Source organism: Microbacterium kyungheense (assembly GCF_006783905.1).
GTDB lineage: Bacteria > Actinomycetota > Actinomycetes > Actinomycetales > Microbacteriaceae > Microbacterium > Microbacterium kyungheense.
In genome coordinates this window covers 1-57671 of sequence record NZ_VFPE01000004.1, presented here as the reverse complement: position 1 = coordinate 57671, position 57671 = coordinate 1, and the positions used below count along the sequence as shown (strand labels likewise).

The 57671-nt window shown below is 69.9% G+C and carries 50 protein-coding genes (1 of these 50 running past the window's edge); 27 read left to right on the top strand and 23 right to left on the bottom strand.

The genetic code is table 11. The annotated features are described in order from the left end of the window. The 4 genes from FB391_RS19720 to FB391_RS19715 form a co-directional block, all read right to left on the bottom strand. Window positions 1-749: the 5' portion of an O-antigen ligase family protein gene (locus FB391_RS19720; RefSeq protein WP_185843099.1), read on the bottom strand. Its footprint begins 568 nt before the window's first position; only the first 749 of its 1317 coding nucleotides appear in the window; its start codon is at window positions 747-749; its stop codon lies off the left edge, out of view. A 70-nt stretch (window positions 750-819) separates the two neighbouring features. Next, window positions 820-1824: a glycosyltransferase family 2 protein gene (locus FB391_RS14025; protein ID WP_185843098.1), complete on the bottom strand. Its 1005-nt coding sequence runs from the start codon at window positions 1822-1824 to the stop codon at window positions 820-822. Between the two features lies 1 nt (window position 1825). Next, on the bottom strand, window positions 1826-2986 hold the full coding sequence (locus FB391_RS14020) for a glycosyltransferase family 4 protein (protein WP_185843097.1): 1161 nt from the start codon (window positions 2984-2986) through the stop codon (window positions 1826-1828). Next, entirely contained in the window at window positions 2986-3837 is an 852-nt protein-coding gene (locus tag FB391_RS19715; RefSeq protein ID WP_185843096.1) for a hypothetical protein, read from the bottom strand. The genes FB391_RS14020 and FB391_RS19715 overlap by 1 nt, the downstream gene beginning before the upstream one ends. 90 nt (window positions 3838-3927) lie before the next feature. Between FB391_RS19715 and FB391_RS14015 the strand changes: the two genes are divergently transcribed. The 5 genes from FB391_RS14015 to FB391_RS13995 all read left to right on the top strand — a co-directional run bounded on the left by FB391_RS14015 (window position 3928) and on the right by FB391_RS13995 (window position 9010). Continuing rightward, entirely contained in the window at window positions 3928-4854 is a 927-nt protein-coding gene (locus tag FB391_RS14015) for a glycosyltransferase family 2 protein (RefSeq protein WP_141895333.1), read from the top strand. A 77-nt stretch (window positions 4855-4931) separates the two neighbouring features. Continuing rightward, the gene (locus tag FB391_RS14010; protein ID WP_141895331.1) at window positions 4932-6143 is read left to right on the top strand and encodes an ABC transporter ATP-binding protein; all 1212 of its coding nucleotides are present in this window, start codon (window positions 4932-4934) and stop codon (window positions 6141-6143) included. Beyond that, a complete protein-coding gene (locus FB391_RS14005; RefSeq protein ID WP_141895329.1) occupies window positions 6140-6961 on the top strand; it encodes an ABC transporter permease in 822 nt (273 codons plus the stop codon). The genes FB391_RS14010 and FB391_RS14005 overlap by 4 nt, the downstream gene beginning before the upstream one ends. Window positions 6962-6965: 4 nt before the next feature. Then, window positions 6966-8015, top strand: coding sequence for a glycosyltransferase family 4 protein (locus FB391_RS14000; protein ID WP_185843095.1), 1050 nt, complete (start codon window positions 6966-6968; stop codon window positions 8013-8015). A 95-nt stretch (window positions 8016-8110) separates the two neighbouring features. Continuing rightward, window positions 8111-9010 (top strand): GT-D fold domain-containing glycosyltransferase, encoded by a 900-nt coding sequence (locus tag FB391_RS13995; RefSeq protein ID WP_141895325.1) that lies wholly within the window; start codon window positions 8111-8113, stop codon window positions 9008-9010. A 33-nt stretch (window positions 9011-9043) separates the two neighbouring features. On the opposite strand, the gene FB391_RS13990 is transcribed toward FB391_RS13995, so the two are convergent. The 6 genes from FB391_RS13990 to FB391_RS13965 all read right to left on the bottom strand — a co-directional run bounded on the left by FB391_RS13990 (window position 9044) and on the right by FB391_RS13965 (window position 16188). Beyond that, window positions 9044-9988 (bottom strand): glycosyltransferase family A protein, encoded by a 945-nt coding sequence (locus FB391_RS13990; protein WP_185843094.1) that lies wholly within the window; start codon window positions 9986-9988, stop codon window positions 9044-9046. Beyond that, window positions 9985-11448, bottom strand: coding sequence for an acyl-CoA dehydrogenase family protein (locus FB391_RS13985; RefSeq protein ID WP_141895321.1), 1464 nt, complete (start codon window positions 11446-11448; stop codon window positions 9985-9987). The genes FB391_RS13990 and FB391_RS13985 overlap by 4 nt, the downstream gene beginning before the upstream one ends. A gap of 73 nt (window positions 11449-11521) precedes the next feature. Next, on the bottom strand, window positions 11522-12997 hold the full coding sequence (locus FB391_RS13980; RefSeq protein ID WP_141895319.1) for an acyl-CoA dehydrogenase family protein: 1476 nt from the start codon (window positions 12995-12997) through the stop codon (window positions 11522-11524). Window positions 12998-13091: 94 nt separating this feature from the next. Further along, window positions 13092-14288, bottom strand: coding sequence for a GNAT family N-acetyltransferase (locus FB391_RS13975; RefSeq protein ID WP_185843093.1), 1197 nt, complete (start codon window positions 14286-14288; stop codon window positions 13092-13094). Window positions 14289-14298: 10 nt separating this feature from the next. Then, window positions 14299-15504 (bottom strand): GNAT family N-acetyltransferase, encoded by a 1206-nt coding sequence (locus FB391_RS13970; RefSeq protein WP_185843092.1) that lies wholly within the window; start codon window positions 15502-15504, stop codon window positions 14299-14301. Window positions 15505-15582: 78 nt separating this feature from the next. Beyond that, window positions 15583-16188 carry an acyltransferase gene (locus FB391_RS13965; RefSeq protein ID WP_246093526.1) on the bottom strand — a complete coding sequence of 202 codons (606 nt, stop codon included), beginning with the start codon at window positions 16186-16188 and terminating at the stop codon, window positions 15583-15585. 115 nt (window positions 16189-16303) lie between these two features. Here FB391_RS13965 and FB391_RS13960 point away from each other — a divergent pair, with 115 nt between their 5' ends. The 3 genes from FB391_RS13960 to FB391_RS13950 are packed head-to-tail and all read left to right on the top strand — an operon-like array spanning window position 16304 to window position 19487. Then, entirely contained in the window at window positions 16304-17362 is a 1059-nt protein-coding gene (locus FB391_RS13960; protein ID WP_141895313.1) for a Gfo/Idh/MocA family protein, read from the top strand. Further along, the gene (locus FB391_RS13955) at window positions 17359-18360 is read left to right on the top strand and encodes an SDR family NAD(P)-dependent oxidoreductase (protein ID WP_141895312.1); all 1002 of its coding nucleotides are present in this window, start codon (window positions 17359-17361) and stop codon (window positions 18358-18360) included. Before FB391_RS13960 ends, FB391_RS13955 begins: the two co-directional genes overlap by 4 nt. Beyond that, entirely contained in the window at window positions 18357-19487 is a 1131-nt protein-coding gene (locus FB391_RS13950) for a DegT/DnrJ/EryC1/StrS family aminotransferase (protein ID WP_141895310.1), read from the top strand. Before FB391_RS13955 ends, FB391_RS13950 begins: the two co-directional genes overlap by 4 nt. Before the next feature lie 34 nt (window positions 19488-19521). Here FB391_RS13950 and FB391_RS13945 read toward each other — a convergent pair whose 3' ends face one another. Continuing rightward, window positions 19522-20475 (bottom strand): glycoside hydrolase family 16 protein, encoded by a 954-nt coding sequence (locus FB391_RS13945; RefSeq protein WP_141895308.1) that lies wholly within the window; start codon window positions 20473-20475, stop codon window positions 19522-19524. Between the two features lie 187 nt (window positions 20476-20662). Between FB391_RS13945 and FB391_RS13940 the strand changes: the two genes are divergently transcribed. Further along, window positions 20663-21769: a DegT/DnrJ/EryC1/StrS family aminotransferase gene (locus FB391_RS13940; protein ID WP_141895306.1), complete on the top strand. Its 1107-nt coding sequence runs from the start codon at window positions 20663-20665 to the stop codon at window positions 21767-21769. Between the two features lie 19 nt (window positions 21770-21788). Here the strand turns inward: FB391_RS13940 and FB391_RS13935 are convergent, their stop codons facing one another. Beyond that, window positions 21789-22766 carry a GNAT family N-acetyltransferase gene (locus FB391_RS13935; protein WP_185843091.1) on the bottom strand — a complete coding sequence of 326 codons (978 nt, stop codon included), beginning with the start codon at window positions 22764-22766 and terminating at the stop codon, window positions 21789-21791. A gap of 143 nt (window positions 22767-22909) precedes the next feature. Beyond that, a complete protein-coding gene (locus FB391_RS13930; protein WP_141895303.1) occupies window positions 22910-23983 on the bottom strand; it encodes a glycosyltransferase family 2 protein in 1074 nt (357 codons plus the stop codon). A 36-nt stretch (window positions 23984-24019) separates the two neighbouring features. Between FB391_RS13930 and FB391_RS13925 the strand changes: the two genes are divergently transcribed. Then, window positions 24020-24844, top strand: a complete 825-nt coding sequence (locus FB391_RS13925) for a polysaccharide deacetylase family protein (RefSeq protein ID WP_141895301.1) — start codon at window positions 24020-24022, stop codon at window positions 24842-24844. On the opposite strand, the gene FB391_RS13920 is transcribed toward FB391_RS13925, so the two are convergent. Further along, on the bottom strand, window positions 24841-25887 hold the full coding sequence (locus tag FB391_RS13920; protein WP_185843090.1) for a glycosyltransferase family 2 protein: 1047 nt from the start codon (window positions 25885-25887) through the stop codon (window positions 24841-24843). The two genes, FB391_RS13925 and FB391_RS13920, sit on opposite strands and share 4 nt — an antisense overlap. A gap of 42 nt (window positions 25888-25929) precedes the next feature. Beyond that, a complete protein-coding gene (locus FB391_RS13915) occupies window positions 25930-26883 on the bottom strand; it encodes a glycosyltransferase family 2 protein (protein ID WP_141895297.1) in 954 nt (317 codons plus the stop codon). A gap of 143 nt (window positions 26884-27026) precedes the next feature. Here FB391_RS13915 and FB391_RS13910 point away from each other — a divergent pair, with 143 nt between their 5' ends. Further along, window positions 27027-27929 carry a glycosyltransferase family 2 protein gene (locus tag FB391_RS13910; RefSeq protein ID WP_185843089.1) on the top strand — a complete coding sequence of 301 codons (903 nt, stop codon included), beginning with the start codon at window positions 27027-27029 and terminating at the stop codon, window positions 27927-27929. Beyond that, a complete protein-coding gene (gene lhgO, locus FB391_RS13905) occupies window positions 27926-29116 on the top strand; it encodes an L-2-hydroxyglutarate oxidase (RefSeq protein ID WP_141895293.1) in 1191 nt (396 codons plus the stop codon). Before FB391_RS13910 ends, lhgO begins: the two co-directional genes overlap by 4 nt. Here the strand turns inward: lhgO and FB391_RS13900 are convergent, their stop codons facing one another. Next, window positions 29117-30259: an acyltransferase family protein gene (locus FB391_RS13900; protein WP_185843088.1), complete on the bottom strand. Its 1143-nt coding sequence runs from the start codon at window positions 30257-30259 to the stop codon at window positions 29117-29119. A 156-nt stretch (window positions 30260-30415) separates the two neighbouring features. Between FB391_RS13900 and FB391_RS13895 the strand changes: the two genes are divergently transcribed. Next, window positions 30416-32368: a glycosyltransferase gene (locus FB391_RS13895; protein ID WP_141895289.1), complete on the top strand. Its 1953-nt coding sequence runs from the start codon at window positions 30416-30418 to the stop codon at window positions 32366-32368. Here FB391_RS13895 and FB391_RS13890 read toward each other — a convergent pair. After that, a complete protein-coding gene (locus FB391_RS13890) occupies window positions 32361-33509 on the bottom strand; it encodes a glycosyltransferase family 4 protein (RefSeq protein WP_141895287.1) in 1149 nt (382 codons plus the stop codon). The two genes, FB391_RS13895 and FB391_RS13890, sit on opposite strands and share 8 nt — an antisense overlap. Before the next feature lie 58 nt (window positions 33510-33567). Here FB391_RS13890 and FB391_RS13885 point away from each other — a divergent pair, with 58 nt between their 5' ends. Both FB391_RS13885 and FB391_RS13880 read left to right on the top strand, forming a co-directional pair. Then, on the top strand, window positions 33568-34590 hold the full coding sequence (locus tag FB391_RS13885) for a glycosyltransferase family 4 protein (protein WP_141895285.1): 1023 nt from the start codon (window positions 33568-33570) through the stop codon (window positions 34588-34590). Next, window positions 34587-35714 carry a glycosyltransferase gene (locus FB391_RS13880; RefSeq protein WP_141895283.1) on the top strand — a complete coding sequence of 376 codons (1128 nt, stop codon included), beginning with the start codon at window positions 34587-34589 and terminating at the stop codon, window positions 35712-35714. The genes FB391_RS13885 and FB391_RS13880 overlap by 4 nt, the downstream gene beginning before the upstream one ends. 36 nt (window positions 35715-35750) lie before the next feature. On the opposite strand, the gene FB391_RS13875 is transcribed toward FB391_RS13880, so the two are convergent. Continuing rightward, complete coding sequence (locus FB391_RS13875; protein WP_141895282.1) at window positions 35751-37283, bottom strand: sugar transferase; 1533 nt, start codon at window positions 37281-37283, stop codon at window positions 35751-35753. Window positions 37284-37552: 269 nt separating this feature from the next. Beyond that, window positions 37553-38740 carry a polysaccharide deacetylase family protein gene (locus tag FB391_RS13870; RefSeq protein WP_246093525.1) on the bottom strand — a complete coding sequence of 396 codons (1188 nt, stop codon included), beginning with the start codon at window positions 38738-38740 and terminating at the stop codon, window positions 37553-37555. Between the two features lie 128 nt (window positions 38741-38868). Here FB391_RS13870 and FB391_RS13865 point away from each other — a divergent pair, with 128 nt between their 5' ends. Further along, window positions 38869-39240: a hypothetical protein gene (locus FB391_RS13865; protein WP_141895279.1), complete on the top strand. Its 372-nt coding sequence runs from the start codon at window positions 38869-38871 to the stop codon at window positions 39238-39240. A 21-nt stretch (window positions 39241-39261) separates the two neighbouring features. Next, the gene (locus FB391_RS13860; RefSeq protein WP_141895277.1) at window positions 39262-39807 is read left to right on the top strand and encodes a glycine cleavage system transcriptional repressor; all 546 of its coding nucleotides are present in this window, start codon (window positions 39262-39264) and stop codon (window positions 39805-39807) included. A 6-nt stretch (window positions 39808-39813) separates the two neighbouring features. Here the strand turns inward: FB391_RS13860 and FB391_RS13855 are convergent, their stop codons facing one another. Genes FB391_RS13855 through FB391_RS13845 form a run of 3 tightly spaced genes read right to left on the bottom strand, consistent with a single transcriptional unit; the run spans window position 39814 to window position 44395 of the window. After that, window positions 39814-43665 (bottom strand): SCO7613 C-terminal domain-containing membrane protein, encoded by a 3852-nt coding sequence (locus FB391_RS13855; RefSeq protein ID WP_141895275.1) that lies wholly within the window; start codon window positions 43663-43665, stop codon window positions 39814-39816. After that, window positions 43662-43919, bottom strand: coding sequence for a helix-turn-helix domain-containing protein (locus FB391_RS13850; protein WP_141895274.1), 258 nt, complete (start codon window positions 43917-43919; stop codon window positions 43662-43664). The genes FB391_RS13855 and FB391_RS13850 overlap by 4 nt, the downstream gene beginning before the upstream one ends. Beyond that, window positions 43919-44395, bottom strand: coding sequence for a DUF2975 domain-containing protein (locus FB391_RS13845; RefSeq protein WP_141895272.1), 477 nt, complete (start codon window positions 44393-44395; stop codon window positions 43919-43921). The genes FB391_RS13850 and FB391_RS13845 overlap by 1 nt, the downstream gene beginning before the upstream one ends. A gap of 142 nt (window positions 44396-44537) precedes the next feature. Here FB391_RS13845 and FB391_RS13840 point away from each other — a divergent pair, with 142 nt between their 5' ends. From FB391_RS13840 to FB391_RS13830, 3 genes are all read left to right on the top strand, one after another. Next, a complete protein-coding gene (locus FB391_RS13840) occupies window positions 44538-45092 on the top strand; it encodes a dihydrofolate reductase family protein (protein WP_141895270.1) in 555 nt (184 codons plus the stop codon). Between the two features lie 20 nt (window positions 45093-45112). Continuing rightward, entirely contained in the window at window positions 45113-45814 is a 702-nt protein-coding gene (locus tag FB391_RS13835) for a helix-turn-helix transcriptional regulator (protein WP_141895268.1), read from the top strand. An 85-nt stretch (window positions 45815-45899) separates the two neighbouring features. Next, a complete protein-coding gene (locus FB391_RS13830) occupies window positions 45900-46298 on the top strand; it encodes a VOC family protein (RefSeq protein WP_141895267.1) in 399 nt (132 codons plus the stop codon). Here FB391_RS13830 and FB391_RS13825 read toward each other — a convergent pair. Continuing rightward, on the bottom strand, window positions 46276-47319 hold the full coding sequence (locus tag FB391_RS13825) for a CorA family divalent cation transporter (protein ID WP_141895265.1): 1044 nt from the start codon (window positions 47317-47319) through the stop codon (window positions 46276-46278). The two genes, FB391_RS13830 and FB391_RS13825, sit on opposite strands and share 23 nt — an antisense overlap. Before the next feature lie 126 nt (window positions 47320-47445). On the opposite strand from FB391_RS13825, the gene FB391_RS13820 reads away from it, so the two are divergent. The 7 genes from FB391_RS13820 to FB391_RS13790 all read left to right on the top strand — a co-directional run bounded on the left by FB391_RS13820 (window position 47446) and on the right by FB391_RS13790 (window position 57552). After that, on the top strand, window positions 47446-48135 hold the full coding sequence (locus FB391_RS13820; protein WP_141895263.1) for an alpha/beta hydrolase: 690 nt from the start codon (window positions 47446-47448) through the stop codon (window positions 48133-48135). A gap of 45 nt (window positions 48136-48180) precedes the next feature. Further along, entirely contained in the window at window positions 48181-49587 is a 1407-nt protein-coding gene (locus tag FB391_RS13815; RefSeq protein ID WP_141895261.1) for an ABC transporter substrate-binding protein, read from the top strand. Window positions 49588-49669: 82 nt separating this feature from the next. Next, on the top strand, window positions 49670-50659 hold the full coding sequence (locus FB391_RS13810; protein WP_425462959.1) for a carbohydrate ABC transporter permease: 990 nt from the start codon (window positions 49670-49672) through the stop codon (window positions 50657-50659). After that, a complete protein-coding gene (locus tag FB391_RS13805) occupies window positions 50656-51594 on the top strand; it encodes a carbohydrate ABC transporter permease (RefSeq protein WP_246093524.1) in 939 nt (312 codons plus the stop codon). The genes FB391_RS13810 and FB391_RS13805 overlap by 4 nt, the downstream gene beginning before the upstream one ends. A gap of 29 nt (window positions 51595-51623) precedes the next feature. Then, on the top strand, window positions 51624-55091 hold the full coding sequence (locus tag FB391_RS13800; RefSeq protein ID WP_141895257.1) for a glycosyl hydrolase: 3468 nt from the start codon (window positions 51624-51626) through the stop codon (window positions 55089-55091). Between the two features lie 18 nt (window positions 55092-55109). Further along, window positions 55110-56489 (top strand): Gfo/Idh/MocA family protein, encoded by a 1380-nt coding sequence (locus FB391_RS13795; RefSeq protein ID WP_141895256.1) that lies wholly within the window; start codon window positions 55110-55112, stop codon window positions 56487-56489. A 67-nt stretch (window positions 56490-56556) separates the two neighbouring features. Continuing rightward, window positions 56557-57552: a LacI family DNA-binding transcriptional regulator gene (locus FB391_RS13790; protein WP_246093522.1), complete on the top strand. Its 996-nt coding sequence runs from the start codon at window positions 56557-56559 to the stop codon at window positions 57550-57552. Window positions 57553-57671 lie beyond the last annotated feature (119 nt).

Sequence of the window (57671 nt, the reverse complement as noted above, 5' to 3'; positions counted from 1 at the left end):
AGCACGCCCACCAGGCCCCCGACGATCGCCTGGCGGGACTGCGCGGCCGCCATTCCGAGTCCGCAGATGATGAAGGCCGTCCAGGCCGTCCAGGGCGACCAGCCCAACCACGGCGGGTTCGCGAACGCGACGACCAGCCCCACCATGAGGAACGCGCCGATCGCATTCTTGTGGAAGATCCCGAGATACACGGGCTGGAACCCGTTGGTGAGGGCAGTGAAGCAGGCGAGGGCGCCGATCACGACGCAGACCGAGACGTACAGGCCGAGCGCCAATCGGGCGTGCCCCTCTCGGCCGATCACGAATCCGACGAGCATGGCTCCGAGCACCAGGACGAGCTCGTGCGCCCACTCGATGTAGTTCTCTGCGTAGCGGTTGAGGATGAGTTGCGGCATCGTCACCGCAAGGTAGAAGATCCCGGACCACAGGAGTGGTTGCATCGTGATCACGCCTCGCCCCCGCAGGAGCAGCAGCGCCGTCAGGACCGCGATGCCTAGGAGGAGGTCGGACCCGCTCATGGGCCCGACCCTCATCACGACGAAGACGCCGGGTACGGCGAGCACCGGCACGAGCGACATGTCGATCGCGGCGACGGCGACGAACAGCACGCCCAGTGCGAGCAGGACAGCCTCGTCCGGTAGCCGGACGCTTGCGATGCCCATGCTGACGCCGAGCGCGACGATCGCGGCACCCCCCAGGACGGTGCCACCGAGTCGCCGGAAGGTTCGTCCCGAGGGCGCAAGGCTCACGCCCCTATCGTACGGTCGTTGATCTCTCGGCGGTGACTCCGCCGCTGCGCCTGGGCCTCGCGCGTCGTCGTCAGGGCGTGCCCACGCCGGCCCGCCTGTCACGGCGCCGGCCGTCCAGCGCCGCCCAGATGCCGGCGATGAGCCCCGCGACCTCGACGACCGACCGGGTGAGGATGATCGGCGACGTCAGCCGGCGTGAGAGGCTCGCCCGGTTGCCGTCCTCGCCGATGCCCTTCCCGATGAGTCCGGTCACGAGCCTGAAGTAGTGCCCCTGTGCCTGGAGCGCCGTCACGTAGTAGCGGCGCAGATACGGCGTGCGCCACCCGAACACGCGTGCCAGCAGCATGACGTGGTTGCGTCGCGAGTAGTACAGGTAGCGTCGATCGAACCGCTGCCCGCCGATCTGGTAGGGCGCCGCGACGTGTCGCACGAGAACGCGAGGGTCGTAGATGAGCTGGTGTCCGGTCGCGGTGAGTCGCAGACAGGTGTCCGACTCTTCGCGGAGACACGTGCCGGGGTAGTTGCCGCGTATACCGCCGATCGCCTCCAGCGCAGTGCGGCGATAGGACTGGTTCGCACCGAGAAAGTGATCGACCTTGACGCGACGCTGCGGGTCCGCCGCGAAGTACCCCGTGAGATCGCCGTTGGGAAGCAGGCGCCCGATGCTCCCGATTCCTTCGGTGCTCTCCTCCGGTCTCCCGTTGTCGGCGCGCCCGCCCACACCCGAGACCGTCGGATCCGCATAGGCGCGCGTGAGCTGCACGAGCCAGTCGCGCGCGACGTAGGCGTCGTCGTCGATGAAGGCAACGACCTCGCCCGTCGCCGCCGCCAGACCGAGCTGGCGTGACTCCGGCATGGTCCCCCGTCCGAGACTGTGCCGGATGTAGTCGACGCCCGCGTGCTGTGTCTCGATCAGTTCGCGTGTGCGGTCGTCGGGTGATCCGTCGACCACGATGACCTGATGCGGACGCTCGGTCATCTCATCCAGATGACTCAGGCAGTCCGCCACATACTGAGGGCGGGCGAAGGTGATGATCACGACCGACACGGTCGTGACGGGGGGAGTCGTCGTCATATCAGCTCCTCGGCTCAGCATCCACTGCCGGCTTGCCCGCGACCACACTGCAGAGGACGTCCTCATAGGCATCCGTCACGTGGTCCCACGTGTATCGGGCGACCGTCCGGCGCCCACCGGCGCCCAGGGCGGCCCGCAGCTCGGAATCGGTCGCGACCTTCGCCAGGAGCGCGCCGAGCTCCGCCGCATCGCGCGGGTCGAACAGCAGACCGTCGACGCCGTGGGTCATGAGGTCCGCAGGGCCGCCGTGCCGCGTCGCGAGCACCGGGATACCGGATCGCCAGCCCTCGAGGATCACGATGCCGAACGCCTCGACCCGGCTGGGCACGACCTGTGCGAGCGCACCGTCGAGGAGAGTTCGTACCTGCGCCCGACGGAGTGACCCGGTGAACGTCACGCGCGGCGCGATGCCGCGTTCGAGCGCTCGTGCCTCGAGACGCGAGCGCTCTGGTCCGTCGCCGGCGATGACGAGTCCGGTATCGCCGAGTTCGGCAGCCGCCAGCGCGAAGGCGTCGATCAGGACATCGAATCCCTTGTTCTCGACGAGTCGGCCCACACCGGCGATGTAGCGCCGGGGCAACGGGTCGGGAATCTGCTCGGCATCCGTATCCGGATCGATCCCGTTGCCGACGATCGTCACCGGTGCATGCGCGCCGAATCGATCGAGGTCGTCGGCGGCATACGGCGAGCACGACGTCACGGCCTGAGCCTGCCGCAGGGCGGTGCTCAAGGAGCGGCGCAGCAGCCGCGACGAGGCGAAGGCGTCATGTGCGTCCATGAACGTCTCGCCGTGATTCGCATAGACGAGAGGCACGCCGGCACGCTTGGCGAGAGCGGTCGCCCACGGACCGTTGGAGCCGAAGCACTGCACGACGATGACGTCCGGGGCGTCGCGTCGGAGCGCGCTGCGCCATTTCGATCGTGCGCCAGGGAGCGCTCGTGCCCAGCGAAGCACGCCGCCGACCGATCGGCTCGGCAACGGCGTCGGCAGATATCGCAGCGGGTGGCCGTCGTCTTCTGCGGGAACGTCGTCCTGCTGGTCGACGGCCCACACGACGACCTCGTGCCCGCGGGTGCGCAGCCGGCGCGCAAGATGGAAGACGTGCTCCTCGACGCCGCCGAGGCGCGGCAGATAGGAGCTCGCGACGAGGGCGACACGCATCAGACGCCTTCGTCCGGGAAATCGAGCACGCGACTCAGCCGGTACTGCCGCCACTTCCGCGCGAAGGGCGTCTTCAGCACCGTCGACTTCGGTCGGCGCGTCGCGTGCAGCCACAGGCCGTACTTGCCGCTCTTGCGCCACTCGTCGGAGTGGCCCGACCAGCCCACCTTGCGCGCGATGTCCTCGGCGGAACGCACCCAGCTGTAGTGGAGCACGGCGGCGTCGGCAGGAACGACCTCGTGCACGATCGTCTCGGGCGGACCCGCAGGGTCGGTGTTCCACGGCCGGACATCGGCTCGGTAGAGCGGGGAGCCGGTCTGACGGGCGAGTTCCAGGACCGTGCCGGCACGTACCGCCAGGGGGCCGGGGAACGAGCATGCCAGGCGCCAGAGTCGCGTGCTCGCCTCGAGGAAACGGCCGGGCTGCACGCGCGTGTAGAGCCAGCGTGCGGGGTAGTCCATCGCCCATGCCCCCGATGCGTCCGCCCGATCGAGCACTCCGAGGAAAACGTCGGTGCGAGGCATGACTTCGTCGGTATCAAGCTGAAGCACCCAGTCCGCACCCTCGGATGCCTGGGCGAGTGCGGTCTGTCGCTGGTGGGTGTCGTTCTGGAGCGAGTTGAACTCCGGGCGTGCGAAGTGACCCGGGCGGTAGTCGCACTTGCCCTCGGTGTCGAGCTTGCGGATGATCTCGAGGCAGTGCTCGAGGGGGAGCGGCGTGCCCGTCCACGACTTCGCGTTCTCGTCGTAGGACACGACGATCCGATCGACGATCGAGTAATAGGAGCGCACGCTCGGACCGAGGAATGCCGGATCGGCGAGCATGATGTAGGCGTTGAGTCGCATCTCCACGGTCTCGTCGGCGGGTGTCGGACGGGCGGTCCCGATCCTACCGGGGCGTGGGGATCCAGTACTGTCGGTGCCAGGCGCGAGGGAGACGACATGAAGGCGGGTTGGCCCCTCGTGAGCGTCGTGATCGCGACGAATCGCGACTCGCCCTACTTCGCGCAGGCAATCGACTCCGTCGTCGCACAGACGTATCCGGACTGGGAGATCGTCGTCGTCGACAACGGCGTTCCCGACGGGGACGCCCTTGCCGCGACCGTCGGGAAGGCGCCGCGGAGCCGCGTCGTGCGGGTGCCGTCGTCGGGGACCGTCTCACTCGCGCGGAACGCGGGCGTCGCCGTGGCGGCAGGGGAGCTGCTGGTCTTCCTCGATGACGACGACAGCTGGCACGAAGACCGGCTGCGACTGCAGGTCGACGCGCTCGCCGCCGACCCCGCTGCACCGGCGTCGTATTGCGGCGGATGGCACATGGATGCCGCATCCCGTCCTTTTGCACCGTCGTGGCCGGCGCACCCGGCGACGGCGGTGGAGATGCTCGCGGGGCGTTCCCGGATGCCGCACATCTGCGGGGCGATGATGATCCGTCGCGACGCGTACGCACGCGTTGGCGGCTTCAGTCCCGAGCTCACGATGCTCGAGGATTTTGAGCTCGCTCTGCGACTGCTCGGGCTCGGCGACTTGGTCTGCGTGCCGGACGAGCTCGTCGGGTATCGGCGCCACGACCGCAATGCGACCAACACAGGATTCGAGAACATCCGCTTCCGGCGGGCGGCGATGGACGGCATCCTCTCCCGCCACGCCTGGGCCGCCGCGGTGCGGGGCGATGTCGGCACGGCGCGCCTGCTGCGGGAGCATCGATCGCGCGAGCGACGGCGGGCGGCGAAGGAGGCGGCGTCGATGACGCTCGCCGCGCTGCGCCGCGGCCGGACGACGGACGCACTGCAGGACGCGCGCTGGGGACTCGCCCACGAGCCGGCGGTCTACGTGGCCGCGATCGCGGGACGTGTGGCGGGACGCCGGTGATCGCGGGCCCGATGATAGCCTTTATCGGCATTGCGTCCCGTGCGTGACGCTGGCGTGTCTTTGGGGGATGAAGCCGAATGGTTGACAGCGCGATCACGGTTTCGAACCTGTCGAAGTCGTACCGCATCCAGGTGGCCGGCGAGCGGGTGGACCGCATCACCACCGCCGTGCTCAATAGGATCCGGCATCCCCTGACACGGACCCACCACGAGGACTTCCACGCGCTGACGGACATCTCGTTCGAGATCCCGTGGGGTGAGGCTGTGGGCATCGTCGGGCGAAACGGCGCCGGCAAGAGCACGCTGCTGAAGATCCTCACCCGGATCACGGCGCCCACGGCAGGCGTCATCGACCTCGGTGGGCGGGTTGGGTCGCTGCTCGAGGTGGGGACCGGCTTCTCGGGCGAGTTGACCGGCCGCGAGAACATCTTCCAGAACGGCGCGCTCCTCGGCATGAGCCGCAAGGAGATCAAACGACGGTTCGACGAGATCGTCGACTTCTCGGGCGTCGAGAAGTTCCTCGACGTCCCTGTCAAGCGATACTCGTCGGGCATGTACGTGCGCCTGGCCTTCTCCGTGGCCGCTCACCTCGACACCGAGATCCTGGCGATCGACGAGGTCCTCGCCGTCGGAGACGCCGAGTTCCAGCGCAAGTCCCTCGCAAAGATGCGCGATGTCGCACGCGACGGCCGCACGGTGCTGTACGTCAGCCACCAGATGAACACCGTCACGGCGCTGTGCACGTCGGCCATCTTCCTCGACAAGGGGCATCTCGGGTACCACGGTGGCGTCGAGGGCGCGATCTCGCACTACCGCGACACCTTCGAGAAGTTTCAGACGCAGCAGCAGGATGCCGCGGCGCGTCCGGGCACCGGCTGGCTGCGGCTGACACGCGTGGCCGTGACCGAGCAGACCCAGGAGCCCGCGGACGAGAAGGTCATCGAGTTCAACGTGGGAAAGAACCCGACGCTCGTCGGCAAGTACTTCGTCTCTGCGCACATCACGGATGTCAACGGCGCCGTCGTGGTGCAGTGCGATTCGCGCCTCACCGGACACTGGTTCGACCCTGAGGAAGACCAGTCCGGTGTGCTTCGAATCAAGAACCTGTGGCTCAAGCCCGGCCGCTACACGGTCGACATGTTCGTCTGCCAGGCAGGCATCCACGATGCGTGGGAGGGCGCCGAGGTGATCGAGGTCGTCGAGCACAGCCCATATCCCGAGCTCGCGAGCGAAGAGGCTCTCTCGCACGGGATGGTCCTCGCCGATTTCGATTACGAGGCCGCTCGATGAGTCGCACGATCATCACGCCCCCCGGGCGCTTCAACATGCCGGACTGGCGCGAGGTCTGGGCTGCGCGAGAGATCTTCGTGCGGTTCGGGCAGAAGGAGATCCTGCTCCGCTACCGCCAGACCGCGGTCGGCGTCGCCTGGGTGTTCGTGCAGCCCCTCGTCGCGGCGGGGGTCTTCACGATCGTGTTCGGCGGGATCGCGCAGCTCCCGAGCGGTGGCGTCCCCTACTTCATCTTCGCGTTCGCCGGCCAGATGGCATGGTCGCTCTTCAGCAACATCATCAGTCGCGCCTCCAACTCGCTCGTCGCAAACCTTGCGCTCGTGCAGAAGGTCTTCTTCCCGCGCATCATCGTGCCGCTGTCGGTCGTGACCTCGATCCTGCTCGACTTCGCGGTGAGCTTCGGGCTCTTCGTCGTGCTTCTGCTCGTCTTCGGCATCAACCCCGGGTGGCCGATCCTTCTGCTCCCTGTCTGGGTTCTCCTGACCGTGCTGCTGGCGATGGGCATCGGCCTTGCGGCATCGTCATGGATGGTCAAATACCGGGACGTTCAGTATTTCCTGCCGTGGCTGGTTCAGATCCTCATGTATGCCTCCCCGGTGGCCTATTCGATGGAGGCGGTCGAAGAACGCGGCCTCGCCTGGCTCTTCAACCTCAATCCGATCACCTGGCTCATGGAGGCCTATCGCTGGTCGCTGCTCGGCCAGAGCGCACCTGCGCCGTGGCAGGTGCTCGCGCTCGCCGTGGCAGCGCTCCTGTCTATCACCCTCGGCGTCCTGTCGTTCCAGCGTAATGAACGACTCTTCGCCGACGTCATCTAGTCGCATGTCTGCCATCGACTCCCGTCCGCTGCGGATCGCGATGATCTCGTACTACCTGCCGGGCGGGAGCAAGATCGGTGTGGGGTACCAGGCGCACGAGCTCGCGAACGCGCTCGTCCGTCGGGGTCATCATGTGGACGTGTTCTCGGCGTGTGCGCCGGGCGAGGGGGCGGAGTACGGTCATCGCGAGCTGCAGCTGACGGGGTCGCTGCAGACATTCCGGTTCGCGTTGGCCCTGCGTCGCGTCGACTATTCCGGCTACGACGTCATCCATGCGCACGGCGACGACTACTGGCTGTGGCGTCGCCGCGCACCCATCCATGTGCGCACGATGCACGGGACCGGCTTCGAGGAGGCGCTGCGCATCCCGGGGGCGAAGGAGAAGCTGCGGATGCTGCTGCTCGGCCTCACCGAGGTGCTCGCGTCGCTCGTGGCCGACGTCACTGTCGCGGTGTCGCCGCAGACGCGACGGTGGATGCCGTGGGTGCGCCGCGTCATCCCCAACGGTGTCGACACGAGTCGCTTCCGGCCGGCTCCAGGCGCGCAGGGAGACGTGCCGACCGTCCTGTTCGTCGGGACATGGGGCAACCGCAAACGCGGAGGGGCACTGGCACGTGTGTTCCAGAGAGACGTTCTTCCGGTCCTTGCCGATGCCCGGCTCGAGATGGTCTGCCGGGACGCCCCCGCCGATCCCGGTCCCGGGGTGTCGGTGCTCGGGGCGCTCAGCGATGCCGAACTCGTGCACGCTTACCAGCGCGCCTGGGTGTTCTGTCTGCCGTCGGAGTACGAGGGCTTCGGCATCCCGTACGCCGAGGCGATGGCGTGCGGGGTGCCGGTCGTTGCGACTCCGAACATCGGCGCACGCTACGTGACCGACGAGGGGCGCGCCGGCGTGCTGAGCGATCTCGACTCGATCGGTGCGGCGCTCACGAGCGTGCTCACCGACGACGTGGCGCGGGGGAAGCTTGCCAGAGCGAGCCGCGAGCGCTCTGAGGCGTTCGCACTCTCGTCGGTCGTGGACCGGTATGAGGCCCTTTACCGCCGCGACGGCTGAGCCTCGTCTGCGGGTTCGGCGGGCTCGCTGTGCGGGCGGATCCGCGGCTCAAGAAGCCCTGCTGGCTGGCTATTGTGATTGCGAGGGGAGCGCCCGTGACGTACTACATCCTTCTGGCTCTGGCGAAGCTCATTCCCGGCAGAGCGCGTCGGCAGCGGTTCATCGATGCGATACGTCCGCGGTTCAGCGTGAAGGCGATCGTCGAAGCGGCGCTGGCGGAGCAGCGGGCATCCCTCGAGGCGGTCATCTACCGGACGCAGATGGTCGAGGCGCCCGCGACCATGACAGTCGACCAGACTGTGGATGCGCTGATCGATGGAAAGTCGATCGCCCGCTTCGGTGGAGGAGACCTGTCGACGATGGACGGGTGGTTCGACACGTTCCAGACCCCGGGACCCGAACTGAGCCGACGCCTGACGGAGGTGCTCGTGTCCGACGAGCCGGATCTGCTCGTCGGCATCCCGGGTTTCGCCTATGACCTGAGCCCCGATCTCGCCGACGGGATGAGGGACTACTACCTGCGCTGGGCGCTCCACATGCGCCGGATCCTGAAGCCGCACCTGCGAACCGACCGGATGTACGCCGCCACCGAGGTGTCGATGGCGCACGGTACGTTCGGTCCCGGATTCGATCGACACGCCTACTTCGAGAAATGCCGGCGGATCTGGGACGGCCAGAGAGTCGTCCTGATCCATGGCGACGGCATCTTCGATGGCTTCACCCACGACATCTTCGACAACGCCGCCTCCGTCGACCATGTGCTGGCGCCGAAGCAGGACGCCTTCGAGCAGTACGACGACATCCTGCGCAGGGTGCTCACGGCGCCGAAGGACAGCCTGGTGATCGCGATCCTCGGCCCGACGGCGACGGTGCTCGCCTACGATCTTCACCGGGCGGGGTATCGCGCCCTTGATCTGGGCCACATCGCCAAGTCCTACGAGTGGTGGCTGAACGAGAGGACGACGGCGAGCGAAGCGTTCTTCGCCGCTGATTGAGCCGCGGCCCGGCTCTCGGCCGGCACCGACGATTCAGCGTGGGGCGCCCGTCCTCCGAATCCGTCGGGCGGCTGCGTCCGCGGGCGCAAGCGGCGCGAAGCGCAATGCCCACAGCACGTCGGAGGCGGCCGAGCCCCAGCGTCTCGCTCCGGCTTCGAGGCGCGCGTGCCGCAGCGCCCCCCACCACGCGTAACGGCCGTTGGCTCGCAGGCTTTCGCGGTGCGCGGCGACGAGGGGCTGATCGCCGGCGGACCGGGCGCGGTCGAGGTGCGTGCGCACGATGCGGTCGATCGAACGTGTGAGGTCACGGTGGCGGGCGGTCGTGTTCGCTCCGTGGAGGCGGTAGTCGAAGAGCGCATCGGGTGCGAAGACGAACCCACCCCGCTCCGAGAGGCTCAAGATGAGGTCGAGATCCTCTGCGAAGCCCAGCGCGGGGTCGAACCCGCCGACGGCCTCGAAGTCGGCGCGACGGATCATGAGATTGCCCAGCAGGATCCCCGTACGCCGCCGGGCGACATCGAGTCGATCGCGCACCGGAGTCTGATCAGCCTCGACGAGCACCCGACCGTCGGAATCGATGGTGCGCATCCCGCAGTAGCAGGCGACCGCCTCTGGTTCGGACATCAGCCGATCGGTCTGCGCGGAGAACCGCCCCGGGTGGGAGAGGTCGTCGTCGTCGAAGAAGACGAGCAGCTCTCCGTTCGCCGCCGCTGCCCCCGCGTTCCTTGCAGCCGACACCCCGGCGGGCCGACGGTGCAGCACTCGCGCGGACGGCAGCGACGTTGCAACAGCTGTCTGAACTGCCGAAGGATCGGGGGAACCGTCGTCGACGACGATCGTCTCGACCCGAGGGTACGTCTGGGCTGCAAGAGAGCCGAGCGCCTTCGCGAGAAACGGGCTCACTCGATTCGTGGCGACGACGACGCTCACCAGGGGCACAGCATCGGCCGGCGGATCGAGCGGGCCGCCCGCGCTCACGACGGGGATGAGCTGTCAGCACGGAGCTCGACCGGCCACCCGCCATCCCAGATCGGGGAGAAGCGAGGGCTGTCGAGCACCACGGTCATGTGCCGCAGACGAAGATCGAGGGCGTCGGAGCGGCGGAACCACGCGTGGGCGAGGCCGACCTGGATGTCGCGCAGAACCCTCCCGAATTCGGATCCGGCGGCGACGTACCCCGTGCCGTAGATGTCGGAGGTGATGTCGCGCACCTTCATGATCGTCTCGCGCACCGGCAGCCCGACATTGTGGATCCATGCTGCGTCCTCAGCGGTGAACACACCCCCGCGCTCCGCGCGCACGCGGTCGATGTACTGCGCATAGCCTCGGAGGCCGAGGGTGAGCATGTCGAGCGACGTCATCGCGTCGGCGAGCGCCGTGACATCGTGAGAGCCGGTGGCCACGCCCGCACGCCGCTTCGATCTCACGAACTGGAGCGTGAGATCAACCAGGTGCTGTGCCGCTCCGAGCATCACGCCCATGAACGGGAAGAAGTAGGCGCTCATGTCGCCGGTGATCTCGAAACTCCAGCGACGCGGCACGTCGACGGGCCCGGTGAGCTCGTACGAAGCGCTGCCGGAGGAGCGGAGTCCGAGAGGATTCCAGTCGTCGATCTGCCGCAGCTTGTCCGCCGGCAGCCAGACACCGATCGCCTTGTGCGCACCCGTCGCCTCGTTGATGACGGGCTCGCCGGAGGCGGTGAAGACGTTCGCTCCCGCGAGCCAGCGGTCCGCGTGATACCCACCGCTTCCGAGGCGCCATCTGGCGCCTTCGATGCGGTACGTGTCGCCGTCGACTTCGACCGCGCGCGCAGGGGGAGTCGCCGAGAACACGGTCGGGAGGTCGATCGTCGGATAGAGCTCGGCGAAGGACTCCTCGTCGAGCCGTCCCGTCAGCTCGCTGTGGGCGCTCAGCCAGTGCACGATCCACGCCATTCCGGCGTCGATGCGGCCGACCTGGGCCACTGCTTCAAGACGGTCGACGTAGCTCGCGTCGAGACCGCCCCGGCTCGCGGGGACGGTCCACAGGTAGACCCCGGTCGCGCGGAGCGCGCGACCGGCGAGCGGCGTCGTCCGGCCGATGCGATCGCTCTCGGCGACTTCCTCGCGCAGAAGCGGCTTGATCCTGTCGAGGTTGCGGAAGACCGCCTCCGTCGAGGTCGGCGCCTCCAGACCGAGCGCGAGGATCCGTGGATCGTCGCCCGGAACATCGCCCTTGGGAATCGGCTCATCGGTCGCGCGCGACGGGCCGGCCGGCGCCGCCTGCGCGGCGGGGGCAGGAGCGACCACAGGGGGCGGGGCGGAGGCGGTCCGGGGCCGGTATCGACCGCGAAGCCTCCGCCAGACGACGTATGCGAGTCCCGCGCCCCCGATGATCGCGAGAATCAGCAGCACCGCGACCATCGTCACGAGCAGCAGCAAGAGCTGGTCGGTCGTCACGCGCATCCCCTCCACTCGAGGCGTCGCGTCTCCCCACGGCGCCACACCCCATTCGTCTCGTATTGTCGCACGGTCATTCCCCGGATCCAGCGGCATCATCGTCGGCCGGGAAGCGCACCGGCCACCCGGACTCCCACACGCCCAGCGGAGCGGATCCGGCCAGCACGCCCTGCACCCGCTCCCGTTTTCCCGGGGTGATTGTCAGGCGGAAAAGCACATGGGCGAGGATGACGTCGATGTCGCGAAGGGCCCGCGCGAACTCGGAGCCTGCGGGCACGTACCGTGTTCCGCTGAGATCGGCGGTGATGTCGCGGATCTTCAGCAGGAGGTCGCGCACCGGCACGCCGCCGCTGTGAATCCAGTTCGACTCGTCGACCGTCAGGGCACGGGACGTGCGTCCCTCGCGGGCCTCGTCGATGTACGACGCGTACCCGCGCAGACCGAGCACGAGCATGTCGAGAGAGGCCAGAGCGTCGCCCAGCACGCTTGCCGCGTAGGCATCGGCCGGCTCGGCGCGGGGGCTCCGCAGCGTCTCGACGGTGAGGTCCACCAGGTGCTGGGCGATCCCCATCGCGATCCCGAAGAAGGGGAACCGGAAGGGGCGGAGGTCACGCGTGTCGTTGTAGGTGTGAGTCCGCGGGATGTCGACGGCCTCGACGAGCTCATACGAGGAGCTTCCCGATGACCTCACGCCGAGCGGGTCCCAGTCGTCGATCTGCCGCACCTTGTCTTCGGGCAGCCAGGCGCCGATGACCTTCTGCCAGCCGGTCGCCTCGTCGATCACCGGGTTGCCGGCCGAGTCCCACACCTTGGCGCCTCCGATCCAGCGCTCGGCGTGGTAACCGCCGCTGCCCAGGCGCCACCGCGCGGGCTCGATCCGGTACGTCTGCGCATCGATCTCGACGGCGCGCGCGAACGGCACTGCCGAGTACACCGTCGGAATATCCGCCGTCGGATAGAGCGTGGCGCACGCTTCATCGTCGAGGTACGCGACGCAGTCGCCGTGGCTGCTCAGGATGACCATCGTCCATGACATCCCCGCGTCGATCCGGGCCACCTGCGCCGCAGCCTCGAGCCGGTCGGCATGAGAGGCATCCAACCCCCCTCGTTCGGCCGGGAAGCACCAGAGGAAGAGACCGGCCGAGCGCATGGCGCGGCCCGCCAGCGGTGTGGTGCGCGCGATCCGATCGCTCTCGGCGGCCTCTTCTCGCAACAGTGGTTTGATCTTCTCGAGGTTGCGGAAGACGGCATCCGTCGAGGTGGGAGCTTCGAGGCCGAGCGCGAGGATCCGCGGGTCGTCGGCGGGGACGTCGCCCTTCGGAACCGGCTCTGTCGTCGCCCGCCTCTCCCTCCTCGGCGCGGCGGCGCCCGCAGCAGAAGCAGGCGTCGCAGGTGTCTGGCGCCCTGCCGCCGTGCGTGCCGGACGCGGATGGCGGCGGCGCTGCCGACGCCACAGCAGCACCGCGACGACCGTTCCACCGACCAGAGCGATGAGAAGCAGCAGTCCGACCATCACCGCGACCAAAGTGATGAGCGCGTCCGTCGTCATCGATTCCTCCTCGTCGATGGCGCCGCGCATCCCTGTTCGCGGCGCGGCGCCTCGCGGCATATTCTGACACCCGCGCGGGGGCGGCATGTGTTGGTCATGGCGTGGGCCGCGGCTTCCGTGTCAGAGTCCCGATCGCCCGCATCATCAGCGCGTCCCCTCGGCTGAACGCCATGACGGCGGCCCTCGCGCGCAGCGACGCCTCGGTGCGGGGGAGCAGACGACACAGCAAGGACGGCACGATGCCGACGCCGATCACGACATCGACGAACTCTCGGCGATCGGGGAACGCCTTCACCGCCTCGTCGTCACCGTAGTAGAAATGGCCGGGATTCAGCGCCTTCAGTCGCTGAAGACCACGCATATGCGTCGTGACAGCGGTGCGGCCGAGCTTGCCCGTGGAGTAGGCGCCGTACTCGTGCTGGTAGGCATCGAGGATTCCCATCGCGACACCACCCGAGACGACGTACAGGTGGGAGTACACATGCGCATCGCCTGCCCACATCTCGAGGACGATCAGGTCGCCGGACTCGCGGAACGCCTCGGTCTTCGCTCGGAACGCCGTCTCGCGCTCCCGGTCCAGCGCCACCGCGTAGCCGCCGTGCTCCCGGTCGCCCTTCCATCCCGACGCCTGCATCGTGACGAAGCGGTCGATCGCTTCGGGATCGTCGCTGGCGTCGTGCAGCGTCAGCGGCCCGCCGCCCGCTTCGACGAGGCGTCGAGCGTACCGGCGGAGCTCCTTTCGGGTGCTCGCACTCCGGTACTCGGGGTCCGTCACGGCCGGGTGCACCCGCTCATGCGGTGCGGCCCGGGCGGGCAGCACATCCACCCACGGCACGATGTGGGACGCGACGACCGTCGCATGGAGCGCGGGCCGTCTGCTGACGTCCTGCAGAGCCTGGGCGAGAGGTCCGGACGCAGGATAGCCGCGCAGACCGATGTAGCCGCGTCGCAGACGTCGCCGCACGGTGCGTGCGATCGCCGCGAGTGCGTCGGAGGCGCGTGCGGGATCGAGAAGCGGGAACGGCGGCCCGAGATCCGCGGGTTCGAGCGTGCCGTACGTCCGCAACGGAAGGGTGGGTGCGAGGTCGACGGGGAAGACCCGTACGAGACCGAGCCACTTCCCGTCCTCTTCGGCGACGACGAGCAGGTGGTTGCCGCTGATCTTGCGATCCGGGAGGAGGAATCGCGGATCCAGCGCCGCGTTCGGCTCCGTTGCCCGCTCCGCCAGTGCCGTCCAGTTGTCGACATCCGCCGTGGTGATGTCAGACAGCCGCAGCAGTATCCCCCGCACGCGCGCCACCTCAGCGGTCCTGACCGAGCCGACGCCGGGCGGCTCCCAGGGCGCGCATTCCCAGCCGGTCACCGCGTGCCAGCCCGCGCAGCAGGCCGCGCATCCGAGGCGAAGTGTCAGCGCGAGGGAGCAGCCGCACCGCACGAGAGGGGACGACGCCCACGCCGAGCACGACGTCCACGAACTCCCGTCGATCGGGGTACGTCTTCGCCGCCTCGTCGTAGTAGTCGTAGATACCGGGGTTCACGGCGACCAGTCGCTGGAGGCGTCTCAGGTGCGCGTTGACAGCCGTCCGCCCGAGGGTGCCCGCCGAGAAGTCTCTGAACTCGTGCTGGTAGGCATCGAGGAACGGCATCGCCACGTTGCCGACGACGAGCACCACGGTCGAGTAGACGCACGTCGTCGCGGCCCACAGCTCCAAGACGATCAGGTCCCCGGACGCACGGAAGGCCTCGATCTTCTCGCGGAAGACACGCTCGCCCCGCGCATCCAGGGCCACCGCGGTGCCGCCCTGCTCGCTGTCCCCCTTCCATCCCGAGGCCTGCATCTGAACGAAGCGGTCGATCGCGGCGAGATCATCGCTCGCGTCGCGCAGCACGAGCGGCCCGTGCGCCGTCTCGGCCAGTCGCCGCGCGTGGCGGCGGAGCATCCTCCGGGTATTCGTGCTGCGGTAGACGGGGTCGAGATCGGCAGGGAACTCCCGCGGCTCGCCGGGCGGCAGGGACGCATCCGCCGTGACGTCGACCCATGCCGCGGCGTGTGACGCGACGACGACAGCATCCATCGTGCGACGACGACGCACCGTCTGCAGTGCGTCGGCGAGGGGGCCTGACGCGGGATATCCCCGTAGTGGGATGAAGCCGCTGCGCAGCTCTCGACGCGCGGCTCGTGCGATCGCCTCGAGCGCGTCTGCCGCCCGTGACCGGTCGAGCAGCGGATGAGAGGCACCGAACAGCGGCGGATCCCACGTGCCGTAGGTGGGGACTCCGAGGCTCGGGAGCGCCTCCATCGCGAAGACGCGCAGGACGCCGAACCACCGATCGTCCTCCTCCGCGACCACGAATAGGTACTCGTCCTCGCCGTCGCCCCCCTGGTCGTGGGAGAGGAACCGCGGGTCGAAAGCGAGATTGGCCTCGGCTGCGCGGTCGGACAGAGCCTGCCAGCGCACCCACTCCGCCGGCGTCACATCGGCGAGCCGCAACAGCCTTGCGCGCACGCTCACCCCCTGGCCCCGACCGTGATCCCGGCGGATGCCGGCAGTCACATCGCTAGTATGGCGGTTCGTCGGACCCGGTCAGGCATCCATCCGCTGCAGAACTCCGCCCGCCTCGCGGAAGCGTTCACCCGAGCGGGGGCAGACCCACTCCGCCCCCTCGCGCGCGAGCGGTACGCCGACCCGTCCGACCCAGCCGACGCGTCGCGCCGGAACCCCGGCCATCAATGCGAAGTCGGGCACGTCCTTCGTCACCACGGCGCCGGCGGCGACGAGCGCCCAGCGTCCGATGGTGGCCGGAGCGACGACGACCGCTCTGGCCCCGATGGACGCGCCTTCGCGCACGGTCACGCCGACGGCATCCCAATCATGAGCGCTCTTGAGGGTGCCGTCGGGATTGACCGCGCGGGGGTAGAAGTCGTTGGTGAAGACGACCGCCGGGCCGATGAACACCCCGTCTTCGAGCACGGCGGGCTCGTACAGCAGAGCGTGGTTCTGGACCTTGCAGCGGTTGCCGATCCGCGTGCCGGGGCCGACGTAGGCGCCGCGCCCGATGATGCACTCCTCCCCTAGGATCGCCCCCTCACGGACCTGCGCCAGATGCCAGACGACGGTGCCCGAGCCGAGCGTCGCATCTGCGTCGATGTCGGCGGATGCGGCGATGCGGGGTTGGGGCAGTTCAGACACGACACCTCCACGGAGCGATCCCGCGGCGGCGGGCCGTCGTCGCACCCTACCTGAACATCACATCCCGTACCATGGCGCCTGGGAGGATCGATGAGACGCGATCAAAGGGGACTCCGTGGATGACGGTCGGCTGAGCGTTGTCGTCGTGGGTGCGGGGTATTGGGGACCGAATCTCGTCCGCAACTTCAACCTCAGCCCGGACTGGCACGTCGCGGCCGTCTGCGATCGCGAACTCGACCGGGCCGAACGGCTGGCGTGGACGACGCGGTCGGCGGTCGCCGTGGCCTCGATCGAGGAGGCGCTCGCGATCGAGGGAGTGGATGCCGTCGCGATCGCCACTCCGGCACGCACCCACGAAGCCATCGCGCTGGCGGCGATCGCCGCGGGCAAGCACGTCCTCACGGAGAAACCCCTCGCCGACAACGTGGAGAGCGGCGAGCGCATGGTGTCGGCTGCCGCCGAGGCGGGTGTCGTCCTGATGGCCGACCACACGTTCTGCTACACGCCGGCCGTGCTGAAGATCGCCGAGCTCATCCGGGCCGGGGAACTCGGCGAGATCACCTTCGTCGATTCCGTGCGCATCAACCACGGGCTCGTGCAGCCTGACGTCGACGTCTTCTGGGACCTCGCGCCGCACGACCTCTCGATCCTCGACTTCATCCTTCCCGACGGGCTGCGCCCCGAGGCCGTCTCCGCGCACGGCGGTGACCCGCTCGGTCTGGGCAAGGCGTGCGTCGGCTACCTCATCATGCGCCTCGGCAAGGGCGTGGTCGCCCACGTGCACGCGAACTGGCTGAGCCCGACGAAGATCCGTCAGCTCGTCGTCGGAGGGACCCGGCGGACCCTGGTGTGGGACGATCTGAATCCGACGCAGCGCGTGAGCGTCTACGACCGGGGCATCGACTTCGTCACGGTCACCGAAGACGCCGAGCGCGCGGCGGCGCAGGTGTCGTACCGCTACGGCGACACCTGGGTGCCGGCGCTTCCCGAGGTCGAGGCCCTGTCGCTGATGGTCGCCGAGTTCGCGGCGTCGATCCGTGAGGACCGTGCTCCCCGCACCGACGGCCGGGCCGCGCTGCGGGTCCTCAGGGTGCTCGATGCGACCTCGAGGAGCCTCGAGGCGCACAGTGCTCCGGCGGAGGTCGCCGCCGAGCAGAAGGAGATCATCGCATGACCGAGTTGGCAGGTGCGAGCGTCCTCGTCACCGGGGGAGCGGGCACGATCGGGTCGACGCTCGTCGATCAGCTGCTGGACGCAGGAGTCGCCCATGTCGACGTGCTCGACAACCTCGTGAGAGGTCGACGTGCGAACCTCGACGGAGCGCTGGCGTCGGGACGAGTGACCCTTATCGAGGGCGACATCCGGGACCGCGACACCGTGCACGACGTCGTGAAGGGCAAGGATGTCGTGTTCCACCAGGCCGCCATCCGCATCACGCAATGCGCCGAGGAGCCGCGCCTCGCGCTGGAGACCATGGTGGATGCGACGTTCAACGTGCTGGAGGCCTCGGCCGAGCACGGCGTCGCCAAGCTTGTGGCGGCCTCGTCTGCATCCGTGTACGGCATGGCCGAGTCGTTCCCCACGAACGAGCGTCACCATCCCTACAACAACGACACGTTCTACGGCGCCGCGAAGACGTTCAACGAAGGCATGGCCAAGAGCTTCCGGGCGATGTACGGCCTGGACTACGTGCTGTTGCGGTACTTCAACGTGTACGGCCCGCGAATGGATGTGCACGGCTTCTACACCGAGGTGCTCGTCCGCTGGATGGAGCGCATCGCCGACGGGCAGCCACCGCTCATCTTCGGCGACGGCCTGCAGACGATGGACTTCATCTACAGCGTCGACATCGCGCGGGCGAACGTGCTCGCCGCGCAGAGCGACGTCGTCGAGGGGGTGTACAACATCGCCAGCGGCACCGAGACCAGCCTGCTGCAGCTCGCCGACCAACTCCTCGCGGTCATGGATTCCGACCTCGCCGTGGAGTTCGGTCCGGCCCGCGGGGTGAACGACGTCGTGCGCCGCCTCGCGGACACGTCTGCAGCCGAATCCGACCTCGGGTTCACCGCCGAGATCGGACTCGAAGAAGGTCTGCGGCAGCTGGTCGAATGGTGGCGCCCGCTCCGCGAGGAGATCGCGGCCGGTCGTGCGCTTCAGGGAAGCCGCACATGACGCGGATCAACGTCATGAAGCCCTGGCTCGGGGCCGAAGAGGTCGCCGCGGTGACGGCCGTCATCGAATCGGGCTGGGTGGCCCAGGGGCCGCGCGTCGCTGAGTTCGAAGCGGCGTTCGCCGAGAAGCAGCAGTCCGAGCATGCGGTCGCGGTCTCGAACTGCACGACCGCCTTGCACCTCGCGCTCAAGGTCGCCGGTGTCGCCGAGGGCGACGACGTCGTCGTGCCGTCGTTCTCGTTCATCGCCACGGCGAACGCGCCGACCTATGTTGGCGCCAGACCGGTCTTCGCCGACGTCGACGCGCAGACCGGCAACGTCACGGTCGAGACGATCGAGGCGGTGCTGACGCCGCGGACGAGGGTGGTCATCGCGGTTGACCAGGGCGGTGTGCCAGTCGACATCGACGCGATCCGTGCGCTCTGCGATCCACAGGGGATCGTCGTCGTCGAAGACGCGGCGTGCGGAGCGGGATCGACCTACAAGGGTCGTCCCGTCGGCGCCGGAGCAGAGATCGCGGCGTGGTCCTTCCACCCGCGCAAGATCCTGACGACCGGCGAGGGCGGCATGATCACGACCTCGCGTGCGGACTGGGCCGAGCGTGCGCGGCGGCTTCGCGAGCACGCGATGAGCGTGTCGGCGGCTGCGCGGCACGCCAGCGTCGTGTCGCCCAAGGAGCAGTACGACGAGATCGGCTTCAACTACCGGATGACCGACCTGCAGGCGGCGGTCGGGCTCGTGCAGCTCGGCCGGCTCGACGAGGTCGTCGCGCGCCGTCGTGAGATCGCGGCGACGTATGCGGCGGCGATCGCCGAAATCGAGGGTCTCCGTGCCGTCACCGACCCCTCGCACGGTACGGCGAACTTCCAGTCCTACTGGGTCGAGGTCGAGGCGGGTTATCCGCTCGATCGTGAAGGCCTCCTACAGCTGCTCGGCGAGGCCGACATCTCCGCGCGCCGGGGCATCATGGCCACGCATCTCGAGCCCGCCTACGCCCCCGTCGAGGTCTCACTCCTCACCACGGAGCGGCTGACCGACAACACGCTCATCCTGCCGATCTTCCATCAGATGACCGTCGACGAGCAGGACCGCGTGATCAGCGTCCTCCGACAGGGCGCCGTGCGCTGACGCCGAAGCAGCATCGGGCCGACGAGTTCCGACGCTATGGCGGCGGCGCGGGCAGCCACGAGTCGGGCACCGCGTGCACCTCGGAGTCGTAGACGCGCACGTAGTCGACGAGGTACTGGGCGGGGAACGCCGCCTGGTCGATGTCGGCGCTCGGCCAGCGGCCTCCGACGGCGAGGTTCATGATGATGTGCGCAGGGTTGTCGAAGCTCCACCGCTGTCCGGGCTCGAGATCGTCCTTGGGCAGGGTGCCCAGCGCCTGGCCGTCGACCGAGTACGTGATCGAATCGGGCGTCCAGTCCACGGCATACACATGCCATGCTCTGCCGAAGTCGGCATCCACGGCCCGCGCCTTCGCCCAGCTCCAGAGCGAGCCATCGTCGGTTGCCCCGTTGACAGCACTGTTCAGCTCTCGCGACAGATTGACGTACTCCATCACGTCGAGCTCGCCGTTGCCGGGCCAGGTGGTCCCAGGCGCGAAGGTGCCGAACATCCAGAACGCCGACCACAGCCCCGAGCCGGCGGGGACCTGGATCCGGGCCTCGACGCGACCGTAGCGGAACGCGTCTTTCGTCATGAGCCGGGCGGAGGTGTAGTCGGAGGAGTTTCCGAGGGCGTCGGTGGTCGGCTCCAGTCTCGCCACGATGTGCAGGACGCCGTCGGCGACGAACGAGTTGTCGTCGTCGTCGGTGTAGTTCTGCAGCTCATCGTTGCCCCAGCCCGCAGCCCCCTCCATGCGCTTCCACCGGGACGAGGATGGCCCGGAGGAGTCGTCGAACTCGTCCGCCCAGACGAGGCCCTCGCCGGCAGCGACGCCGTCCGGCTGCTGCGGCGTCGAGTCGGGGGGCGTCGAGTCGGAGGGCGAGTCTGCCGGCGGGGACGCGGACGGGCCCGGGAGTCGGACGGAGCATCCACCGAGGAGCACCGTCGCGGCGACCGCCGTCGCGATCAGCGGCGCCAGTCGTCCCGCTCGGCCGCTGTGGTCGCGCATGCCTATCCCGCCTCCCCGGTGTGTCCCCTGTCGGCCATGCTAACCACGGCGGATGCTCCGATCCGCCCTCACGGGTCCTTCCGGGAGACTTCGCAGAAACCGCCGCCTTCGTCCGCGCAGCGCGCCTGTGGCCGGGCGACGGTATTGTCGGACTGCCCGCGCCCGTGCTGACCCGAGGAGCCGTCGCATGACTGTTCGACGCACCGTCCCGTTCGTCGATCTCGGCTGGCAGACGCGGCGCATCCGAGAAGAGACGGATGCGGCGATCGCCCGCGTGATAGACGACTCGGCGTTCATCCTCGGTGCCGCTGCTGAGGACTTCGAGCGCGCCTTCGCGGACTACTGCGGGGTGAGGCATTGCCTGGGGGTCGGCAACGGCACGGATGCTCTTGAGCTCGCGCTGGAAGCGGCCGGCGTAGGCGACGGCGACGAGGTGATCCTCCCTGCCAACACCTTCGCCGCGACCGCCGAGGCGGTCACACGGGTGGGTGCCCAGCCGGTGCTCGTCGACTGCACGGACGACTACCTCATCTCGGTCGAGGGAGTCGCGGACGCCCTGACCTCCCGAACGCGGGTGGTGGCGGCGGTTCACCTCTACGGCCAGGCGGCCCCTGTGGAGGTGCTGCGGGACGTGGTGGGCGAGGATGTGCTGATCCTCGAGGATGCCGCTCAGTCGCAGGGGGCGCGTCGGAACGGAATGCGCGCGGGAGGCCTGGGCGACATCTCTGGGACGAGCTTCTACCCGGGCAAGAACCTCGGCGCTTTCGGCGATGCCGGTGCCGTCCTCACGGATGATGCCGCTCTCTTCGACACGGTCCGCAAGCTCCGCAACCACGGCGGTGCGGCGAAATATGAGCACAGTCTCGTCGGGCGCAACTCACGGCTCGATGGGATCCAGGGCGCTGTGCTGTCGGCGAAACTCGCCCACCTCGACGAGTGGAATCAGTTGCGGCGGGATGCCGCCGACAGGTACGCCGAACTGCTCGGCCGTGATGAGCGGGTGCAGCTCCCCCTCGTCGCCGAGGGCAACGAGCACGTCTTCCACCTGTATGTGGTGCGCGTGCCCGAGCGGGACCGGGTGCTGGCGGGACTGGCGGATGCGGGGATCGGCGCCGGCATCCACTATCCGGCGCCCGTCCACCTGCTGCCGGCCTTCGGTTTCCTCGGTCGAGGCAGCGGGAGCCTGCCGCGTGCCGAGCAGCATGCGCGCGAGATCGTGAGTCTGCCGATGTATCCGGGGATCACCGCCGACGACCAGCAGTACGTCGCCGAGACGCTGCTCTCGGTGCTGTAGCGGCGGGCGTCCCGGCGGGTCAGTCCGCCGCGCGCCGGAAGAGCCTCGCCGCCAGCGCGCGCACCCGTCGCATGACACCTCGAGCGATGCGCTCGAGCCCCGCCGTCGTGCTCGCCGAGAACACCCGGGGGGCGATCTCCACGGCGAATGCGACGCGGCCGGCGGGAGCGAGGCGCCGCTTGTACTGGTCGTGGTAGCCGCCGATGTCGACCTTCGCCAACCCCGCATCGCGGGCAGCGTCGAAGCACGCGATCGCTGCGAGCGTGCCGATGGATCCTCCGGATGCAGGGATCTCGGTGTTTCTCGCCGTGATGAGGCCGACCAGGGTGTCGCCGTCGACCATGTTCACGTTCGACGCGACGGGCGTACCGTCCGGTGTCACGAGCGCCGCCGACATGAGGCGACCGCGTCGCAGCAGCTCGGGCCAGATCGCGCGCAGGTCGTCGGCGGCGCCGGCTTCGTCGTTGGGGTGGTCCGTCCAGCGACCCTCCCAGGTGTCGATCGTCCACTCGACCATCGCAAGATCGTCGTTCACGATTCGGTGATCGGCCGTCTTGCGCTGGGCTCGCCGGATGTCCTCGCGCAGTCGGGTCGATCGCCAGTAGGCGTCGAAGTCGAAGTCGTGAAGCGGTGCGACATAGCAGTCGAAGGGGATGAGCTTCTGCCGCCGGAAGTCCGTCTTCGCATCGCCGACGTGGTCGATGATGAGGATGTCGAGCCCGATCGCGGCGAGGGCGGATTCGAGAAGACCTGCGCGGCAGGGGATGGGCAGGGAGGGCGCCACGGTCGCGGTCGCGATCTCCCAGTGATCCTGTCGCGCACGCAGCGTCGTCGCGAGGACCGGCTCACCGCGTCGTCGCACGACGACGTTTCGCTTCGGCGTGCCGGTGGGCTGCGCGAGGGTGCGATGCACGAAGCGAGCCACATCGTCCTCGGCTGGTACGAGGTGCTCGAGCGCGCGCTCGAACTCGGCAGTCGGAGACTCGTCGATGACCACCTGCAGTCCGTGCGCCCGGGCGCGCGCCCGCTCGGCAAGGAGACTGATTCGCTCGACCGCACTCACCGCGGCCCCCACTTCCCTCGGGCGAGATCATCGTTCGGACAACAAGCTAGCAGCGCACGAGGGTGCGGTCCGCGGGATCACCGCACCCCGGTGTCGTCGTTGTTCGCCCGGCGCTGGTCGGTCTTGCGCACCCGAGGCGCCACAACGATCTCCCGCAGGCGGGTGCGGGTGAGCAGGGATGCGATCATTCTGCGCGTGCGCGAGGCCGCCCAGGCGGCACGCCGACGTGCGGCCGGATCGAGGGTCGTCGCGAAGTCCACCAGCTCTCCGATGTAGTCCGAGCCTGGGCGGACGTCTCGCTCGATGCGTGCGAGCATCAGAGCGTAGTCCGCGACCGCCCGCCGCGCTTCGGACAGGTACTGCGGGCCGCGTGCGAACTCGGTCGACGCGGTCTCGAACGCCTTCACGCGGTGCCGGAGCTCTCCCAGCTCCCGACGGTCGCCGACCATTCCGCCCTGCGTCATCGACATATTGCCGCCGTGCACGCGGTAGTACGCCTGAACGGTACCCGCGATGAACCCCACGTTCGTGCGCGCGGCGAATCGGAGCCACATCTGAAGGTCCGACGTGTACGGCACGGCCGGGTCGTAGTCGCCGACTTCGCGCATCGTCGCGGTGCGCACGATCGCTTCCGGCGAGTAGATCTGGTTCTCCGCGTTGCGGTACAGGCGCTCGGCCCACTCGACGCCGTCCCAGACCACCCAGTGGGACGCAGGATCCGGCGCGTCGTCGGGCAGCTCTCCCTCCGTCCAGTAGGTCACCGGCCCGTAGGTGAGCCCGACATCGGGATTCGCCTCCATGAGGGCTGCAGCGCGGGCGAGGGCGCCCGGTGCAAGGGCATCGTCGGCCGAGATGAGGAGCGCGTAGGTGCCCGTCACAGTGGCGAGGCCCGCATTGGCCGTGCCTGTCAGGCCGAGGTTCTTCTCGTTGCGATGTACGCGCACCCGGTCGAACCGCTCGGCCAGCCGTTCGGCGACGAGCAGGCTGTCGTCGGTCGAGCAGTCGTCGATGATGAGCACATCGACGTCGACACCCACCTGGGTCACGACGCTCTCGACGGCGATCGGCAGAAAGTGACCGTAGTTGTAGCAGGGAATGACCACGCTGACGGTGGGTGCGGTCGTCAGTTCGACGGGCGAGACTTTCCTCATCGGGGTCCATCGTAGGGCGGGGGATAGAGTGCGACAGTGAAGATCGGGTTCGGCCTGGGGATCCGGGCGCGTCTGGACGCCGTCGGCGCTCGTGTACGGAACGGCGTGCAGGACGTGCGACTGGTCGCCGAACGGCAGGCTCTGGCCTCGTTCGGGAACGACCGTGCGCGGCCTGGTGGCCGCATCCTCTGCTATCACTCCGTCGGTCAGCCCGCCTGGGGGGTCAACGACGTCGCGCCGCAGCGATTCCGGCAGCAGATCGAGGCCGCTCTCGAGGCGGGGTATCGGTTCGTGCCCGCATCCGAACTCGCTCGGACGGGCGGGGGACCGCGCGATCTGAGCCTGACGTTCGACGACGGACTGAAGAGCGTCCTGGCGACGGCGGCACCCATCCTTGCGTCATATGACATTCCGTTCTCGGTATATGTCGTTTCCGGGTGGTCCGAGGACGGTCTCGATGGCAACGCCCTGAGCTGGGGAGAAGTGACGCGGCTCGCCGAGCTCGGTGCCGAGATCGGGAATCACTCCGCCACGCATCCGGACTTCTCCCGCATCGACAAGGAGCAGGCGCGGCAGGAGATCGCCGGGGCGGAGGCGCTCATCGAGAAGCGCACCGGGATACGGACGTCGGCCTTCGCGATCCCCTGGGGGCAGTCGGGGAACTGGCCGTCTCATGCTCACGAGACAGCGCGGGAACTTGGCTACGACGTCATCTACGCGCAGGCGGAGGAGACGCGTGCCGAAGGCACCATCGCCCGCACGTTCGTGACGAGCGCCGATTCTCGCCGCATCTTCGATGCGCTCCTGCGCGGGCGGTACGACAGCTGGGAGGAGTGGGTCTGGCGTTCTCCTGCGCGCTAGCGGGAACCTCGTTCGAACGGGCGCTCACGCTCGAGGTACGCGCGGGCGAGCGAGGCGGGAACCTGGGGTTGCGTCGTGTCGATTCGACCGGTGACGCGACCCAGGAACAGCCCGAGTGAGGTGGCCAGCGCGAGGCGGGTCGATCGAGTCGCGCGGAGAAGGAACTGCCGGCGCTCATCGCGGTCGCGGAGGTACATCGCGATGCGCTCGCGGCGCGATGCGGGGCGATCGCTCCGTTCCGACTGGTCGGCGCTCACGACGCCTGCCTCCCAGTCGCCATCCGCGCCGGGCGGGGCGCCGCGAGCCGCCGTGAACGCGTCGATGACGTGCGCGTACCGGTGCTGCAGTGCGCGACGACCGTGCTGATAGCCCCGGAACTGTCGCACGGTCGCGAAGAACCCAGCTCGTCGGCTGTGGTCGATGATCGCCTCACGGCACTCGGTCACGGCGTAGCCGGCGAGCTGCAGACGCCATGACAGATCGACGTCTTCGCCGGTCCGCAGTGTCTCGTCGAAACGACCGACCCGCGTGAAGGCCTCGGCGCTCACCGCGAGGTGCGAACTGCTGCCGAACGGGAGCTCGGGCAGGAAGGGCATACGCAGCGTCGTCACGACGTCGTACAGCCGACGATCTGGGGTGGAGTACGCCGACTCGACACGTGCCGCGGTCACGACGAACGGATGGGCGCCCAGCACCGGCAGCAGGCCACTGAGCCAGTCGTCCGTGACCGCGTCGTCAGCGTCGCAGAATGCGAGCAGCGGGGCACGTGCCGCGTCGGCGCCCGCGTTGCGCGCCGCCGACGGACCACGTCGTGCCGACGCGTCGATGACACGGAGCGGCAGACGGTCGGCCCACGACTGCGCGGTCCGCGATGTCGCATCGGTGGAGCCGTTGTCGCAGACGATGACCTCCCAGTCGACATCCACGTGCTGTCGCGTGAGGGCATCCAACTGGCGGGCGATGGTGCGAGCGGCGTTGTAGGCCGGGATGATGACGCTCACGGCGGGGACGCGTGCCGAGTCCGGTGAGGTGTCGGGTGCCACCCGGCGATCGTAGCGTGGCGGCGGCATCGGGCTGCGGTCCTGTCAGGCCCGGGGGAGACGATCGGGGACCGGAACGCGGTCGACGTCGTCGAGAGGCGCCGTCCGATACCCCAGACGGAATGCGATGCCCGCGACGTACGGCGTGATCGCGGCGGGATTGCGAACGATCTCGCCCGCCTTCCGAGGCAGGCGACGCAGACGGTCCCACCGTCCCTCGGATCGACCGCCGTCCCCTGCCGTGGACCGGTCCGGGTCCTGCGGCAGGCTCACCTGCTCGGCGTAGGCCGCGCGTACGAGCGCGTACCGGTGTGCGAGAACGCGAGTGCCGACACCCTTGGCGCGCCCCTGCCGGGCAGCTGCGCGCAGGCCCCCGCGCTTGCGATAGTGAACGATCGCGGCGGGTTCGTCGATGAGTGGATGCCCGGCGAGCTGCACCCGCCAGGCGAAGTCGATGTCCTCGCCCGCGTTGAGCGATTCGTCGAACCCGCCGACCTCGGCGAAGACGTCGGCATGCACGCCCATGTTGCCCGACCCGCAGGCGGGCAGCTCGGGCAGTGCCGGATCGTGGAACGTGGGGCGATCCCATCCGAAGTCCCACTCGCGTCCGGGGTTGAGCAGCTTGTGCTCGACCGCACCGGCGACGAACGACGCCCGGCCGAGAGCGTCGTGGAGCGTGCGCACCCAGGACGGGTCGACGACGTCGTCGGCGTCGCAGAAGAGCAGCAACGACGCGGATGCCGCCTGCGCCCCGAGGTTGCGTGCCGCGGATGCCCCACGACGTGCGGAGGCGTCCACCTGGCGCAGGTGCGGCATCCTCTCCGAGAATGCGCGGGCCACCGCGGCCGTGTCGTCACTCGAGCCGTTGTCGCAGACGAGAACTTCGAACATGAAACCGGCATCCTGGCGGGCAAGTGCTTCGAGCTGCTCACCGAGGAACTCGGCGGCGTTGTATGCCGGGATCACGACGCTCACGGCGGGTCGTGGTCGCGTCGCCATCGGCTTCCCCTCCCGCGTTCTGCCGGCAGATCGATGCTGCAGCTGAGTCCATCATGAGGGATCGAGGACCCGCACGTCGCTCCCCTATGCTGGGCGCAGCCTCGTCCGTCCCGGGCAGGCGTCGACGCGCAGCGGGGAGTGCGATGACCGTCGGTGGGCACACACCACCCTCGACGCCGTTCGACGACGTCGAGGTCGTGGTGGTGGCATACGGGGCGCCCGAGCTGCTGCGCGATGCCCTCGCGCCCGTCCGCGGTTTCGCGGTCACCGTCGTCGACAACTCGTCGATGCCTGAGATCGCGCTGATCGCAGCCGAGGCGGGCGCAGCCTACTGGGACCCGGAAGCGAATCTGGGATTCGGAGCCGGTGTCAATTACGCGCTCGCCCGGCGGCGGCGTCCAGGTGCCGACGTCCTCCTGCTGAACCCCGACGCCGTGGTCTCGGCGGAGGTGGTGGAGAGACTGCACCGGGCACTGCACGCGGAACCGTGCATCGCGACGGTAGGACCCGTCCAGACGCACCCCGACGGCAGCCGGCAGCAGGTGGCCTGGCCGTATCCACGGCCCGTGCAGTTCCTCGCCGATGCCGTCATGCTGGGTCGACTCGTTCCGAGCGGGCCGCGATACGTCGTCGGGTCGGTCCTGCTCATGAACGCCGCTGCACTGGACGAGGTCGGCGGGTTCGACGAGAGCTTCTTCCTCTACGCCGAAGAGACCGATTGGGAGTACCGCGCCCACCTCGCCGGCTGGCGCAACGTCGTCGTCGACGACGTGACGGCGCTGCACGTCGGCGCGGGTACGAGCTCCGACACCGACCGTCGCGAGGTGTATCTCCATGCGGGCCTCGAGCGATTCCTGCGCAAGCACCATGGCCGGTGGGGCTGGCAGGTCGCCCGCTGGTCGGTCGTCGTCGGCGGCATCCCCCGTGTCCTCGTCTTCCGCGGCGCGCGTGGTCGCGCCGCCCGGGCACGCATGGAGCTGTTCCGACGCGGTCCCGTCGCGGTGGAGGCGTCGATCAGGCGTGGTGCGCAGGACACGGCCTCATGACGGAGCGGGTCGGAATCGTCGGTGGTGGCATCATCGGCGTCGCCCTCGCGCGGCGGTTGGGCGAGGACGGGGCGGAGGTGACGGTCTTCGAGAAGGAATCCCGTCTGGCCCACCACCAGACCGGTCACAACTCCGGTGTGGTGCATACCGGCCTCTATTACACGCCGGGTTCGCTCAAGGCGACGCTGTGCGCGGCAGGGCGCGTGAGGATCCGCGAATTCTGCGAGCAGAAGGGGCTCCCCTATCGAGAGGTCGGCAAGCTCGTGGTCGCCGTCGACGAGAGCGAGCTCGGCGCCCTGGCAGAGATCGAGCGGCGCTCCATCGCCAACGGGGTGCCCGACCTGACCCGACTCGACGACACGGCCCGGCTTCGCGAGATCGAGCCGCACGCCGCCGGCATCGCCGCAGTGCACTCGCCCCACACGGCCGCGGTCGACTATCCGGCGATCACGGAGGCGATGGCGCAGGATGTCCGCGAGGGCGGGGGACGCATACTGCTCGGTCACGAGGTCACCGGTCTGCTCGTGGAGCAGGGGCGCGTCCGCGTCGTCACGCCCGTGTCGGACGACGTCTTCGACCGAGTGATCGTGTGCGCCGGCCTGCAGTCCGACGTCGTAGCCCGGTTCGTCGGCGCCGACCCCGCTCCGAAGATCCTGCCGTTCCGTGGCGAGTACTGGGAGATGACGCCCGAGAGCTCGCGCCTCATCCGCGGGATGATCTACCCGGTGCCCGATCCGCGTTTCCCCTTTCTGGGCGTCCACTTCACCCGCGGCGTGTACGACACCGTCCACGTCGGCCCCAACGCCGTGCCCGCGCTCGCCCGCGAAGGCTACAGCTGGGGCCATGTCTCGGCGAAGGACACCTGGGAGTCGCTGCGCTGGCCCGGTGCCGGCCCCCTCGCGAAGCAGCACTGGAGGATGGGACTCGACGAAGTGTCGGGTTCGCTGTTCAAGCCGCTGTACTACCGCAAGGCCCGTCGGTTCCTGCCCGAGCTGAGGATGTCCGATCTGGCGCGCAAGGGCGCCGCCGGAGTGCGAGCTCAGGCGTGGGGGCGAGCAGGCGACCTCTTGGACGACTTCGCTGTGGACCAGGTCGGCGCCGTCACGCTGCTGAGAAACGCCCCGTCCCCGGCCGCCACCTCGTCGATGGCGATCGCCGACTACGTCGTCGCGCACCACCTGCACTGATCACACGGGGAACACGGACTGCGGCCGCGCGGCGCCTGCACGCTGGGACCAGGTGATGCACGGCTTCTCGACGGTCACGAACAGCACCCAGCCGACTAGGAAGACCACGCCGAAGCCGACCGTCCACAGGATGCCCAGCAGCTCGAGTCCTTCGGGAACCCCGATCACTTTCTTGAGGAGCTCCGAGAAGTACCAGGCTGTCGGCTGATGGATCAGGAATATGCTGTACGCCCGGTAGCCCACGAAGGTCAGGGGCCGCAGCGAGACGGCGCGGCTGAGCAGCGGCACCGCCAGCACCAGCACGATGAAGCAGCTGAACATCAGCGAGAGTCCGAGCTCACGCAGCGGAAGGACGGTGTGCTGCAGGGCGGGCAGTGTCGCCACGAGGTAGCCGCCGACGACTCCGGCGGGCAACGCCGCGAGCACCCAGCCGCGCACGCGATCGAGCATCGTGAACACGACCACGGCCGTCAGCATGCCGGTGACGAATTCCATCAGGCGCCCCACGCCGGACGCAGACCACATGAACTGGGTGTTCTCTGCCACGAGGATTGCGACCGCGACGCGGAACAGCACTGACACCCCCATCGTCGCCAGGAGTGCGGGCACTCCCCACCGCGCGGCGACGAGGATCAGAAGAGGGAAGAGCAGGTACAGCTGCATCTCCAGCGACATCGTCCACAGACTGCCGTTCACCCCGTCCCAGTAGTCCTCGAAGAACAGGTGGGTGAACGTGAAGTGGGTGAGCAGGTCGACGATTCCGGGAGTCGGCTGCCACGACGCCTCGTGACCGATCGCCCGCATGTACGCGACGAGCACTTCCGGCAGGGTCACCGCATAGATGAGCGCGGCCCAGTACGGGAAGACGATCCGCCTCAGCCGACGCCTGAGGTACACACCGGTCTTGAAGGCGCGGTGGCGTGCGGCATCCCGTGCGAACGGCAGATAAAGGAGGAAGCCGGTCAGCACGACGAAGAAGTCCGGACGGATGTTCTGCGAGACCACCTCGGAGACGACGGGAATCTCGGGACTGCCCGCGAACTCCCACGTGTGGAACGCGAACACGGCGAGGAGCGCGAGTGCTCGCAATCCGTCCAGCGGTGCGATGCGAACGCGGTCGATCGTGGACTCCCCAGGTGCCACGCGCTCAGTGTAGGCCTCGAGTCGCGTTCCGAGGAGGGGCGGATTTCGCAGGCTTTCGTCAGCGTTTCCCACGGAAGCTGCGGCTGCGGGATCGCCTACGCGGCTTCCCCGCATGATTCTCGCTAGAGTCGGATCGCGGTCGACAGGGGGTCACGGGTGAGGGTTCTGCGTGTCGCGCACCACGCCGTCGTGTCGGCCTGGCGGGAGCGGGAGCGGCACCTGCGCGGTCTCGGCGACGACGTACGCCTGATCTCGGCGAAGCACTGGAACGAAGGTGGCCGCGACGTGCCGCTCGACGTGGACGAGGATGCGTTCGTCGTGGGTGCGGGCACTGTCGGAACCCACCCGAACGCGTTCGTCTACGATCCTCGGCCGATCTGGCGGATGCTGCGCGCAGGCCCCGAGCTCATCGACCTGCATGAAGAGCCGTTCTCGCTCGCGACGGCCGAGGTGCTCCTGCTGCGCCGGCTGCGGGGGAGTACCGCTCCGTACGTGCTGTACTCCGCACAGAACCTCGACAAGAGGTATCCGATCCCCTTCCGCTGGATCGAGCGGGCGGCACTGCGTGGCGCGGCCGCCGCGTACGTCTGCAACCGTGAGGCGGGGGAGATCCTCGTGCGCAAGGGGCTCCGCGGCCCGGCACGGCTGATTCCGCTGGGGGTCGACACGGCGGCCTTCTCGCCCGCGGACCGGCCGGCTCCCGGGGATGCCGCCGTCGTCGGCTATATCGGGCGCCTGGAGCCGCACAAGGGCGTTCCGGTGCTGCTGCGCGCCGTTGCCGAGCGCCCCGCATGGCGTGTCGAGATCACCGGCGGCGGTCCGCAGCGTGACGAGCTCGCCGCCCTCGCCGCAGAGCTCGGCGTCAGCGACCGCGTGGCGTTCCTCGGCTTCGCGCAGGGCGCCGAACTCGCCGACCGCTACCGCCGCCTGGATGCCGTCGTCGTGCCTTCGCTGCCCACCCCGGGCTGGCTCGAGCAGTTCTGCCGGGTCGCCGTGGAGGCGATGGCATCCGGGGTCCCTGTCGTCGCGAGCAGGTCCGGTGCGATCCCTGATGTCGTGGCCGACGCGGGCGTCCTGGTCGAACCGGGCGACCCCGAGGCACTGCGCGCCGGGTTGGACTCCGTCCTCGGCGGTGGGCAGTGGCAGGAGCTGCGGGAGCGCGGGCTCGCCCATGCCGCCGACTTCACGTGGGCGCGCGTCGCGCAGCAGCAGCACGCACTGTATCGAGAGGTGGTGCCCGCGCAGGACGCCGGAGCGGCGCGACCGCCGCAGGTGGTCGCCGTCGCCTACGGCGACGCCGCGCTGCTCGACGGCGCGCTCCAAGCTCTCGGCGACGGCTTCGCCGTAACCATCGTCGACAACTCCTCGTCCGCCGACACCCGTGCCATGGCTGAGCGGCGTGGTGCGCACTACATCGATTCCGGCGCCAACCTCGGGTTCGGCGCCGGAGTCAACGTCGCGTTGCGCTCCCTCGCCCAGCGGGGGTTCGCCGCGGACGACGTGCTGCTGCTCAATCCCGATGCGCGCGTCAGCCGCGCTGACGTCGAAGCCATGCAACGCGCCCTGCACTCCGGTGCTCGCACGGCGGCCGTCGGCGCCACCCAGGTCGACCCCCGGACCGGCGAGGCATCGCGTGTGTGGTGGCCCTTCCCCAGCCCCGCTCGCGCATGGATCGACGCGCTGGGGCTCGGTCGCTTCGATAGGGCACACGGATTCGCGATCGGCTCGGTCCTGCTGCTGCGGTCGGAGGCGATCGCCGCGGTCGGGGAGTTCGACGAGCGCTTCTTCCTCTACGCCGAGGAGGTCGATTGGCAGAAGCGCGCGCGGGATGCCTCGTGGTCGATCGCCGTGGCGACGGTCGACGCCTCCCACATCGGCGCGGGCACCGGCGGCGACAGCACCCGCCGCGAGGCGCTGTTCTTCGCGAGCAACGAGAAGTATCAGCGCAAGCACTTCGGCACGGTGGGCTGGCAGATCTTCCGCGCGGGGGTGATCGCGGGGGCGACGGTGCGTGCGCTGCTGACGAGAGGCGAGAGCAAGGATGCCGCACGTCGGCGTCGAGCGATCTTCCTGGAGGGTCCGGTCGCCTACGCCGAGCGCATCAGGTGAGGGAGCCGTCGCGGCGCTTCGCCTCGACGACCTCTTCGTAGACGTCGAGGGTGCGCGCGGCGACCGTCTTCCATGACGTGTACCCGCCCGCGTCCACTCTCGCGTTCTCGCCCATACGGCGGCGGAGCTCGCGGTCGGCGGCGAGGGGGGCCACGGCCCGCGCGATCGATGCGCCGTCGCGTTCGATCAACGCGCCGTTGCGCCCGTCCACCACGAACTCCTCCGCCACGCCGAGCGGTGTGGCCAGAACCGGCAGGCCGGCCGCGGCGGCTTCGAGCATCACCAGCCCGAACGCCTCGTACGCCGTGGGGAACACGAAAAGGTCGCCGGCCTGGAAGTAGTCCTCGACCGCTGGCGAGTGACCTGCGAACGTCACACGCGATCCGATGCCGGCCTTCGCGGCCTGCGAACGGAACGCCGCGGGATCATCCCCGCCGACGACGAGGAGTTTGACGGTCTCAGGCAGGGAGGGCAGCGCGGAGATGATCGCGGTGAGTCCTTTGCGGCGGAACTCCTTGCCGACGAACAGCAGCACGACGTCGTCGTCGCTGTACCCGTGACGGCCCCGTATCCGCGCGCGGCGGGCCGCGGCATCCATCGGCTGGAAACGGGCGACGTCCACAGCGTTGGGGATGACCGTGATGCGATCGGGGTCGACGCCGTAGTACTGCGTGAGCTCGCGCGCGACACTCGGCGATACGGCGATGGCGCGACGGAACCGTTCGGGCCGGTAGTTGGCCTGCTCGACGCGCAGCACCGCGTGGTGGAACGGATTCGCGATCGCGCGCAGCGCCTCGCCCTGCCGGAACTTCATCTCCCACCACGCACGGTGGCAGCTGTGGGCCGTGATCACGTCCTGCGCGCGGGTCGCGCAGCCGCCCTGGTTGTGGACGATGTCGAACCGCCGTCCGGTCAGGGCGCGTGTGGCGGCCCGTGAATAGGTGACGGGGATGACGAACCCCGGGCGGCTCACCGCATCGACTTTGATCCACTCGAGCGGCGCAGCGGGAGGCGGTGCCACATCGGTCGCCACCAGCGTCATGTCGACGCGATCAGCCAGGCGCAGCGCGAGCTCGTAGGACACGCGCTCGATTCCCCCTTCGTTGTTGAAGGCGAAGGACGACATCGCGACGCGCACCATGTCATGCTAGCGACGATGGCGGAGACGCCCGGGTCCGTCGTCTGGGAGGGAGTCTGCAGTGCGGATCGTCCACGTGGTCTGCTCGGTCGGCTTCGCCGGCGTCGAGCGGTATCTCGTGAATCTGTCGCCTGGTCTTGTCGAGCGCGGTTCCGAGGTCACCGTGATCGGCGGCGATCGAGAGCGGATGACCGCGGCACTCGCCGGCACCGGCGTCGAATGGAGGCCGGGTGACAGTATGCGACAGGCGCTGCGGTCACTGCGCGACGTCGCATCCCCCGACGTCATCAACACGCATATGTCGCAGGCAGATCTCGTCGGCGCGCTCGGCCGCTCGACGGCTCGACATCGGGCGGTGCACGTGAGCACCCGGCATTTCATGGGCCGTCGCGGCACCGCTCCGCTCTCGCGGGCGGTACTGGGGATCGCAGATCGCAGCATCCGCGGCGAGATCGCCATCTCGTCCGCCGTCGCCGCGTTCGCGCACGGAGACGTCGAGGTCGTGCACACAGGTGTGCCGGTGAGTACGAGGACGAAGACGCGCGAGAAGACCGTGCTCGTCGCGCAGCGGCTCGAGTCCGAGAAGGACACGGCCACGGCGATCGATGCCTGGGCGCTGTCGCACGCGCCGAAGACCGGATGGGTCCTCCGGGTCGCGGGTGACGGTACCGAGCGCGCCGAACTCGAAGAGCGGGCACGCGAACGGGGCGTCGCGGAGCGCGTCGAGTTCCTCGGGCACCGTGAGGACGTCCCCGAGTTGCTGCGGAGCGCATCGATCGTGCTTGCGCCGACGCCTCGCGAAGGACTCGGCATCCTTGTCCTCGAGGCGATGGCGGAGGGCACCCCGGTCGTCGCCGCCGCCGGTGGCGGGCACCTCGAGACGATCGGGAGCGTATCGCCGCAGACCCTGTTCGAGCCGGGGGACGCTATGGCCGCTGCCCGCATCATCGACCAGCTGGTCGACGATCCGGCACGACGCGCCGCACTCGGTGGGGACCTTCAGACCCTGCAACGACGGGAGTTCACGATCGATGCGCAGATCACTGCCACGATGACGTTCTACCGAAGGATGCTGGACACATGACGCGCCGAGAGCTTGTGGTCTTCTCGCTCGAAGCCTGGGACGACGTCTGGCGCCGCAACCAGTATCTGATCGACGGCCTGCTGCGCGCCGATCCGGACCTGCACGTGCTCATGATCGAGCCCTCGAACGATCTGCTGCACTCGTTGCTCTCAGGGCGGCGGATACGGCGTGGTCGAGGCACGCGGACGGCGCGGGAGTACGACGGCCGACTCACGCTCCACCAACCCGACAAGCTGCTGCCGCGGGTCCTGGGGCCCGCGGCCGATGCGAGCCTGCGCCGCAGCGTGCGCAGAGTGATCCGGCGCCTCGGGCTGAGCGAGCCCGCACTGTGGGTCAACGATCCGAGCTGGGCGGGGTTCGTCGAGCGCTCCGACCGGCCGGCGCTGTACGACATGACGGACGACTGGCTGGCCGCGCACAGGACTGCGCGCGAGCATCATCGCATCACGATCAACGAGGACACGCTCATGGCGCGGTGCCGGGCCGTCGTGGTGTGCTCGGCCGGTCTTCAGCGCTCCCGCTCGCGCCAGCGCGAGGTCGTCCTCATCCCCAACGCCGTGGACGTGGAGCGCTATCGGGTGACCCGGTCACGTCCCGCCGATATGCCCGGCGGGCCCACCGCGACCTATATCGGCACGCTCCACGAGGACCGGCTCGACGTCGAGCTGCTCGTCCGCACGGCGGATGCCCTGGGGACCGAGGGGCGGATCCTGCTCGTCGGGCCGAACTCGTTGGCGGAGGCGAACACCGAGCGCCTCCGCAGCCACCCTCGGATCGTGATGCTGGGGGCGCGGCCCTGGACGGACATCCCCGCATATCTGCAGCATTCCGAGGTGCTCCTCGTCCCGCACCTCGTGAACGCGTTCACCGAGAGTCTCGACCCGCTCAAGCTCTACGAGTACCGTGCGGTCGGCAGGCCCGTCGTGTCGACGGCCGTTGCAGGCTTCCGCGACGTCGGCGCAGGTGTCGCCGCGGTGTCTGGAGCAGTGTTTCCGTCTGCCGTGGCGGCCGCGACATACGCCCATCTGCCCACACAGCAGTACGACGGGATCCCGGACTGGGCTGATCGCGTGGCGGAGTTCGCGGACGTGCTCGCGGATCTCTGGGGCCCCGCATCCGAGTGACCCGGCGAGGTCGACCCGCGGCCGGGACGGCCGCGATCAGTACGCGCCGTGCGCCCTGAGCACCGTCCCGACGGTACGCCACAGGATCACGAGGTCGCCGATCACCGACCAGTTCTCGACGTAGCGCAGATCCAGCCGGACCGTCTCCTCCCAATCGAGGTCGCTACGACCGCTGATCTGCCACAGTCCGGTGATGCCGGGCTTGATGTACAGCCTCCGGTAGACCGTGCCGTCGTAAGAGGTGACCTCGGAAGGGAGCGGCGGCCGCGGGCCGACGATGCTCATGTCGCCGATCAGCACGTTGAGGAACTGCGGCAGCTCGTCGATCGAGTACTTGCGCATCAGCGCCCCCACGCGTGTGATGCGGGGGTCGCGCCTGATCTTGAACATCGGGCCGGTGTGGTGGTTCTGGTCGGCCAGGCCGTGCTTCGCGCTCTCGGCGTCGGTCCGCATCGAGCGGAACTTCCACATCCGGAACACCTGGCCGTCGCGGCCGACCCGCTCCTGCGCGAAGAACACGGGACCGCCGTCATCGAGCTTGATGGCGATCGCGATGACGGGTGTCAGCACGGCGACGACGACCAGGGCGAGAGACGACAGCGCGATGTCCATCGCACGCTTGAGGGCGTATCGGCTGCCCTCGAACGTCGGGATCTCCACCTGCACGAGCGGAAGGCCCTCGACGGGGCGCAGAGACATGCGCGGTCCGGCGACGTCGGCGAGCGGGCTGGACAGGACGAGCTCGCTCGCGGTTCCCTCCAGCTGCCAGCTGAGCCGTTTGAGGTAGTCGTTGTCGCTGGGCGTGCTAGCGACGATGACGGCGTCGGCGTTGAGCTGCGCCGCGACGATGGCGGCGGTGTCCGCGGTGCCGATGGATGTGAAAGCCTGCTCGCCGACGGTCAGCGCGTCGTTCATCTGCACCTCGTCGGTGAGGGTGATACCTACGATGCGGTATCCGATCAGTCCGTTCGCGTTGACAGAGCGGACGACGTACTCCACGTCCGATCTGTTGCCGACGACGATCGCGCGCGACAGGAACTCGCCGACCCGCCGCTGGCGGATGAGCCACTGACGTGAGGTCCACCGACCGAGGAGCATGCCTGCCATGCCGAGCGGAAGAGCGATGAGCAGCTGGGTCCGGATCCCCTGTGACTGCAGGATCACGAAGCCGCTCGCGAGCATGCCGAACGCCAGCCCGGTCGCATGCGCGACGCGGCGGTACTCCGTCGTACCCTGCCCGAGCACTCGTGGGTCGCGCGTCTGGAACAGAACCAGCATGAGCGACCAGATCAGGAACGTGATGACGAACACGCGGCCGTACTGCCACGGCGCGTCGGCCAGGTCGACCTTCGCGACACCTGCGATCTGGATCCACGCCGCGACGCCTGCCGAGACGAGGACGACGAGCGTGTCGGTGAGCGCCAAGCGGGCGCGATAGCGGCGTTGCCATGCGAGCCGCTGCTCGATCGCGGGAGCGTTGCGCGGCGTGATCAGCGTACGAGGCACCGCGTCGATCACTCGCGGTGCGGCGACCGGCGCAGGATCGGCCGGATTGACGAAAGTCGTCATCGAAGGTGCCCGCGCTTAGGCGCGTGCACGTATAGCGCACCCCACATGCAGTTCCCCAATGCATATCCCAGTAGGCCGCGGTCACCATCCGCACGGCCGTTCTCCTCGCATGAGTGCAATTCCGTTCCCAGCGGAAATGCTCGGGTCCCCAGTGCGAGTTGAGAACCCCATCACTCTAGACCGAATGGCCCGTCAATGGGAGGGAGTGGCAAGATCTTCACCTGATACTTCGGCGTTTGCTGAGCGAAAGGTGCCGAACCTCAGGTTCGTCAGCCGATCAGGCCGACCAGCGCGTCGAGACCCATCCCGTAGTTGACCCGCTGCACCGGCAGGGCGAGCTTGTCGGTGCCGATCGTGACGTAGCCCGGCTCGATCGTCCGGGCCATCTCGAAGCCGGCCTGCGCCACGCCCTGCTTCGCGGTGTCGTTGTAGTGGCCGTAGGGATACGCCACGACCTCCTTCACCCCGAGCACGGCGGCCGAGGCCTCCAGGTCGGCGGCGATCTGGTCCGGGGTCCAGTTGACCATGCGGCCTTTGCCGTTGTCGCCCGCCTGGTGCATGTCGTGGGTGTGCGAGCGGCGCAGCACGTATGGGTTCGGCGGCGGGTCCTGGCGGTAGGCGGTGATCATGAACGACGTCGCGAGCACCTTGTACGTGGAGACCACCGGCGCCGCCAGGTCGAACCAGGTCTGGTCGGCGTCATCGTCGGTGACGATCACCGAGTGGTTCGGCAGATAGAGGCGTCCGTCGATGAATGCCGACAGCTCGTCCCAGGTGGGCAGGTAGAAGCCGCCGGTCGCGATGTGGTTCATGTGGGCATCGAAGTCGCCGATGTACGCGTAGTTCCCGCGCAGCCACCCGCTCTCGCCCTCGGGCTTCGCCGTGAACTGGTGGTACATCAGGATCGGGATGCGGGCGTCCTCGGCCGCGTTCTGCGCGGGGCTCACCCACGCGGCGTTGAGGGTGATGCGCCGGTCGGTGCAGGCGACCAGCTCCGAGCCGTTGACCCGTCCCGGGATGGCGAGCGCCGCGGCATCGGCCGGCGTCGCGTACCACCCCGCGAACACCAGGCCGTCGCGGGACGGGATCGGCAGGCCCGTGTACAGCGCGCCCTGGGTCTGCAACTGGGGTGCGTCGGTGACGCCGTCGCCCGCGAAGCTCACCGCGCAGGCCGCCGGGTCGGCCGATGTCGCGAGCAGCTGCTCCTCCGGGGTGAGCGGCGTCGGCGTGGGCGTGGGGGTCGGCGAGGACGTGGGCGTCGACACGGCTGCGGGTGCGGCACCTGTGCTGAGCGAGGAACGAGACGAAGCATCCCCACCCGCCCGAGCCATGGTGATGGCCGTGACCGTGCCGGCCACGGCGGCGAGCACCACCACGCCGATCGCAATGCCCGCGAAGAGGCGCCCGCCCCGGCGTCTGCGCGCGGGTGCGGGTGTGGGCGTGCCCGACGTGGCCATACGAATCCCCAGATCCGGGCCGCGATTGCCCTCGCAGCCGTCCTCCTGAAGAATACTCGGACGCCCCCGGCTCGTCGTGCCTCGCGCGCCCGGCTGTGGAGAACCCGCGCGCCCGCTACGCTCGACGGATGCTGCCCCCGGACTGGATCGAACATCGGCGGCCCGATGGCGAAGTGCTCGGCTGGATGCGCGCCGACGGTGAGGGATTCCGGGTCTTCGACCTGCTCGGCCGCGAGCGCACGCCCGGCGGCGCCGCCGGCGAGCCGCTGGACTGGCTCGACGCCGAAGAGCTGCTCGAAGAGCTCGGCATCGGGTACCTTGCCGATCGCTGGACGCTGCGCCTGCCCGACGGCTCCGAGCGTCCGGTGCGCATCGGCGAGGCGAGCCCGCGCGGCGTCGTCGTGGTCGCCGACGAGTACGGAGCGGCCTCGGCCGTGGGCGCCAACCCCGAGCGCTTTCCGCTGCCCTTCCCGGTCGGCGACGCCCTCGCTCCGCGGTGACCGCCTCGGTACAGTGAGCGCATGACGACGCTCGTGCTCACCGTGGTCGGCGACGACCGGTCCGGACTCGTGGCGGCGGTGGCCGACGTCGTCGGCGCGCACGGCGGCAACTGGGAGACCAGCCAGCTCGCCGAGCTCTCCGGGGCGTTCGCGGGCATCATCGAGGTGTCGGTCGCCCGCGAGCGGGCAGACGACCTGCGCACCGCTCTGGCGTCGCTCGAGGGCCTGCTGAAGGTCACGGTCCACGCCGGGACGGATGCGGTGCAGGCTGCTTCGTCTCGTTCCTCGCTCAGCACAAGTGCCGCGGGCTCCCGCCCGCTCACCCTCGAGGTCGTCGGCAACGACCGGGCCGGAATCGTGCGCGACATCAGTGCGGTGCTGACCTCGCACGGGGTGACGATCGACCGCATGGCGACGCGCACCACCGACGCCGCGATGTACGGCGGCAGGCTGTTCGAGGCGACGGTCGCGGCCCGGGTGCCGGCATCCGTGGATCTGGATGCCCTCACCGCCGAGCTGGAGCGCCTCGCGACCGAGATCCAGGTCGACGTGACCCTCGGCGCCTGACGCCGCTCACGACAAGTCGCGCAGGCGCGCGGTGAGCCCCGACCCGCCGTCGGCCCGCCGTTCGTACGCGACGGCGATGATGAGCAGCACGGCACCGACGACCGACAGGGTGATCCACCACGGCATCGCCTCGATGCCGCGGCCGATCTGCACGACGAAGGCCAGCACGTTCTCGACCGGGAGCACGACGATCCCGATGACGAACGGCGCGGCGAGCCGCAGGGTCGCCCCGACGAGGATCGCGACGAGCGCGATCGCCATGACGAGGATCGCCCGCCACGTGCGCGGGTCGGTGTACGTCGCCGCGACCGATGCGCTCAGCATCACGACGAGTCCGGGTGCGAGCAGCGCCCACGACCCGGTCCAGCCCGCCGGCCAGGTCGTCAGCGACCGGGTGACCGGCCCACTCGGCATCCGCCGCATCGCGACCGCCCCGGCGGCGAGCAGGAACGCGCCGAGCGGCAGCGAGAACCACTCCACCCGCAGGTCGCGCGGGCTCCACGCGACGACCGCGGTGACGAACGAGACGGCGAACAGGAACCACACCGGCGGGAGCCCCGTGGGGCCTCGCACACCCCGTACGGCGACGGCCACCATCAGCGTCAGGAACCCGATCGCGAGTCCCCACATGGTCCAGATCACCGGCCAGTCCCGCTCGATGGCGGGCCACGCGGCGACGGCCACGATGAGCACCGCGGGCGCGCCCAGCCACCGGGTGCGGGCGAAGAGGGAGCCGGGGATCGCGGACCGGTGCAGCATCCGCGCCGCGCTCGCCGCCGCTCCGGCGCCGATCAGCCCGAACGCGAGGGCGGCGAGGATCACCGGATCGGTCGGCGCCGTGTCGACGCTCGTGCCCCACCGGACGCCCTGCACCGCCGCCGCGGACGCACCGACGATCCCGACGACGAGCGTCGGGGTGCGCAGCGCGCGCAGCCGCCGGACCCGCGGGGCGGTCGCGCGGGAGACGACGAGGGATGCCGCCACCAGCAGCCAGGCGGACGCCACCAGCGCGGAGGTCCGGGCGAGGGAGCCGCTGTCGCCGGCGAGCCATGCGGGCGCGGCATCCTCTCCGGCCACGGTGGCGGCGAGGAGCACCGGGACGACCGCCGCGGCGAGCCCGCCGGTGAACAGGCCGGTCGCGCGGCGCCCGCGTGCCGTCAGCCCCACCGCCACAGCGGCGGCGCCCAGCGCGGGAGGCAGCAGGTAGGGCTCCAGTCCCGTGACGCCCGCCATGCCCCACGCGCTCCACAGCGCTCCCGTGAAGGCGGCGCCGGCGAGCGGCCACGCGTACTGCCGGGGCGAGGTCACGGCGGTGGTCGCGAAGCCCGCCCCGAGGATCATGAGGACGAGCAGGGTGGTCGGGAGGCCGGCGGCCGCGCGGACGAGCGAGAGCCCGACCGCGATCGCCGCGGTGAGCAGGGCGGATGCCTCGATCGCGAGCCGTGCCGCGTGCCATGCCGTGCGCGGCAGGCGGCGCGCGAGCGCCACACCCATGCTGTCGCCCGAGGCGAGGGTCGCCGCGACGATGGCCGCGATCACGGGCAGCACGACCGGCGAACCGCTCGTTGCCAGCGCCTGCGCCCCGAGGCACACGACCACCACGGCGATCGACGGCACGAGCGCGGCGGCGGCGATCGTGCGCACGACGACCGCCAGTCCTGGCCGGGTCGTCACGGTCAGGACGAGCGCGAGGCAGAAGATGACGGCGGTCGACAGGGCCGTCCAGCCGCTGCGCTCGAACACCACCTGCGCGACGCCGATCGCGAACGGCACGGCGGTGACGACGAGCACCGCGTACCAGGCGCGCACCGGCACGCGCCGGACGAAGGTCGCGGCGATCGCCACCGCACCCGCGGCACACGTCGTGAGGCACACGGTCACGAGCGTGTCGGCGCCCGCGCGGCCGAGCGCGGTCGCGAGCACCACGAGCGCGTACGCGAAGCCCACTCCGACGTGCACGAAGCGGGCGGGGACCGGCACGGTGACGGCGAGCATCCCGACCGCCGCGACGACCGCCGCGCCCGCCCACACCGTCAGCGCGGGGTCGCCCCACGACAGCGCGGCCGCGAACACCACCGCCGCGTGCGCGCCCGCCACGAGCGGCATGCGGACGGCGGCGGACGCGTCGCGCAGCACCGTGGCGACCACCGCGCTCGCGCAGACGGCGGCGCCGAGTCCGAGGGCGATGCGCACCCACGCCTCCACGTCGGGCAGCGTCAGCACCGTCAGGAACGCCAGCGCCGCGTACCACGCGCCGAGGAATCCGAGCCATCCCGTTCCGAGCGGCTGCGCGGCGAGGCCCCCACCGGCGTCGCCCGTCTCGGAGCGGGCAGCGAGGGATGCCGCCGCCCCGGCTGCCGCGTCGACCGGCGTGCCGTGAGGCAGCGCGCCGGCCGCGCCGGCCGCGCCCGACGGGGTGACCGCGCCGGACGGGGTGACCGCGCCCGACCGAGTGACCGCGCGCGGCCTGGTGACCGCGGCGAACAGCACGAGCGTCAGCGCGAGCGCCCCGAGGCCTGCTGTCACGGCCCAGCCGTCGTCGGGCAGCAGGCGCACCCCGCCACGGCCGAGGTCGGCGAGCGTCCCCGTGAGCGAGAGGAACGCGACGAGCGTCGGCACCACCGCCGCGACCGCGACCACGGCGACGGCACCGACGAAGAGTGCGCCCCGCGACACCAGACGGTGCAGCGGGGTGAGGACGCCGACGAGCACCAGCCCGAACCCGGCCGCTGTCGGCAGCGCGGCGATCCACAGGCCGGCAGTGGGCGACGACAGCAGCTCCAGCGTCAGGGACGTCGCCGCCGCGACGATCGCGGCGCCCGCGACGACGCTCCACATCGCCCCGGCCAGGTGCCGTGCCGACGCCACGGCGACCGCGGCTACGCCGGCGAAGGTCGCGCAGGCCAGGACGGCGGTGGCGACGCCCGTCGCGGCGGAGAGGAACGGGATCGTCCCGATCGCCGCCACGACGAAACCGGCCTGCATCGTGGTCAGCGTGATGCGCTCGGCAGACCGGCGCATGCGGGCGACCAGCGCGGCGGCCGCGGCGGCCGAGGCGAGACAGCCGGCCGTGGCCGCCGGCATCCATCCGCCGCCGAGGGCGAACAGCAGGGGCACCGAGGCCAGGGCGACGACGCCGCACCACAGCCACACGCGGATCCTCGCCCGCGGGCCGAGCAGCGCGAGACCCGCGCCGGCGACCAGCGCCACGAGCGCGGTCGACACCCAGCCGTTCCGCGCGAACGGCAGCGCCGCCGTCACCGTGAGCGCGAGGAACACCACCCCGAGCGCGCCGATCGCCTCGGCCGAGAACCGCAGCCTCCGGCGCGCGAGCAGCGGCGCCCCGCCGAGGAACACCGCCGCGATCGCGCCGACGACCGCGGTACGCGCCCACGGCTCTTCGAGGTCGGGGTTGAAGAAGACGAACACGAGCGCGGCCACGGCGACGAGGCCCGCGCCGGCGACCGCCAGCACCGACTGCACCGACGCCGACGTCCGCGCTGCGGGAAGGGGCGGGGCGACCGTCGTCGCCGGTGGAGCCGCGTCGCCCGGTACGGGGACGGATACCGCCGGCGCGGGTGCCCCGGCGCTCGCCGTCACCCCGCCCGGCACGGGGAGCGGCCTCGCCGGCACGCGGTCGAGCACCGCCTGTCGCGCCTTGAGGGCCTCGACGGCGCGCTGAGACGCCAGCCACAGGTCGCGCCCGACCGTCCCGGCGAAGTCGGCGCCGCACGCGGGGCAGCGGCGCTCCGCCACGATGCCGCCCGCGCACACCGGGCAGCGCACGACGTCGAGCAGCTCGGCGATCGCCGTGTCGTTCCAGGCCGGGGACCGCCGCGCGGGCGATGCCGTGGTCACGCGCCCGCCCCGGCCTCGAGTCCGGCCCCATCGGCCGCGGCCGGGTGGTCGTCCGGCACCCATTCCAGGATGTCGCCCGGCTGGCAATCCAGCACGCGGCAGATCGCGTCGAGGGTCGTGAACCGCACCGCCTTGGCCCGGCCGTTTTTGAGCACCGACACGTTGGCCGGCGTGATGTCGATGGCGGCGGCGAAGTCGGTGACCGACATCTTCTTCTTCGCCAGCTGGACGTCGAGGTTGATGATGATCGGCATCAGACCACCTCCGACAGGTCGGCCTCGAGCTGCGACGCCTTGCGCAGCAGCCCGCGCAGCACGACGATCAGCAGCGAAAGGCCCGCCCCGACGACGATTCCGAGCAGCAGGAGAAGTGTGATCGACGGTGTCATGAACCCGGTGAAGCTCAGCGCGACCAGCGCGATCAGCACGAGAAAGGTCGCGAACACGACGGCCGCGAGGCTCACATCGACGTCGGGGAAGGCGCTGTCGCTGAAGATGCTGTCCTCGCGCACGAGCGACAGCAGGCGCCACACGCACACCAGTACGACCTGTACGCACACCAGGAAGAGGATGCCGACGATCGCGCCCGGGATCTCGAAGTAGGCGATCTCGGAGTACCGCACCGCGGACTGTGCGGCGACCGCCGGCACGACGAAGATCTGGCAGACCAGCAACAGGGCGAGAAGGCCCGCGATCAGAACCTTCAACACCACGATCGTCGTGCGCTGCATCTCTTCACCTATCGATAAACGGCATGTACCTATCGAGAAACAATAGTGGCGGCGTCCATCCTCGCCGCAAGAGGGCAACCTGAGGATCGCCTGCGAGGGCGGCGGGTGTCGCGGTGTCGGGTGCGGGGAGTAGCGTGCGGGCGTGGGTTCGCTGATCTACTTCAACTCGGCGTCGCTGGACGGCTACATCGCCGGCCCGGACGGGCGCTGGGAGTGGGCGACGCCCGACGCCGAGGTCCACTCGTTCGTCAACGACCTGCTCGCGCCCGCCAGGGTCCACCTCTACGGCCGGAAGGTGTACGAGGTGATGAAGGTGTGGGACGACCTGCCCCTTGAGGACCTCCCGCCCGCCGAGCGCGAGTTCGCGCTGCAGTGGCGCGACATCGACAAGGTCGTGTTCTCGTCGACCCTCGACGCGGTGACGACGCGGCGCACCGAGCTGCGCCGGGTCTTCGATCCCGCGCAGGTGCGGGAGTCGGTGGATGCCTCTCCCACCCCGGTCGCCATCGGCGGCGGTCTGCTCGCCTCGGCCGCCGCACGTGCCGGGGTGCTCGACGAGGTGCACATCGTGGTGGCACCCGCGGTCGTCGGGGGCGGCACGCGCTTCTTGGACGAAGGCCTGCGACTGGATCTCGAGCTGTTCGACGAGCGCCGGTTCGCGAACGGTTTCGTGTACCTCGGCTACCGCGTCGCCTGATCCGGAAGGGATCGGCGACCGTGAACCGCACCGATCGTCTGTTTGCGCTCGTCGAGGAGCTGCGGGCCGCAGCCCCGAAGCGTCGCAGCGCACGATGGCTGGCCGAGCGCTTCGAGGTGTCGGTACGGACGATCGAGAGGGATCTGTCCGCCCTGCAGCAGTCGGGCGTGCCGATCTGGGCGGAGTCCGGCCGCGCCGGGGGCTACGCGATCGACAAGACGGCGGCGCTGGGCCCGATGGGGTTCACCCCCGACGAGGCGCTCGCGATGCTGATCGGCCTCGGGACTCTGCGTCGCGGGCCGTTCCGGCATTCGGCCGGGGCGGCGATGCGAAAGCTGCTGGCCGTGATGCCCGACGACGACGCCCGTCGCGCCACGAGGCTGGCCGCCCGCATCCACCTGCTCGAGCCCGAGGCCGAGGACCCGGTTCCGCCGGAGTTCGCGGCGTCGCTCCGGACCGACCGCGTCGTGCGCCTGGTCTATCGCGACGGCGCCGGAGACGTGAGCGAACGCGAGGTCGAGCCGCTCGGCTCCATCGGGCGGGACGGCGTCTGGTATCTGATCGCCTGGTGCCGGCTCCGTGGCGGCGTCCGGGCGTTCCGCGGCGACCGGATGATCTCGGTCCGCCTCACCGACGAACGTCCCGAGCCCCGACGGCTCCGACGGGAAGACCTCGACATTCCGTTCGGGACGCTCCGATCGGTCGTCGAGGATCTCGGCTGAAGACTCCGCGAAACACCGACATGACGGTGTCGCGTGCCCTTGCGAGGCTGGTGGCCCGCGATCCCGCATCCATCAGGAGGTCCTCGTGCCGTTCGCATCCATCCGCATCATCACCGACGACGTCGACCGGCTCGTCGCGTTCTACGAGCTCGCGACGGGGCTGACCGCCGAGAGGCCGGCACCCGTCTTCGCCCAGCTCACCGGTCCGGGCGCGACCCTCGCCATCGCGAGTCCGGCGACGGTCGCCATGCTCGGCGACGCCCTGATCCCTGCGGCGAACCGCTCTCTGATCGTCGAGCTCGAGGTGACCGATGTCGACGCGGAGTTCGCGCGGCTCGAACCCGCGCTGACACAGGTCGTCCTGCCGCCCGCGACGATGCCGTGGGGCAACCGATCCGCACTGTTCCGCGACCCGGACGGCAATCTCGTCAACGTGTTCAGCCGGCCGGCCACGCCGTCGTCTAGAGCCAGCGGCGACGCTTGAACATGACGTAGATCACGACGTCGATGGCGACGATCGCGATGCCGATCGCCACCCAGCCGTACTCCCACTGCACGAGCGGGATGTTCTTGAAGTTCATGCCGTAGAGCCCCGCGATCAGCGTCGGCGGTGCGAGCATCGCCGCGACGGCCGAGATGGTGCGCATGTCCTTGTTCTGGCGCGCGGCGACGTTGTTCTCGTGGCTGGACAGCACCGCATCCAGTGCCTTGCTCTGGTTGTTGATCAGCGCGGCGGTGCCGGCCGCATCGTCGAGGAGATCGTGCAGGTAGGGCACGATGTGCTCCTTGCCGACGGTGAGGGACTCCAGGTGGCTGGTGCTCTCGCGCAGCGCGGCGGCGATGCTCGACACGGCGCGGTCGACCCGGCCGATGTCCTTGCGGACGCGGTAGATCTCACGATGGTCCTCGTCGGTGGTGTCGCTGAACACCTGCTCCTCGAGCTTCTCCAGCTCCGTCTCCACGTCGGCGGCGGCTTTGGCGTACCCGTCGACGACGTCCGCCATGATCGTGTACGCGGCGGGCATCGTGCCGTTGCGAAGCTCGGGCGGCGCCTCCTCCAGAGGCGCGCGCAGGTCGGTGAGCTTCCCGCCTTCGGCGCGCTGGACGATGAGCAGCCACCCCTCCCCGATGTACAGGAACGTCTGGCCGAGCACGAGGCCCTCTCCGTCGTCGCTCTCCAGGATGCTCCACAGCATCACGAAGAGGTGCTCGTCGAACTTCTGCACCTTCGGCTGCTGCCGCCCTGACGCCACGTCCGCCGCCGCGATGGGATGGATGCCGAGGATCTTGCGTGCTGCGCGGACGGTCTCTTCGTCGGGGTCCGTCACATGGAGCCAGGCGAACTGGTCGTGTCGTCGCGCCCGCGCGACGAGCTTCGGGGTGGAGGCCAGCTCGAAGTCGGGCAGCTCCGCCAGCTCGGGTGCGAGAAGGAACGCCCGCAGCTGCGGGAGGTCGCCGGTTCCCGGCTGTGCACCCTGCCCGTCGGGAACGGCGGTGTCACCCATGTGGTGAGCCTAGGCGCTTCGTCCGCGCGCGTCACCCGGTGGCGCCGCGCCACGTGCCGAGTTGCCCCGCCGCCCGGCTTCGTGTCACTCTGGTGCCCTTGTTAACCGGTTTCAAAGGTTGTGGCAATGAGACTGCATGCCCTCGTCCTCCCCGGCGGAAGCTACCTCCGTCATGCCGCGCACGAGGCGCAACCCGTCGCGGAATGGCTGCACGACCTGGGGATACCCGCGAGCGTGTTCCGCTACCCCGTGGGCCGGGCGCACCCCGCCGCTCACGCCGCCATCGCGCAGCGCATCCGAGAACTGCGGGCGGGGGGCGTGGACCGCATCCTGCTGGTCGGGTTCTCCGCCGGCGGGCACGCCGCGGGCCTTGCCGCCCTCGCGCCCGATCGCCCGGACTCGAGGGTGGATGCCGTCATCCTCGGCTATCCCGTGGTCTCGCTGAAAAGGCACTCCCATCAGGGATCCAGTCGTGTGCTGCTGCAGGGTGACGACAGTGCCGAGCGCCGGACGGCGCTGTCGCTGGAAGCGCTTGTGACACCCGGCGCACCGCCGTTCTTCGTCTTCCACTCGCTCGACGACCACAAGGTGCCCGTCGAGCACTCGCTGCTGCTGTCGGCAGCGCTGCGCACGCACGGCATCCCGCACGAGCTGCACCTGTACCCGGTGGGCGGCCACGGCTGCGCGCTGGGCGCGGAGGGGGTGGACTGGACCGCGGCCTGCGTCACGTGGCTCGCGGCCGGCGGCTGGATCGAGAAAACGATTCCTGTTGACACCGGCCAGCTCGTACGACAGAGTTATGAAACCGGTTGTTAGAAGAATCGAAGACGAGAGCACCGATCTACGAAGGAGTAGGGACAGATGACACAGCATCGTTGGCTGCGCGGCGCGGGCCTGGTATCGGCCATGGCGGTCGCGGGCATCGTGATGAGCGGGTGCGCGGGGGCGGCGCAGCCCGCGGCGTCGGCGCCGGACGCCGGCGCGACGTGCGACGCGGACGCCGAGGTCACGATCACGGTCGGCGAGCGGCCGACGTCGGATCAGACCGCGAACCTCGAGGCGTGGGAGAACGCCATCGCGGCATTCGAGGACGAGCACCCCAACATCACGATCGACGACGAAGAGACCAAGTACGACGTGACGACCTTCCCGGCGCTCCTGGTCGGTGGAACCCTCCCGACGACGCTGCAGGTGCCGTTCACCGACATCCAATCGCTCATCGAGCGCAAGCAGGCCGCCGACATCACCTCCTACGTCGAGGACGACGAGGTCCTCAGCCAGCTGAACCCCCAGCTCGCCGCCGTAACCCAGGACGCCGACGGACGCACCTACGGCGTCGTCCGCGCCGCCTACACCATGGGTCTCATCTACGACCGTGCCCTGTTCGAAGAGGCCGGGCTCGATCCCGACGCGCCGCCGGCGACCTGGGACGACGTGCTGGATGCCGCGGCCACCGTCACCGAGAAGACCGGCCAGACCGGCTTCATCATCCCGACCACCGGCAACGTGGGCGGCTGGCTGCTGACGTCGATGTCGTACTCCAACGGCGACCTGGTCGAAGAGGTCGACGGGGACGACACCACGGTCACCCTCGACACCCCCGGCATGGAGGCGAGCCTCCAGTTCCTGCACGACGTGCGCTGGGAGGAGGAGGCGGCCGGCGCCAACTACCTCTACGACAACAACGCGATCCGCGACGACATCGCCGCCGGATCCATCGGACAGAGCCTCAACGGGGCGAACCTGTACAACAGCCTCGTCATCGGCCGCGGCATGGCCAAGGAGGACTTCGGGCTCGCGCCCTTCCCGGTCGGCGAGGACTCGATCGGCGTCCTCGGCGGCGGCAACATCCAGTGGTACAACCCCAAGGCGACGGCGGACCAGGTCTGCGCCGCGCTGGAGTGGACGAAGTTCTACTTCCTCAACCGCTATGTCGACGAAGAGGCCGCCACGACGTGGGCCGAGGCTCAGGTCGCCGACGATCTCCCCGTCGGCCTGCCCGAGGTGCCCGTCGTGTCGGACGAGCAGTACGAGACCTACCTCGGCTGGATCGAGCCGTACATCAACGTCCCGCGTGAGAACTACACCGCCTACCTCGACAGCCTGGCGACGGCGGTGATCGTGCCGGAGCCCGCCAAGAAGGCGCAGGAGCTGTACGCGGCTCTGGATCCGGTCGCCCAGGCCGTGCTGACCCGGGAGGACGCCGACTTCGCGGAGCTGCTCTCGGCGGCGCAGGCGCAGGTGCAGGACCTCATCGACGCCGAATGACGCTCCCCGCCGGCCGCGCGGATCCGCTCCGCGCGGCCGGCGGGAGCGGCTCCTCCATCCAGTCACCGACGGGAGAACGACCGTGACCGCCACCGCTCCGCCCCTTCTCGGCGCACCCGCCGCCGACGACCCCGGCGTCACGCCGGGCATGCCGGGCCCGCCGCGGCGACGCCGGCGCTCTCCGGGTGCGGCGGTCGCGGCGTGGCTGCGCGGCGGGGGTGTGCCGACCCTCCTCATGTTCGTGCCGCTGCTGCTCACCTTCGGGTACTTCGCGTGGTGGCCGATCCTCAAGAGCCTGATCCTCGCGTTCCAGCACACCGACCTGATGACCGAGCCCACGTGGGTCGGCCTGCGCAACTTCGAACGCGTGCTGGCGGATCCGCTGCTGTGGACGGCCGCCGGCAACACCGTGTGGTTCGCGACGCTCGCGCTCGTGATCGGGTTCCCGCTGCCGATCCTCATGGCGATGGTGATGGCCGAGCTGCGGCGCAGTCGCCAGATCTCCAGCGTCCTGGTGTACCTGCCTGTGATCATCCCGCCCGTGGTCAGCGTCCTGCTCTGGAAGCAGTTCTACGATCCGTCCGCGTCGGGCCTGTTCAACACCGTGCTCGGCTGGTTCGGACTGGGCCCGGTGGGGTGGCTCCAGGATCCCGTGATGGCGATGCCCAGCATCGTCATCCAGGCGACGTGGGCGACCGCCGGCACGGCCACGATCATCTACCTCGCGGCGCTCATGTCGATCCAGGCCGAGCTGTACGACGCTGCGGAGGTCGACGGGGCATCGGTGCTGCAGCGCACGTGGCATGTCACCCTGCCGCAGCTGCGCAGCGTCATCCTCCTCATGCTGCTGCTGCAGATCATCGGCACGATGCAGGTGTTCACCGACCCGTTCGTCATGACCGGCGGAGGCCCCGAGAACCGCACCGTCACGCTCCTGATGCTCATCTACAACTACGCGTTCCTGTCCGGAGACTTCGGCAAGGCGACCGCTCTGAGCCTGCTGCTGGCCGTCGTGCTGAGCGTCATCTCAGCCGTCTACCTCCGCCTCACGCGGAAATGGAGCGAATCGTGACCTCTGTGACGACGACCCTGCGCGCCATCGTCAAGCGTCCCGCCGGCCCCGAGGAGTCGGAGGACCGCACCAACATCTCCGAGCTGGATCGCACGCGGCGGTCGGTGCGCATCACGACGGTCATCCTCGCGGTCACCGTGATCGCGGGCCTTCTGCTGGTGTCGTTCGGACCCCTGTTGTGGCTCTTCAAGGCCGCGCTGTCGACGAGCCAGGACATCCTGAAGTACCCGTTCGAGTGGTGGCCGAGCGGCATCCAGTGGCAGAACCTGCCCGACGCCTGGTCGCAGATCCGCATCGGTCAGTACCTGCTCAACACCGTCTGGATGGCGGCGGGATGCTGGTTCTTCGGCCTTCTCGTGGCGCTCACGGGCGGTTACGGCATCGCGATCCTGCGACCGCGGTACGCGAAGGCGGTCAACGTCGCGGTGCTGGCCACGCTGTTCATCCCCGGTGTCGTGTCGCTCATCTCGCTCTACGTCACGGTCCTCGACGTGCCGCTGCTCGGCGTCAACCTCGTCAACACCTTCTGGTCGGTGTGGTTGCCGACGGCGGCCAACGCCTTCAACGTGCTGCTCGTCGCCCGCTTCTTCGATCGGCTGCCTCGTGACGTGTTCGAGGCGGCGAAGATCGACGGCGCGGGGGTGTTCCGCGTGTTCTGGTCGATCGTGCTGCCGATGTCGCGACCGGTGATCGGCGTGGTGTCGCTCCTGACCATCGTGGGCTCGTGGAAGGAGTTCCTCTGGCCGCTGCTGGTCCTGCCGTCGCCGGACCTGCAGCCGCTGTCGGTCGGCCTCTATCGCATCAGCGACACCGCCCCGACGAGCCTGCTGATGGCGGGCATGTTCATCTCGGTGATCATCCCGATCGCCCTCTTCCTCTTGTTCCAGCGACAGTTCCTCCGCAGCGCCGGCCAGGCCGGCGCGATCAAAGGGTGACCGACGGCGGTCGCCCGGATCGGAAAGCCATGTCTCACGCCCTCACCCGCCCGTCCGTGCGCGCGATCGCTGCGATGGCGGCCATCGCGGTGACCGCGGCAGTGCTCCTCGTGACGCCGCAGCCGGCGACGGCGAGCATCGCCGAGTCGGACTCCTTCGACGGGTGGACCACCACCGTGTCGGGAACACCGGACTTCACGGTGCGCGCCGACGCGACGGCATCCCACGACGGCGCCGCCTCTGCGCGCATCGACTACGCGTCGCCGTACTCGAACTCGTACGTGGACCTGCGGCAGAGCATCCGCGCCACCGGCGGGACGACCTACGCGATGAGCGCATGGGTGCGCACCGAGGGTCTCTCGTCGTCAGGGTCCGCGTACTTCGTGCTGAGCGGCGACCACTCCCAGCGCGTCGAGCTGCCGGCCGGCACCAACGACTGGACCCATCTGCAGTGGACATACACGCAGCCCGCCGGCAGCATGACGTTCGTCATGCGGTTCCTCGTGCGCGGCCCGGGGACCGTGTGGGTCGACGACGTGCGGATGACCGCGCCGGGAAGCGATGCGAACCTCGTCGTCAACCCCGCTTTCGAGTCGCACGACCCGCCGCCCGGAACCCTCGCGTTCACCGACACGGCCCTCGTGTACGGCGTCGGCGCGGCTGCGGTCGGCGTCACCACCATCGCCGACACCGTCGACTGGGATGTGCGGGCGGCCTCCGGCCAGCGCGTGGACTCCGGCTCCGAGGCTGCCGCCGCCGGCACCGCCTCGATCGACCTGTCGAGCCTGCCTGCCGGGTACTACACGCTCACGATGTCGGTGGATGCTCCCGTCCCTGCTACCCGCACCGGCTCGCTCGCGATCGTCGAGCCGTCAGCACCGGGCGGGTCGGACACGCACCCGGTCGGTGTCGCCGTGCACGTGAACCGCTACTCCGTCGGGCAGGTCGACACGCTGATGGAGCCCCTCGGCGCGGGAACGCTCCGCGAAGGCCCGTCGTGGGACACGATCGAGACGTCGCCCGGCGTGTACGAGTTCCCGGCGCTCTTCGACGCCCAGCTGGCGGCGGCGAAGGCCCGCGGCGAGCGCCCGCTCGTGATCCTCGCCTACTTCAGCCGGTGGTACGACGGCGGCAAGACGCCCAGTTCGCCCGAGGGCATCGCGGCCTTTGCGAACTACGCGTCAGCGGTGGCGGCGCACTACGGCTCGGACGTCGACTACGAGATCTACAACGAGTTCAACCACACCTTCAACAACGGCGCGTGCGGCATGACGGCCGCGTGCTACTACGACCTGCTGGTGCCGGCGGCCGACGCCATCCATGCCGCAGCCCCCGGCGCCCGTGTCGTCGGCCCCGTCAGCGCCGGCGCGAAGTGGGACTTCATGGAGGATCTCTTCGCGCGGGGGGCGCTGGACTACCTCGACGTCGTGAGCTATCACACGTACGACTTCCCGGTCGCGCCCGAGGGGCGCACCGAGGCGGGTGTGGCCACACTGCGCGGTCTGATCGACGAGTACGCGCCGGGTTCCGGCATCCCGATCTGGCTCAGCGAGCACGGCTGGACCACGACCGCCGGCGGAACCACCGAGCAGCAGCAGGCCGCGTACCTCGCCCGTTCGGCGGCGCTGCTGGAGGCAGCCGGGATCGAGCGCGTGATCTACTACGAGCTGATCGACTCGGGATCCAACCCGGCCGAGGCCGAGCACAACTTCGGGATCGCGCGCCGGCCGGCCGACGGCGGGACGGCGCTCACGCCCAAGCCGGCCTATGCAGCGCTGGCGGTGTTCAACCGGCTGACGGCGGGCCGCGAGCTGACGGCGCTGCACCGCCTCGACGGAGCCGTCGTGGCCGAGTACGCGGATGCCGCCGGTGACGTCCTGCGGATGCTGTGGGCAACGGGCGACCGCGTCACCTTCGCGGCCGACACCGCCTCGCAGGCGCGGATCACCAAGGCCGACGGCCGGTCGTGGCGGGCGCGGGCGGACGGGCGGATCGAGCTCACCGTCGGGTCGGACCCGGTGTACCTCAGCGGTGCGGCGGCGACGCCCTCGCTCGTGACCCAGCCCGCGGTGACCATCGACACGCCCGACGAGATCGCGGTGAACGGCACCCCGTCGGTGGCCGTCCAGGCCGATCGCGCAGCCCTGGGTGTCACCGGGGATCTGACGGTGTACGGCCCGGTCGGCGGCCCGACCGCGCTCGGCGGAACGGGCGACACGGCGACGGGATCGGCCGCGCTCCCGGCCTTCCGCGAGCTCGGCGCACACCCGGTCTGGTACACCGTGCGCAGCGGCGACGAGGTCGTGGCATTCGTCGACGACGACACCACCATCGTCGAGAACCCCGTCCTCTCGCTGGGCCCGGCTGCCGGCGACCCGCCGCAGCTGACGGTGTCGATGCAGAACCTCGCGGGCTCCGGCGATGCGACCGTCGGAGACGTCTCGTGGAGCGTCGGCCCCCTCACGGGCACCCTGCCGGCCTCGACGCTCGCGGACGGCGAGACGCGCGCGGTCGCGCTCGCCGCACCCGGCCTCGAGCAGTGGCGGCCGTACCCGTTCACGGTGACCGCGACGACGTCGTCGGGCGAGCGACACCTGGCCGGCACGACGGCGCTCGCGCCGATCGTCGCCGAGCCGGCGGCCCCGGTCGCGGTGTCGTGGCGCGACACCGGCACGTATGTGGCGATCGCAGGAGGGCAGCCGGATGCCGCCGACCTGGGCGGAACGTTCGCCCTGTCATGGAGCCCCGAGGGCCTGCGGGTGCGCGCCGACGTGACCGACCAGGACCACACCGCCGCCGCGACGATCGACCGGCTGTGGTCGGGCGACTCGCTGCAGTTCGCCGTGTCGCGCGGCCTTCCCGGCGCCGACGCGTCGTCGCGGGTCGAGCTCGGCGCGTACCTGGGGGCTGACGGCGCCGGCGTCTACCGCTACACGGCGCCTGTCGGGATCCTCGAGGATGCCACCGCCGCCGTGACCCGGGTGGGCACGACGACCTCGTACGACGTGACGGTGCCGTGGGACGTGCTCGGCCTGGATCCCCGCGACGGGGCCTTCTCGTTCTCGGCGCTGGTGAACGACAACGACGGCGGCACGCGCGAGGGGTTCTACGAGTGGGGGAGCGGGATCGGCGCGGCCAAGAACGCCGCCCTGTTCGTTCCCGTCCTGCCGCTCGTCACGGGCGACGCCGGTGTGACGGCGACCGTGCAGGCGCACTGCCAGGGCAGGGTACCCGTGCTGGCCGTCAAGGTCCGCAACACCGGTGCCGTCGCCGCCGACATGCGCGCGGTCGCCGCGTTCGGCGAGGTCGAGCGTGCCGGGCTCCCGTCGGGCGCGGCCGCGGTGCTGCGCCTGCGCGCGGACGCCCCGACCATCGACGCGGGCATCGTCCGGGTGACCGCATCCGTGCCCGGAAGCGCCACGGATCCGGCCGGATCGTACGCGACCGCGGAGGTGTCCGTGCCGGCCCTGGACTGCGCGGCCACCGCGCCCCGATGACCCTCGAGAGGACCTGACATGACACGACAGACGCGATACGCGCTCGTCGGCACCGGCGCGCGGGCGCAGATGTACCTCGGCGCCTTCACCGGCGCGCACGCCGAGGACGCCGAACTGGTGGCGTGGGCCGACCCCAACCCCGGCCGGCTCGACTGGAACGCGCGTCGCCTCGCCGAGGCGGGGCACCCGGTTCCGCAGACGTTCGACACCACCGAGCTCGCCGGCGCCGTGCGACGGCTCGAGGTCGAGCGCGTCATCGTCACGGCGCCGGACTTCGCACACGCCGACCTCGTCGTCGCGGCGCTCGAGGGGGGTGCCGACGCCGTGGTCGAGAAGCCGCTCACGATCGACGCCGACGGCGTGCGCCGGATCGCCGACGCCGTGGAGCGCACAGGCCGGTCGGTCGTCGTCACCTTCAACTACCGGTACGCGCCGCGCAACAGCGCCCTCAAGCAGCTCATCGCCGACGGCGAGCTGGGCGAGATCACGTCGGTGCACTTCGAATGGCTGCTCGACACGTCGCACGGTGCCGACTACTTCCGCCGCTGGCACCGGCGCAAAGAGAACTCCGGCGGGCTGCTCGTCCACAAGTCCTCGCACCATTTCGACCTCGTCAACTGGTGGCTCGACGACCTGCCGGAGCGCGTGTTCGCCAGCGGCGGCTTGCGGTTCTATGGCGCGCGCAACGCCGCGCGCCGCGGGCTGCCCGAGCGCGCGGCCCGTGGCACCGTCGACGCCGCGACGCGCGACCCGTTCGCGCTCGACCTGCGCGAGCACGACGTCCTGCGCGGGCTCTACTACGAGCAGGAGCACCACGACGGGTACCTGCGCGATCGCGACGTCTTCGATGAAGGCATCACGATCGAAGACAACCTGTCGCTGATCGTGGACTATGCTGGCGGCGCCGGCATGACCTACTCACTCAACGCCCACTCGCCGTGGGAGGGCTACACGGTCGCGGTGAACGGGACGAAGGGGCGCGCCGAGCTGTCGGTGGTCGAGCGCGGGGCGCTCCTGCTCGACGGCTCGGGGCGTCCGGTCGTGGTCGATCCGAGCGCGCGCCCCGAGGACGTCGCCGACGACACCGGCCGCCCCGTCGGCGAGCGGCTCGTCGTGCAGCGCCACTTCGAGGCGGCCCGCGAGATCGCCGTGCCGCATGTGACCGGCGGGCACGGCGGCGCCGACGACGCCCTGCTTCGGGATCTGTTCGCCGGCGCGGGAGCCGATCCGCTGGGCCACGCGGCATCCTGGCTCGACGGCGTGCGCGCCATGGCCGTCGGCGTCGCGGGCAACGCGTCGCTCGCGACGGGACTGCCGGTGCGGGTGCGCGAGCTGCCCTTGGGCGCCGCGCGAGCCGCACTCGATCCCCGCGCGCCCGCCGCATCGGCGGCGTCGTGAGGGCAAGAGCGATGCCGCGCCCCGCGGTACCTCGCCGTCCGAGTTGCCCGGTCAGTAGGATCGCGTGATGGTCACCCAACGTGCTGTGCGGCTGAGCGATGTCGCCGCGGTGGCCGGGGTGTCGAAGGCCACCGCGTCGAAGGCGCTCAACGGCAGTCCGCTGGTGTCGGCGGCGACCACTGCGCGGGTGCGCGAGGTCGCCGAGCGCCTCGACTTCCGCCCCAACGCGCTCGCCCAGTCCTTCGCGTCAGGCCGCAGCAGGACCGTGGGCCTGCTCACCCATCGCGCGACCGCGACCTTCTCCCGTGCCGTCATCATGGGAGCCATCCTCGAGCTCGGGCGGCGCGAGCGCGCCGCGCTCGTGTTCGACGGACGGATCGACACCCATCACGAGATGACCGAGAGCATCCGCACGCTGCAGGACCGTCGCATCGACGGACTGCTCGTGGTGGGCTCGGGCTTCGGCCGCGTCACCCCGTCGATCACGCATCAGTTCGAGGTGCCCGTGACGTATGCGTTCGCGGCATCCGACAATCCCGACGACTCCGTCTTCGTCCCCGACAACGAGCAGGCGGGCTACCTCGCCGGTCGTCACCTGCTGGAGTCCGGGCGCACGCGGATCGCCCACGTCACGGCAGACCGCGACGATCTGGCCGTCCGCCGCCGTGAAGCGGGGCTGCGACGCGCTCTCGACGAGGCCGGGCTCGAGCCGGTCGCCACGCTGTACGGATCGTGGCGACGCGAGTGGGGCGACCAGGCCGCCGGATCGCTGCGGGACTCCGGCGTCGCGTTCGATGCGGTGTTCGCGGGCAACGACCACATCGGGTTCGGCGTGCTCGACGCCTTGGAGGAGCGAGGCGTCGGGGTTCCGGCCGACGTCGCCGTCGTGGGCGTCGACAACTGGGAAGAGGTCATCCTCGATCAGAAGCTGCGGCGCCTGACCACCGTCGACCTCGATCTGCTCGGCGTCGGCCGCGTCGCGGCCGACAACGTGATCGAGCCCGCAGCGACCGTCGGCGAGCACTTCGTCGCGCCTTCGCTGGTCCTCGGCCCCTCGACCTGACCGGACGGGACGCACGCCGTCGGGCGTCCAGCCGGCCATGCTGCTCACGCCGCGGAGCGCTCCTGCGGCTCTCGGCGTCGCAGCGCGGGGGAGAGGATCGGCGCGGTGCTGTACTCCTA

What these genes read in the sequence shown, in the direction of transcription:
- FB391_RS14025 (WP_185843098.1), bottom strand. Translation starts at nt 1,824, where the DNA reads ATGACGACGACTCCCCCCGTCACGACCGTGTCGGTCGTGATCATCACC.
- FB391_RS14020 (WP_185843097.1), bottom strand. Translation starts at nt 2,986, where the DNA reads ATGCGTGTCGCCCTCGTCGCGAGCTCCTATCTGCCGCGCCTCGGCGGC.
- FB391_RS14015 (WP_141895333.1), top strand. Translation starts at nt 3,928, where the DNA reads ATGAAGGCGGGTTGGCCCCTCGTGAGCGTCGTGATCGCGACGAATCGC.
- FB391_RS14010 (WP_141895331.1), top strand. Translation starts at nt 4,932, where the DNA reads ATGGTTGACAGCGCGATCACGGTTTCGAACCTGTCGAAGTCGTACCGC.
- FB391_RS14005 (WP_141895329.1), top strand. Translation starts at nt 6,140, where the DNA reads ATGAGTCGCACGATCATCACGCCCCCCGGGCGCTTCAACATGCCGGAC.
- FB391_RS14000 (WP_185843095.1), top strand. Translation starts at nt 6,966, where the DNA reads ATGTCTGCCATCGACTCCCGTCCGCTGCGGATCGCGATGATCTCGTAC.
- FB391_RS13980 (WP_141895319.1), bottom strand. Translation starts at nt 12,997, where the DNA reads ATGACGACGGACGCGCTCATCACTTTGGTCGCGGTGATGGTCGGACTG.
- FB391_RS13955 (WP_141895312.1), top strand. Translation starts at nt 17,359, where the DNA reads ATGACCGAGTTGGCAGGTGCGAGCGTCCTCGTCACCGGGGGAGCGGGC.
- FB391_RS13950 (WP_141895310.1), top strand. Translation starts at nt 18,357, where the DNA reads ATGACGCGGATCAACGTCATGAAGCCCTGGCTCGGGGCCGAAGAGGTC.
- FB391_RS13945 (WP_141895308.1), bottom strand. Translation starts at nt 20,475, where the DNA reads ATGCGCGACCACAGCGGCCGAGCGGGACGACTGGCGCCGCTGATCGCG.
- FB391_RS13940 (WP_141895306.1), top strand. Translation starts at nt 20,663, where the DNA reads ATGACTGTTCGACGCACCGTCCCGTTCGTCGATCTCGGCTGGCAGACG.
- FB391_RS13930 (WP_141895303.1), bottom strand. Translation starts at nt 23,983, where the DNA reads ATGAGGAAAGTCTCGCCCGTCGAACTGACGACCGCACCCACCGTCAGC.
- FB391_RS13915 (WP_141895297.1), bottom strand. Translation starts at nt 26,883, where the DNA reads ATGGCGACGCGACCACGACCCGCCGTGAGCGTCGTGATCCCGGCATAC.
- FB391_RS13910 (WP_185843089.1), top strand. Translation starts at nt 27,027, where the DNA reads ATGACCGTCGGTGGGCACACACCACCCTCGACGCCGTTCGACGACGTC.
- lhgO (WP_141895293.1), top strand. Translation starts at nt 27,926, where the DNA reads ATGACGGAGCGGGTCGGAATCGTCGGTGGTGGCATCATCGGCGTCGCC.
- FB391_RS13890 (WP_141895287.1), bottom strand. Translation starts at nt 33,509, where the DNA reads ATGGTGCGCGTCGCGATGTCGTCCTTCGCCTTCAACAACGAAGGGGGA.
- FB391_RS13880 (WP_141895283.1), top strand. Translation starts at nt 34,587, where the DNA reads ATGACGCGCCGAGAGCTTGTGGTCTTCTCGCTCGAAGCCTGGGACGAC.
- FB391_RS13875 (WP_141895282.1), bottom strand. Translation starts at nt 37,283, where the DNA reads ATGACGACTTTCGTCAATCCGGCCGATCCTGCGCCGGTCGCCGCACCG.
- FB391_RS13870 (WP_246093525.1), bottom strand. Translation starts at nt 38,740, where the DNA reads ATGGCCACGTCGGGCACGCCCACACCCGCACCCGCGCGCAGACGCCGG.
- FB391_RS13865 (WP_141895279.1), top strand. Translation starts at nt 38,869, where the DNA reads ATGCTGCCCCCGGACTGGATCGAACATCGGCGGCCCGATGGCGAAGTG.
- FB391_RS13860 (WP_141895277.1), top strand. Translation starts at nt 39,262, where the DNA reads ATGACGACGCTCGTGCTCACCGTGGTCGGCGACGACCGGTCCGGACTC.
- FB391_RS13850 (WP_141895274.1), bottom strand. Translation starts at nt 43,919, where the DNA reads ATGCCGATCATCATCAACCTCGACGTCCAGCTGGCGAAGAAGAAGATG.
- FB391_RS13845 (WP_141895272.1), bottom strand. Translation starts at nt 44,395, where the DNA reads ATGCAGCGCACGACGATCGTGGTGTTGAAGGTTCTGATCGCGGGCCTT.
- FB391_RS13825 (WP_141895265.1), bottom strand. Translation starts at nt 47,319, where the DNA reads ATGGGTGACACCGCCGTTCCCGACGGGCAGGGTGCACAGCCGGGAACC.
- FB391_RS13820 (WP_141895263.1), top strand. Translation starts at nt 47,446, where the DNA reads ATGAGACTGCATGCCCTCGTCCTCCCCGGCGGAAGCTACCTCCGTCAT.
- FB391_RS13815 (WP_141895261.1), top strand. Translation starts at nt 48,181, where the DNA reads ATGACACAGCATCGTTGGCTGCGCGGCGCGGGCCTGGTATCGGCCATG.
- FB391_RS13800 (WP_141895257.1), top strand. Translation starts at nt 51,624, where the DNA reads ATGTCTCACGCCCTCACCCGCCCGTCCGTGCGCGCGATCGCTGCGATG.
- FB391_RS13795 (WP_141895256.1), top strand. Translation starts at nt 55,110, where the DNA reads ATGACACGACAGACGCGATACGCGCTCGTCGGCACCGGCGCGCGGGCG.
- FB391_RS13790 (WP_246093522.1), top strand. Translation starts at nt 56,557, where the DNA reads ATGGTCACCCAACGTGCTGTGCGGCTGAGCGATGTCGCCGCGGTGGCC.